The organism is Chryseobacterium sp. NFX27, from assembly GCF_049887855.1.
Taxonomy (GTDB): domain Bacteria; phylum Bacteroidota; class Bacteroidia; order Flavobacteriales; family Weeksellaceae; genus Chryseobacterium.
In genome coordinates this window covers 115343-157352 of sequence record NZ_JAGEKK010000011.1, presented here as the reverse complement: position 1 = coordinate 157352, position 42010 = coordinate 115343, and the positions used below count along the sequence as shown (strand labels likewise).

Sequence of the window (42010 nt, the reverse complement as noted above, 5' to 3'; positions counted from 1 at the left end):
TCAGAGAAGGCATTCGGCTTTAGGGAATTTAACCATAAAAGAGTATCAAAATTTAATGTCTAATCTATCTAAAAATGTAGCATAAAGAGTATATAAATTTTGTCTCAAAAATAGTTGCAAGTTCAATATACGATTACAATTATAAGGCAGACGAAAAGAAAGCGTTGTCAACCGGCGTCCTGGCGCAAGAACTCTATAAGGTTTATCCTATGGCAGTAACTCCCGGTGGAGAAAATGAAAAATCGCAACCCTGGCAGGTAGATTACAGTAAGCTTGTTCCGATTCTTATAAAATCAATTCAAGACCTGGAAATAAGAAATAAACTGCTCAAAACAAGAATTGCAGAATTGCGAAATAAAACCAACTAATCAAGGCTACCATAAAGTAGTAAGACATGATCACTTTTTATTTTAAATTTAATAATAATGAAAAATAACCTTTTCTTTATCGCTTTACTGGCAGGACTGAAAATAACCTTCGCCCAGGCAGGTAATGTAGGAATTAATACAACAACGCCTGTTAACACTCTAACCGTGAATGGAAATGCCTCTGTTGGCAGCAGTTATTCAAATATTCCGGCACCTGCGGATGGATTGATCATTGAGGGAAGAACGGGTATAGGAACCAGCAATCCTCTCAATATGCTTCATGTACAGGCCGACGCAGATATTTCTCAGCCATCAGCTCCTAATATTGTTGCCAGATTTGATCCAATGGGCGGATCAGATTTTAATAAAGAGGCAAGTATTATTGTCAACGGAGGCCGGGCAATTCTCGGATATTCCGTAGCTGGAAATAAATATGCCTTCCTAAGAGGAAATCAAGGTACTGATATACGTTTACAGGTTTCAGATGCCAATGCTACTTTGTTCAATGATACTTTTGTAATCTCGGCGGCGCTAGGCAATACAGGTTTTGTGGGTCTTAATACAGCCAATCCGCAGGCACGTTTGGATGTAAGAGGAAATATCAAGGCTTTGGCCGGAACCGGAACCCAAACCGGAGCAGTATGGAACGGGACTTCTAATTTTACTGGCTTTGAGGCTTTTACTACTGCCAGTGGAGATGCCTGGGTTGGAATACAGCGTTCCGGTACAGGCGCACCTCTGCACATAAGCAAGTCTGTGGGTTCGACAGACGGGTCAATGATCATTTTTGGTATTGACGGAGCCGGGATTGGTTCTATTATACATTCTGCCACAGGGGTAGCTTATGGTACCACTTCGGATATGCGTCTTAAGGAAAATATTCGTCCTTCTCAATTTGGTTTATCAACATTAAAAAAAATAGGGATATACGATTACAATTACAAAGCAGATGAAAAAAAGATATTATCAACCGGAGTTTTAGCGCAGGAACTTTATAAAATATATCCACAGGCTGTTACTCCAGGCGGAGACGACGAAAAAGCCAGACCATGGCAGGTAGATTACAGCAAGCTGATTCCGGTGCTCATAAAATCTGTGCAGGAACTAGAGAAAGAGTATGAGGAACTTGAGGCCCAGGTAAAAAAAATGGGAAAATAAGATTTAATTAAACCCTCATTAACTAGATAGTTAAGAATGTTGATTAAAATAAATCATTAATTCATTAGCACAACAGGCGTATATTCTAATAACACAAAATGACATAAGCGTTGCTATACGGCAGCGCTTGTTTTCAATTAATACTATTGATACTCCGTAAAATCCGTTGTTTTTCTCTTATAGGATGGAAGCACTGTCATAGAGATAATGATCTGGTCCGGTTACTTTGGAAACAAATGATATGTGCAATTCTTATCGACGATATTACGAAGAAGAATATTAACGTGTTAAATACGATGACACTTATGAATAAAAAAACCTTTATTTGATAAAACTATCCATAAAAGATGCTTTCAAAATTAAAAGCTATAAAGAAAAACACAGGAGTTGTTTAATTATTTTTTGCTAGTTTTATAATATTCATAACTTTGTAATAAATATTGTTGGTGGTTTGTATCTATCTCTTATTTTTCCCTTAATGGTGATAAATATCTGATTATAAGATTTTACAAATTCTGTATTGGCAAGTAGGCTGACAAATACCAACCCTCATTTTAGCAAATCAAAAGCAGCCTCCATTCCCCCTCATTTTCCACAGGAGCCCTGTGAACACACGGCAGGACTTGCTGACCCGGATGATCTACGGCCAGTTTCCAGAGATGTCCTGATCCTAGATTGATGGGCTGGGCATTGGGTTTCGGCTGATAATGCAGATCGAAGAAACAGTCTTTCAGGAACATGTCAAATTCTGCTGCCGGACCGTCGTGTAATTCTTTAAGCTTTTCCCGGATTTCAGGAATCAGGATCTTTTGTGTAGCCTGATCATTGGGTAAGATATCACTTGCGGCACCATGGTAGGTACATAAAAAAGTCTGGGTGCCAACAGGCGAACGGTCCACATGATACGAATATACATCTGTTGAAATGAAATCGAACTCCTCATCCCGCTCGTAACTTTTGAGTAAATTGAGTGAAGGGGAGGCTCCGAAATCAGTTAATTGCCGTACATCACTTAAGATAATTTCCCTTGCAGCATTCCCTTCTTCCGATAGTTGCAGTGCCATAAGGTCTTCAACGGAAACTTCTGTAATGTTCTCCTTTAATTGAAGTTTAGACACAATTTCATTAAAATCTCCGGTTAAATTTCTGTGCCAGCAAACTGCATTCATTGCTCCCTGAAAATTGGTGCTTATAAGTTCAGAAAAAGAAGAAACGACTCCAATGTGTTTGTGGTCAGAAAATTTTAAATTCATAAGAAGTTGTTTAATGCTCTGCAAAAATAAGGATTAGGCGGGAAGATAATGAAGATCAATATCAGATATTATTTGGGTTTTTATTCTTGGAATTACTTTTTTACATCAGTTTCCGGCGGATACGGCTCAGGCTTTCCGGCTTCATCCCCAGAAAAGAAGCAATATAGGTAATAGGAACATTATGCAGGATTCCCGGATAATTTTCAATAAGCTTCCTGTAACGTTTTTCTCCGGAAAGAGTAGCAAGCTCATTGGACCGGGTTTCATTATAAACAATAGATTTTTGGAAAACTTCTATGCTGAAATTTTTCATAGCTTCACTTTTTGAAGTTAGAGAATTGAGATCCGTCTTAGTGATTCTCAGGAGCTCACATTCGGTGATGCATTCAACATTTTCATTAGATTTTGTCGTATATATGAAATTAAAATAAGAAGTGAAAAATCCCGGAGGACAGTTGATATGCGTGGTCACTTCATCCCCATTTTCGTTATAATGGAACAGACGTAAATAACCTGATATAATATAATAAAGGTATTCCGGTACTTTTCCCGCTTCTTCAATAATACGGTTTTTTGGAAAAAGTACCGGTTCAAAATATTGGAAAATCAATTCCTTATCCATCTGGGAAAGAGGATGTCCGGATTGGATAAAATCAATTAATTTTTGCTGCATCATACCTTACAGTGATTATGTATTCAAATTTACAATAACTATTTCAACAGCTCTTTATGTTCCATTAAATAAAGTAATGCCTCTTTCACTGCCTCTTCAGGACTTTTGGGGTTGAATCCCAATTCTTTTCTTGCTTTTGTGATGTCGAAATTTTGCTGTAAACCCGAAAACATAGCAATATCTTTACGGGTCAGAACAGGCGGTCTTTTCTGGAGCTTAGCAGTAAGCTCCATGATTCCGGCAATAATAAATAAAATAGACTTAGGTACCGAGCCTGGTATTTTGATCTTCAGCTCAGGAAATAAGGTATTGGCCAGGATAGTAGTGTCAGTAATGGTCATGCACTTCTCATTGGCAAGAATGTAGCGCTCTCCGTTCCGGCCGTTCTGTGCAGCCAGATAGCAGCCTTCCGCTACATCTTTTACATCTATCCAGTTCAGGGTGATTTTAGTATCTACCGGAATTTCTTTGTTGAGAATGAGCTTTAAAACTCCATAAGAAACATTCAGTGGTAAAAAAGCTTCACTTCCGATCATTGCTGAAGGCATCACGGATACTATTTCTATTCCCAGCTTTCTGGCCAGTTCAAAGGCCAGCTTTTCACCGTCATTTTTAGAATTGTAATACATGTCCCTGCGGTCAGGATTGTAGCCGTTGCTTTCTTTGGTAGGGAGTTTTGTATAATCTAATGCTGCTATAGAACTTACATAAACAATACGTTTTACCCCTGCTTCAGCTGCGGCTTCAATAGTGTTTTTTGTTCCCTGAATATTCACATCATAAATTTCTGTTTTAGGATCCTGTGCCCACAGCTTGAAGGATGCTCCCACTGCATAGAACGTTTCCACACCCTGTAAAGCTTTTATAAAAGATGATTTGTCGGTGATGTCTGCCTGTACCACCTCACAGTCCAAACCTGTAAACGGTGCTTTATTTTTAATATTTCGTACACTGGCTCTTACAGGAACTCCTTTTTTAATAAGGAATCTTACCAGGTTATTTCCTAAATGTCCGTTGGCCCCGGAAACTAAGGCCAGATTTTTCTGTATCATAATGGCTTATTTTGATGACACAAAGTTCCTGTAACCGTTTGCCAATGCACTTGACTTTTGTTAGATAATAACGTTTCCTATGAAAAACAGCTGCCGTCCCATTATTGAGGCGGCTGCTGTTTTTTATTAATCTGAATTCGGATAAAGCATTTCTAATGTTGCAGGGAAGTTGGAAGACTGAAGTTATTATGCAGAGCATCTTGACAAGGATAACAACTGTAACTTCCGATCTCTTAATTCAGCGGTCATACTACTCATTTTCTTACTCAAATTCACATTATGCATTCTTTAATGAATAGCTGAAAGCATAATGTCATGAGATGATTGTTTATCCTGCTTTACACATGGCATCCCATGTTGTCCAGAAATGAGCATTTATAGCTCCTGGAGCCGGATTGGTACTGTCAGCAACAATACCTACCATGGAAGCGCAGTTCGAATTACAGCCTATTTCATTGTAACTTCCTGCCTGAGGCGGAATTTGGCGCCATGTACCCGTAGAACCGCTTAATAATTCTACTTTAATCTCAAAAATACCTGAAAGATTGGGAGTCTGGATTTGTTTTGTCGGATTGTCGCTTGAAACCGAATCACTCCAGTTACCCTGTGAAAATGTGACACGCCACGTAGAAATCATTTTAGCGGTATTGTTCTGAGGTGAAAGATAGACCCAGAATTGTGCACCTTCACCCAATTGAAGCTGGCCGGAAGAGTTGGCATTGAAGCTTGTGTTTGTAGTTTCCATATTGAATTATTTGTTGTTATTTTTTATTAATTGTTCTGTATTCCAAAGTAACAAAGAAGAATACAGCTGTTTTAGAGTACAAATGACCAATTACGGCTTTGGGTAGAAATACTTAGCACAGGAGAAAAGCTGTGAACTGATATTTTCCGGTAGATTTGCTGGCAGAGCAGGAAATACTTTATCTTTGTTTTCATGCTGATGATAAGTTGTTGGCCGAAAATACCTTTATGAACAATAATAGTTTCTTGCTTCCTGCAAAAGCAATCTGTCTTGCAGCTTTTCTTTCCTTAAATACGGTAATGTATGCCCAGAAAACAGCAAATATTTCTGCGATTTCGGAAAAAACCTTAAGCAGCATCCTGGAAAAAAACAGAACCTATTATACAGAGGGAAAAGTGGCTGATTACATTCCTGAGCTGGGAAAAATGGATGCCAAAGCAATTGCTTTTTCAGTAGTGCAAAAAAATGGAAAAGTGTTTAATGCCGGCGATGTTCATAAGAAATTTACCATGCAGAGTATTTCCAAAATCATTGCACTGATGATCGCTGTCAATGAAAAAGGCGAAGCAGATGTCTTTAATAAAATGGGCTATTTCGGAACCGATAAGCCTTTCAACCATTTTTCTAATCTTGAGACCACAGGCAAACCATTGAATCCGATGATGAATGCAGGAGCGATTCTTACCACTTCATTAATTTCTGGAGAAGGTGAAAAACCATTTTTTAAAATTCTGGATTTGGTACGGTATATCACCAAAAATAATACAATCGACTACAATACATCTGTTTACCAATCCGAAAAATCTACAGGACACCGTAACCGTGGCATGTTTTACCTGATGAAAAACAACGGACTGATCCCGGGAAATGAAGATCAGCTGGATAATTATTTCAAACAGTGCTCTATTGAACTGACAGCTGAAGATTTAGCTAAAATCGGTTATTTTTTTGCCAATCAGTGCGTTCGGTTTGATGGGGATTCTACCTATAAAAATGAAGAGTTGGCAAGATTGATACAGTCACAAATGCTTATTGCCGGAATGTACGAATTCAGTGGAGAATATGCCAGAACCGTAGGTTTGCCAAGCAAATCCGGTGTTGGAGGCGGAATTACGGTAAGTGTTCCCGGGAAAATGGGAATCGGTGTTTTCAGTCCCGCTTTAGATCAGCATGGGAACTCCTCAGCCGGTTACCATATGATTTTAGACCTGGTGAAACAGTATGATCTTAGTTTATTTTAAAGCTGATTCTTACGTTTATATTAAAACCAATTTCTTTGAGCCATACCACTCGAATGGTTTCAGGATGTTAAAATTCAAATTTAATACTTAAGTTTAAATTTCAGGGCAGCTGCTATGCCTGGGTAGTTGTTAATCATGGATGAACCCAATGATAAAATACAGTAAACTAAAACCCTTTGAATCGCATCGGTGATTTGAAAATTTCAAGGCATCAGTAAAACGGAGAATCATGGAAATTCAGAAAAGAAATTGCCAACATACAATTTAGAAAATAACTGATATTGATCTAACCTGTTTATTTTCATTGAATTAATTTCTTCGAAGACTGTTTTTTTGATGATAAATCACTTGAAATTTTATCAATAATTATTTTTCATTTTCAATTTTTCAATCAGTTTTAATAAATGAACGGAACTGTTTTTTGTTGATTTTATAGGCTTTTTTCATGTATTATGATTTTGTAATATAAAAGAAATAATTCTCTTATTATTGATTTATTTTATTTTTTATTTCTATATTTGCTTTAAATTATCAATTATAAATGTTTATAATTGAGCCGAATAGACTGTACCGTAGTTTTTTTGATAATAAAAATATAATCTGTATTTTTTAATGGTATTTAAATTAATAATAATTTTTTATTAATAATTTATTATTAAAGTTTATTTATGGTTAGAAATATAATATAAATTCATTATTTTTATTCCCTAATAATTGATAAATGCTCTTTATACCGAAAGGTTGCGAGTTTTGTTATATAAATTCCCAGTTATTATCTCAATACCATGAATGCAATGAAAAACTTAACCATTATTGGTGTAACGCCTTTTGAAAAGCCGGATGTTAATCTTATGCTGAAATTGCACGAGGCAGGTGCGTTTCCCGTTCTAAGCTTAGGACACGATTCAAAAGCCGCTCAGGAAGCGCTGAATCAAATGAACCAGACAGATATACCTTCTTATGGGATCTATCTGCCGAACGACAAATTTATTTCCCTTCAGATCCCCGAAAAAGTCAGGTTAGCTATCCTGCCGTCCGGTGTTTTAATGAACATTATACCGGATCTGCCTGTTATTTATCAGGTTACCAGTTTAGATGAAGCCAGACTGGCCGAACAGTCAGGAGCCGAAGGCATCATTATAAAAGGAAATGAAGCAGGCGGACTGGTAGGGTATGAGTCTACATTTGTATTATTTCAGCGCATCATCAAAGAAATTAATTCTATTCCTGTTTGGATGCATGGAGGAGTAGGGATTCATACAGCTGCTGCTGCGAAAGCATTAGGAGCAGCCGGTGTTGTGCTGGATAGTCAGCTTGCCCTGTTCCCGGAGAGTTCTTTACCGCTGGAAATCAAAGATCTTAGTTCAAAACTGAACGGTACCGAAACCAAAATAATCGCTAATCATAGAGTATTGGTGAGGCCAAATTCCCCTGCGCTAAAAGAAAATATTACTGCTGAAGAGCTTAGAGAATATTTCACCGGCCTTGATTTGAATGAAAATTACATTCCTATGGGCCAGGACATCTCGTTGGCCACAGATCTGTATGAAGATTTCAAAAACCTGAAAAGAATGGTTTTTGGGTTCAGAGAATCAATGTACGGCCATCTGAAACAGGCAAAAGCCCTTAAAGTGATTAGCGAGAATAACATAATGGCTCAACAGCTTGGCTTACGTTATCCTATTGCTCAGGGACCCATGACCCGTGTCAGTGATGTTCCGTTATTTGCCAATGCAGTAGCAGACGCCGGAGCTTTGCCTTTTGTTGCTTTATCATTATTGAAAGGTGCACAGGCAAAAGCTTTGGTGATGGAAACCAAAAAACTGGCTGGTGAAAAAACCTGGGGCGTAGGGATCCTTGGATTTGCCCCTCAGGAATTGAGAGAAGAACAGACTTCCTATATTCTGGAAGCTAAACCTTCCGTCGTTCTTATTGCCGGAGGAAGACCTGCCCAGGCTAAGGTATTTGAAAAGGCGGGTATAACAACCTTTTTGCATGTACCTTCCCCTGCGCTGTTAGATATTTTCCTGAAAGAAGGAGCCACTAACTTTATCTTTGAGGGTCGTGAGTGCGGTGGCCATGTAGGTCCGCTCTCAAGTATGGTTCTTTGGGAAAAACAGATTGAACGTATTTTAAAAGAAGAACATCCGGAAAAGATCAGTGTATTTTTTGCAGGTGGAATTCATAATGCATTTTCAACAGCATTCGTCTCTATCATGGCAGCTCCGTTAGCCGCCAGAGGCGTAAAGGTGGGCGTATTGATCGGAACAGCTTATCTGTATACGGAAGAAGCCGTACGTACCGGAGCTATTCAGCAAGAATTTCAGGTACAGGCCATGCAGGCAAAAGATACAGTTTTACTGGAAACAGCACCGGGACACGAGACCCGTTGCTTAAATACGGCCTTTGCGAAACATTTCAGTACCGAAAAGATCAAACTTCTTTCAGCCGGAATGGATAAAAAAGAAGTTTGGGAAAAACTTGAAAAATTAAATGTGGGGCGACTCAGGATTGCTGCAAAAGGAATCGATCGTCAGGGAGACAAACTGGTAAATGTTCCTAAAAATGAACAGCTTGATCTTGGAATGTACATGATCGGTCAGGTAGCCACGATGCAAAACCGCGTAATTTCCCTGGCATCCCTTCATCAGAATGTAAGTATTGATAATTATAAATATATTGAAGAGGCTGCTTTGCCGGAACAGCCGGTATCAAAAGAAAGACCCCTGGATATAGCGATTGTCGGGATGGAATGTATTTTCCCGGGTGCTAAAAACCTGGAAGAATACTGGCGAAACATCATCCTGGGAAGAGACAGCGTCACAGAAGTTCCTGATGAACGTTGGAATAAAGAACTTTACTACCATCCGGATTCAGACGGGCCCGATGTTTCCCACTCCAAATGGGGCGGATTTATTCCAAAAATAGATTTCGATCCTTTGGCATTCGGAATTCCCCCGCAATCCCTTGCTGCTATTGAGCCAACACAGTTGTTGACCTTGCTGGTTGCCAAACGTGCCATGGAAGATGCAGGCTATGGAGAAAAACAGATCAACAGAGAAAATATTTCTGTCATTATAGGCGCTGAAGGCGGCAATGATCTCGCCAACAGCTATAGTTTCAGAGGATACTATAAACAGGTTTTCGGAGAACTTCATGAAGAAGTGAAGCAGGCATTTCCGCATACCACAGAAGATTCATTTCCTGGTATTTTGGCTAATGTGATCGCAGGTAGGATTACGAACCGTCTGGATCTTGGAGGAAGAAACTTCACGGTAGATGCGGCCTGTGCTTCTTCTTTAGCAGCTATTGATCTGGCCTGTCAGGAACTTGTATTGGGAAAATCCGATATGGTGCTTGCCGGAGGAGCGGATTTACATAACGGGATCAATGATTATCTGATGTTTTCCAGTACTCATGCGCTTTCCAGAAAAGGAAGATGTGCCACATTCGATAGTGAAGCCGACGGGATTGCCCTTGGAGAAGGCGTTGCAATTCTTGTGTTAAAAAGATATGAAGATGCCGTTCGCGATGGCGACCGTATTTATTCTGTCATCAAGGGAGTGGGAGGATCCAGTGACGGAAAAGCACTGGGGCTTACAGCACCTAGAAAAATAGGACAGGTACGGGCTTTAGAACGTGCATATTCCCAGGCAGGGATCAGTCCTGCATCAGTTGGCTTAGTGGAAGCGCACGGAACCGGAACTGTAGTAGGAGATAAAACCGAACTGAGTGCGCTGACGAATTTATTCAGCCGTTCAGGAGCCATACCCGGGCAGACGCATTTAGGCTCTGTAAAAACGCAGATAGGACATACCAAATGTGCAGCAGGATTGGCAGGACTCATCAAAGCATCGCTGGCGGTATATCATGGCGTAAAACCACCGACACTTCATTTGCAGCAGCCTAATGCATATTATAATGCCCAAACCAGTCCTTTTGCTTTCTATGCAGAAAGTGGATTGTGGGGTGAGAAGAACCGTTATGCAGGAATCAGTGCTTTTGGATTCGGTGGAACCAATTTCCATACCGTCATTGCGAACCATCCTAAAGAAGATGATTCTGCCGTACTGCTATCGTGGCCGTCAGAATTATTTGTATTCCGTGGAAATACTTATGAAGAGGCTAAAATTCAATTGGGACAAATCAAATCTTTATTAGAAGTTAACGGTGATATCCCTTTAAAAGATATGGCTTACAGCTTAGCTGTCGGCTCAGAAAAACCTATTCAGCTAACCATTGTTGCTGATACCGCCGAACATTTGATGATGAACATCGAACTCGCATTATCCGGCATCGAAAGTAAAGACACTTTTACAGTGAATAGACGCGACGGTAAAGTAGCTTTCCTTTTCCCGGGACAGGGCAGTCAGAGAATCAATATGGCCCGCGATCTGTTTGTCGCTTTTCCGGCCATGCGTAACCTGATTGAAGGGTATCCTGAACTGGAGAAGGTAGTTTTTCCTTCGGCAACGTTTAATGAAGCTGCTTTAAAGCAACAGAAAGAAACCATTAAAGATACCCGCCTGGCACAGCCTATCTTAGGAATGGTTGACCTGGCTTTAGCTAAATTCCTGAAATCACTGGACATTGTTCCCGATATGGTGGCAGGCCACAGCTATGGTGAATTACCTGCCTTATGTTTTGCCGGTGTTTTTGAAGAAGAAAAGCTGGTTGATTTAAGCATTCAGAGGGCTCACGCTATTCTGGATTCAGTAGAAAATGGCGATCCGGGAACCATGATTGCAGTAAGTGCAACAAGAGAACAGTTACAGCCGGTATTAGACAGGACAGAAGACTGTTATCCGGTTAATTATAATGCGCCCACCCAATGCGTGGTAGCAGGAAGCACGCCGGCTATCAATAAATTAATGGAAACCCTGAAACAGGAGCGTATTTCTGCTAAGAAATTAGAAGTGGCCTGTGCATTTCACAGTCCGTTACTGGCCAAATCCAAAGATATATATGCTGAGGTTTTAAAAGAGGTCCCTTTCAACGAAATGCAGATTCCGGTTTGGTCGAATACAACTGCAGAAACCTATCCGGCAGCTCCTTCAGAAATTAAAGAAAGATTAACGGACCATTTGGTACAGCCGGTAAGATTCGTAGAAGAAATTCAGGCGATGTATGAAGACGGAGCCCGAATATTCATCGAAGTAGGCCCTGGAAAAGTCCTTTCCGGATTGACTAAATCCTGCCTTGAAAAAGATCAGCTGATCCTGTATGTAGAAGACAGCAACCGCAATAAAATAAGCCATCTTCTTTCCATGCTGGCGCAATATCTGGGAACAGGCCGGAGCTTCAGCATTGAAAAACTTTTCGATGGCCGTAATGCCAGGTTCATTCAGATAGACCAGCCCGAATTGTATAAGAAAAGCCCAGCCATCTGGCGTGTGAACGGACAGACGGCACATCCAACTACAGGTAATCTGCCGGCTAATGGTGCATTACCGATATTAAATCCTATTCCAATGAACAATTTTACTAATAACCAACCAGTCCCTGTAGCCGAATCTCAGCCAGCTGCTGAACGGATGCTGCATGAATATTTAAATACCATGAATCAGCTGATCCAGGCACAGCGTGATGTAATGCTTTCCTTCCTGGGACAGAATCCACAGATCAACCCTGCTCCTGTTTATGCTGCATCAGTACCGGCACCTGCTAATGACCGTTTAGTGACGATTCCTGCACAGCCGGTCAATGTAGAAAAGCCAGTTGCTGTTGCGGTAAAACAGACTCCGGTAAAAGATATCAAAACCCTGTTATTACAGGTTGTCAGCGATAAAACAGGATATCCTCAAGAAATGCTGGGTATGGAAATGGACCTGGAAGCTGATCTGAGTATCGACTCTATCAAAAGGGTGGAAATCATCGGAACGCTTCGCAGTGAGCTGGGTGCACTTACATCGGATCATGCTAATGAAGATACGATCATGGAAAAATTAGCATCGATCAAAACGTTAAGCGGTCTGGTTTCCTGGTTGACAGAATTTACAGGAACTCCAACAGCCGCTCCAGAAAAAAACGAATCTGCAGTCACAGCAACCTCAGAACCGCAAAGCAAATCTGCATTCTCTCTTGAAGAACTTCAAAATATAATTCTGACTATCGTCAGTGAAAAAACCGGTTATCCGAAGGAAATGCTGGGATTGGATCTCGATCTTGAAGCAGATTTGAGTATCGACTCTATTAAAAGAATGGAAATTATCGGAGACCTGAAAACCAAAATCGGTTTCGGAGGGGATATGGACCAGGCTGATGACCTGATGGAAAAACTGGCGGCGATTAAAACATTAAAAGGATTGGCCTCATGGATCAGCGAGATGAGTGGAAACACTGAGGCTGAACCGGTGCAGAATTTACTGTCACGCCTTCGTTTTGGCCTAACTCCAACTAATGTTTCTGCAGAACAGAATACAGAAATCATAAAAGGAAAACGCTTTGCTATTACTCAGGACAACAGTCCGCAAACAATGGCGATCAAAAACGCTCTTGAAAAACACGGGGCTATCGCAGAATTGGTGGATACAGAAAAAGATCTTAAAGATTTTGACGGACTCATTATTCTGGATCTGTTCTCATCAACGGTAAAGCACAGCATCATTGATCATGTGGATCAGATCAAGAAACTGGATCTTGACAAAGCGAAATGGGTATATCTGATTTCAGATATTCCGGCGCATATTCAGGAACTGACCGATACCCGCCTTTTGCGTCATTATAAAGGCTATCCCGGACTTTTCAAAAGTCTGGCAAGAGAATTTGAACAAACATCCTGCAGACTGATCAGCCTGGGCACACCACAGGAAGTTGATCAGATTACAGAGATCACTTTAAAAGAAATATTAAGCACAGATAAACCTTCTGAAGTCGTTTACAAACACGACCAAAGGCATAAAATAGATATCATCCCTTCTCCATTATCAACAAGCTTTGAAGAAGCGCATATCCAACTGGGCCAGGAATCTGTAGTTTTAGTGCTTGGAGGCGGACAGGGAATCACTTCTGAACTGGTGAAACATATGTCCGGGGCGTATCCTTGCACCTATATTCTTGTAGGAAGATCAGCAGATCCGAGAGATGTGGCAGGATTAAAAGAAGTGGAAGCCATGAAAACAAAGGAAGAAATAAGAAGTTATCTTATTAAAGCCGGAATATTCACTTCTCCTGCTGAAATAGAAAAAGAAACGGTAAGAATTTTCAAAAACAATCAGATTCTTCGTACCATCCGTGATATGGAGCAGATGGGAAATACAGTAGTCTATCAATCCTTGGATCTTTGTGACGAAGAAGGATTATCAGATCTGATCAAAAATATTTACGATAAATACTCCCGTTTAGACGGGGTGATACATGGAGCCGGTCTTTTGGAAGATAAACTGTTCAGACAGAAAACCTCCAGCTCATTTGAACGGGTCTTTGATACCAAAGTAAAACCGCTTCGTGTACTGGCTGAACAGCTGCGTGCCGACTGTCAGTTTGTAGTGCTTTTCTCAAGCATTGCATCAGTATACGGAAACAAGGGCCAGACTGATTATGCCGCGGCCAACTCCGTACTGGATGATTATGCAAAAGCTTTAAATAAAAAATTAAAAGGAAAAGTAATTTCCATCAACTGGGGCCCGTGGAAAGGAGCCGGAATGGTCTCGTCAACACTGGAAACAGAATACGAACGCCGTGGAATCTCTTTAATTCCATTGGATCAGGGAAAAGAAATTTTCCTTAACGAAATTAAATACGGAACCGAAAGTCAGGTATTGATCATGTCAGGAAACAACTGGTAAACCTCTGTATACGATGACTATGAAAAAAACAGATGTTGCTGTTATTGGCTTATCCTGTGTCTTTCCCGGGGCACCGGATGCCCATATTTTTTGGCAGAATATTGTCAATAAAGTAGATTCTACCCAATCGGCTCCTGCTGACAGGATAGATCCTGTACACTTCAGTGATGCTACCAATCCCGTCGACAGATTTTACTGCAAACGCGGTGGATTTATCTCTGATTATGAATTTGATCCTACGGCTTTTGGGATTCTTCCATTAGCAGTAGAAGGTACCGAGCCGGATCATTTATTAACCCTTGATCTGGTGCAAAAAGCCCTGGAAGATGCCGGTGTATTTCAAAAGGGAACGTCTCTTGAAAAAGCCGGAATCATCATCGGTAAAGGAAACTATACCGGCCCCGGTGCCACCCGCGCCATTGAAATTGTACGCACCGGGGAACAGATTTCCTCATTGCTTCAGGAATTATTACCTCAGGTATCTTCAGCAGATATCGAAAAGGTGAAACATGCTTTCCAGGAACGTAAAGGACGGTTTGCAGCAGATACAGCCATGGGATTAATCCCTAATCTGGTTGCTTCCTTAGTAGCGAACAGGTTCAATCTGGGAGGTGCCGCATTCACAGTAGATGCTGCCTGTGCAAGTGCTTTGATTGCAGTAGATCATGCCGTTCAGGAACTGAACCGTGGCCGTTGTGATATGGTCATCGCGGGAGGTGTGCATACCGGACAAAATGCTGCTTTCTGGAGTATTTTTGCCCAATTGGGAGCCCTGTCTCATCAACAGCAGATCAAGCCGTTCAGCACAGATGCGGACGGATTATTAATTGGCGAAGGCTGTGGCTTTGTCGTGTTAAAACGAATGGAAGATGCTGTCCGTGATCAGGATAAAATCTATGCCGTGATCAAAGGCGTTGGAGTAAGCAGCGATGGGAATGGAACCAGCGTGATGAGCCCATCTGTTAAAGGTCAGCTTAAAGCTTTACAACAGGCCTGGATCAATGCAGATCTGGACGAAAAGCAGATCGGTTATCTGGAAGCCCACGGGACAGGAACACCGCTTGGAGACAAAACAGAGCTTCAGACCCTGGCTCAGTTTTTTACTAAAGAAGAAACAACGCAGGCTGCAGGAATCGGTTCTGTCAAATCCAATATCGGACATGCCATGCCGGCTGCCGGGATCGCAGGTTTAATCAAGACCTGTCTGGCGCTTCATCATGATACTTTACCGCCTACATTATATTGTGAAAATCCAATTGCAGATATGCAGCAGACCCGCTTTGCTCCGGTACAGGAACCGAAAAGCTGGTCAAAAACAGGCTTGCCAAAAGTAGCGGCAGTTAATGCCTTCGGATTTGGAGGGATCAATGCACACGTCGTTCTTGAAGGCTATGATATGCCGAAAAAAGACCGTGTTTTAGTATTGGCAAGACCTACACACGAAGAATTGCTTTCAGCTTTAAAGAACAGCGAAAACAGAGTAGGAGAAGGGGATTACAGAATTGCTTTATTCGACCCGACACCTGAAAGAATAGAAAAAGCCATTAAAATTGCAGCTAAAGATAATCCATGGCGTAACAAACAGGATATCTGGTACACCAACACGCCCTTACTGAAAGATGGGGGCAAAATTGCTTTCGTGTTTCCCGGTTTGGATGGCCTTGCGAAAGGAGAAGTAGACAGTGTGAGCCGTTATTTCGGATTAACCGAACCTATCGAAACAGAAGGGGAAGGTTTATTAAGCGATGCATTGGGAATTTTCAACAAATGCAGCATCCTTGATAACGCCCTGAAAAAACTGGGGATTGTTCCGGATATGAACGCGGGACACAGCTTGGGAGAATGGCTGGCAGGATATTCCTCAGAACTGGCAGAAGTGAATTCTGTTAAAGCTTTGATTGATGTTCTGAATCCGGAAACCTTTGAATTAAAAGATTCCAGATTCATAGCCGTCGGAGCGGGGATTGATGCGGTCAAGCCTTTTATCGATACCATTCCCAATCTTTATATTTCCAATGACAATTGTCCCAATCAGGTGATCCTTTGCGGCAGTAATGCTGCTCTGGATGAGCTGGTACTATTGTTAAAATCAAAACAGATCTTTCATCAGATCCTGCCGTTCCAATCCGGTTTTCACTCACCGTTTATCGCTGATAAACTGGATGTAATCTTAGCAGGAATGGAAAAGGCAGAGTTTCAGCAGACAAAGATTCCTTTGTGGTCTGCAACGACCTTGGAACCTTATCCTGCAGATCAGGATGCCATCAGAAAACTGAGCGCCGAGCACTTGGTTCAGCCGGTCCGATTCCGTGAACTGACCGATAAACTGTATGAAGAAGGAGCCAGATTTTTTATCCAGATAGGAACCGGAGGACTCATCGGGTTTATTGATGATACCTTAAAAGGAAAAGCATTCAGTACCATTGCTTCCAGCGTAGCTACAAGATCTGCACTGGCTCAGCTGCAGCGTGTGGTAGCTGCATTATTTGTGGAAGGTAAAACGGGAGCATTAGACTTTTTAGAAATACAAAACTTTTCCAAAAAATCATCAGGAAAGGGAATCAAGTTGCAGTTGGGTTCACCGATTATCCGTGATTTTAAAGAAATTCGAAATCTGGCTCATTCTTTTGAGGTGCCAAAACAAAATATGGTTTCAGCGACAGTAGCTAAAACAGGGCATCCTCTTGTTCAGGCTTTTCAGGAAAATATTACCGATATGATCCGGATGCAGGAAGAAGTATTGACCCTGTTTCAGAACCGTCCGGAAATTACAGTTCCAAGACCTGCTGTTTCCAGAGCACCGATCAGTAAGAATTTCTCGAAGCTTCTTTATGTCACTTTAGAGACGCATCCTTATCTCATCGATCACAGTTTATTGAGACAGCCAAAAGGATGGGACAATGTTTCTGATATGGAACCTGTGATCCCGATGACCATGATTTTTGAGCAGTTAGCAGAAATCGCACAGGCTGAAATACCCGGAACCCGCGTTCATAAAATTATGAATGTGAGCGTGTTTCAATGGATGAATGTGGCTAAGCCCTTTGAAAAAACAGTCAAAGGAGAATGGCGTTCAAATAACCATGCATATCTTGATATTGAGAACTTTGCCAATGCAGAAGTCTTACTGGCTTCCTCTGCACCTGCTGCACCCGCCTTTAATCTATCGATCGGAGATCTTCTGTCTATTGAAAGAACCCCCGAGGAGATCTATGACAAACACATGTTTCATGGGGAACTGTATCAGGGAATTACAGAGATTTCTGCAGTGGGAACGAAAGGAATTGTTGGGAAAATCAAAGGAAACGGTGGAAAAGGATCTTTGCTTGATAATGCCGGACAGCTATTCGGATTATGGCTGCAGCTTACTTTGACAAAAGACCGTATTGCTTTCCCCGTGAAAATCAGAGATATCGAATTCTTCGGCGAGATGGAGGATCAGGACGGCCTTTTTGAATGTACCTGCATCCTTACCGAACTTAATGAAGAATTTGCCATTGCAGATATCATCCTTAAAAGAGACGGAAAAGTATGGTGCGCGATTACAGGCTGGCAAAACCGCCGGCTGGAAATTGATGAACCACTTTGGAACGTTTCTATGTCGCCTTTGCACAACCGTCTTTCGGAGAAGATAGCCCCTGAGGTATTTTTCTTTCATCAGGCATATACGAGAGTGGCTTCATGGGATTTTATCCTCAAAAGATATTTCAACCAGACGGAAAAACAATACCATCAGCAATTGTTTCCCAATAAACGAAAAGAATGGATGGTGAGCCGTGTAGCGGTGAAAGATGCCGTACGGAATCTTCTTCGTGAAAAGAAAAATCATCCTTGTTTCCCGATCACTTTTGAAATAGGGAAGGATGAAGTCGGAAAACCCTATCTGATAGGCGATGTCACCGAAGATATCCATATTTCTTTAGCTCATAAAGAAAAGGATGCGGTCGGCATTGCACGTCAGGGCGGACCGGTGGGAATCGACATGGAAATCATGGAAGAACGAAGCTCCGGATTTTATGACCTGGTATTTACCGATCATGAATTGACCTTATTAAAAGACAGAGATCAGGCGGAATGGACCACCAAATTCTGGGTAGCCAAAGAAGCGTACGGAAAGTTTCTCGGAACCGGACTGAAAGGAAACCCAAAAGCCTTTGAAATCACCCATATTGAGGGAGATCATTTATGGATCAGCCAAACTGAAATAAAAACTATTAAACATAAAAATTATATTATCGGATGGACACTATAAACAACACATTACAATTGAATCACGAGGAATTGTTCACGCTTTTAAAAGGCTTTATTACCGAAGTGATAGGCGCTGAATTTGTAGAGGAAATGGACATTACTCCGGACAGTTCGTTCACGAAAGACCTGGAAATGGACAGTATAGAAATTGTTTCTTTTTCTGAGAAGATCAAAGCACATTTCGGGGATCAGATTGACTTCACGGGATGGTTGTCTTCTATGGATTTAGACGAACTGATCAATCTGGACCTCCGTATGATCATCAATTATATCTACGAATGCCAATAATCAATGTAAACCATAAACAGGTTCATATTCAGGAACTCAATAAGGGTGCTGAACACACGGTGGTGCTTATCCACGGGATGTTCAGCAACCTCTCCATCTATTATTTTAATATAGCCCCGGTTCTTGCGAAACATTTCCATGTGGTAATGTACGATTTGAAAAGCCATGGCATGAGCGAGCGTTTTACAGACGGCTATGACCTGGAAAGTATGTCATCCGATGTATTGGCTCTGATGGATGTTTTAAATCTTAAAAAAGTACATCTTGCCGGATACAGTTTCGGAGGTCTTATCGCTTTGAAAACAGCATTGAAAGCACCGCATCGTGTCAGCCGGCTGGTCGTGATAGAAGCCCCGGATCCTCAGGATGAAAAAGCCCGTAATATCATTGATGAATACAGCAAAGAATTCCTCGAACATTACGTCGCCAATTTTACAGACACCACCAAAGTGCAGATGGGCAAAAGGCAGATGGAGAAAAACCACCGTATGTATGAATTCCTGTTTGAAAAAACAAGCATCAAAGCAGATATGATAAAGGAAAAATATTTTCTGGGTGAAGCCAACTTGTCGGAACTGGATATTCCCACATTATTGCTTTACGGATCTGAATCGAACTGTAAACCTACAGGGGAATGGCTGAAAACGCAGATTATTCCGTCTGAACTGGAACTTATTCCGGGCGATCACAATGTCCCGATACAGGAACCCGTGCAGATCGCAGAAGCGATGGTTCATTTTTTATCTCAATCATTAACTAAAACAGTAACACAAAATCATGGCTAAATTTGTATTTGTTATTCCGCCATTGACAGGCCATGTCAATCCAACCTTAAGCATCGGTGCAGAATTGCTGCAGAGAGGGCATGAAGTGGCCTGGATCAGTCTTGACAAAAATTTAAGTACAAAACTTCCTGTCGGGGGAGAATTGTTGCTCATTCAATATGATCAGACCGACGAGGAAAAAAGAGAAAGTGAAGGTTACCTCGATATTATTTCCAAAAAAGTAGTCTACGGCATCGACAGTATCAAGTTTTTGTACGATGATGTATTGATTCCTTTAAACAGACATTGCTACAATGGAATTGTTACCCTGCTGGAACACTATCAACCCGATATGGTGATTGGAGATCATCAGCTGTTTGCTGCTGCTATTGCCGCCAAAAAACTGAATCTTCCCTACAGCACATCCGTTACCGCTCCGGCCGCTATTAAAATGATGGAGGAACTGCCTAAAGTACACGAATGGGAAGTCAGTAAAATCATTGAACTGCAGAAAGAACTGGGGGTAACGGAAAACCGTTCATTAGCATCTTCTGATCTGTTAACCCTTGTTTTAACCTCAAAATATTTCTTTGGCGAAATGCATCTGCCGGAAAATTATCAGTTCACGGGCCCTGTTCTTACGGAACGCAGGATCTCCTGTGATTTTGATTGGAACAGATTCAACAGTAATACCAACAAAAAGATCCTGGTAAGCATTGGAACGACCTTCGATCATGATCACAAAAAAGCTTTCTTCCAAAAAGTGGTTGATGCCTTTAAAGATGAAGACCTGACCGTTGTATTGGTTTCGGATCCGCAGCTTTTTGACCGCTGGCCGGAAAACTTTATGGTCTATAATCAGGTTCCCCAACTGGATCTGCTGCCTCATCTGGATGGAGTCGTTTGCCACGGCGGTCACAATACCGTTTCTGAAGCCCTTTCCAATGGTCTTCCGCTGGTTGTGATTCCTATTGCGTATGATCAGTCTCATGTCGCAGGTCGTGTTGTACGTACCGGAGCAGGAGAACGTCTTAATTTTAACAGATTTAAATCTCATCACCTGAACGAAGCTGTTCAAAAGATTTTAAAAAATCCGGAATATAAGGAAGCTGCTGAAACGGTTCGTGAATCTTTCACCAAAGCAGGAGGCACAGCTACTGCAGCCAATCTGCTTGAAAAAGCATTAATCCCTGCTGCTGAAAAGCTGCAGCCCGGATCTAAATTTTTATTTGTGATTCCGCCGTTTTTTGGACATATCAGCCCTACATTAAGTGTGGGAGCCAGCCTGATCGCCCGCGGACACGAAGTAAAGTGGTTTGGAATTACTCCGTTAGACAGCAAACATATTCCGGAAGGAGGAAGCTATTTTTATCCTGAAGAAGATCTGAGTCCGTTTCAGGAGGATATTCAGCGTATTTTAAAGAGACAGGATGACGGGCCGGCCTGTTCAGGACCTGAAGTCATGAAACTGGCGCTGGAAGAAACCTATGTTCCCTTTGCCAAGATGATGATGCCCGGGCTGGAACGTTTGATGGAAAGCTGGAAGCCAGATGTTCTGGTGAATGACTGTATCACTTTCGGTGGAGCGCTTTTTGCCCACAAACACAATATTCCGTGTGTAACAACTACGCCTGTTCCGCCTGATGTAATGGGCGATACGGCAACTCATGCACCCAAAATATTCGAGTGGCAGCAAAACCTGATCAAAGATCTTCAAAAAGAAGTAGGAATTAATGATGAAGGCATTTTTATCCATTCCCATCGGTTGAATCTGGTATTCACTTCACAGGCGTTTGCAGACTTTGAAACCGTTCCCGCGCATATGAGATTTGTAGGTCCGGTAAAAGGACGTCCGAATCCTGCACCTTTTGACTGGGAAAAACTGGAAGCATCCACGACACCGAAAATATTTGTATCACTAGGCACTTTGCTGGTAGACATCCGGAAAGCCTTTTTTGAAAAAGTGATTGCGGCATTTGCAGATCAGCCCGTAACAATTATTGCGGCAACTCCACCGGAAATATTTGATGAATGGCCTTCTAATTTCATTGTGAACGGCTTTGTCCCGCAATCTGCATTGATGCCTCACATGGATGCGGTGATCTGTCACGGAGGTTTTAATACCGTTAATGATACATTCACCAACGGATTACCGATGCTCATTACGCCTATTGCCTACGATCATTTTCATATCGCCAAATTAATTGAAAAAGCAGGCTGCGGAATCAGCATCCGGTACAAGAGATTGCGTGTTGAAGCCCTTCGTGAAACCGTTTTTGAATTGCTGGAAAATCCTGCCTACAGAAACGCAGCGAAAAAGGTTCAGTCCGGTTTACTCAATGCAGGCGGTAATGATCTGGCGGTAGAACTGCTGGAAAGTTTTGTACAACAAGAACAACCATCATTAGTTTTAGGATAAGCCTATGAAATCGCCATTATTTGTCAATACCAATATTGATAAACACAACGCGATTCCATATGACCTTTAAAAAGAGATAGATATCTACATATGAAACGAAAATTGTTATTTGGTGAGCGTATGCTTTTAGGAGACGGAACAGAACCTTTTAATGCGGTTATTCCGTTTCGGTTGCGCGGAACCTTTAAAGAGGAACATATCCAGCAGGCCCTGAATCAGCTTCAGGGCAAACATCCGTGGTTGAGAGCGCTCATCAGTTATGACGAAAATAATATCCCATGGTTTGAAGTCCCGGAAAATCATCCGCCCATCCCAATACGGGTTGTACCCAGAAAAGGTGAAGATGACTGGAAAGAAGAATCCGTAAAAGAATGGCAGACTTTATTTAATTTCGGAAAATTACCTCTCATCCGGTTTGTATGGATCAAAGGGGAAGAGGTTTCAGATATGCTTTTTTCTTTTCATCACTGTTTATGTGACGGAGGTTCTGCAATGGCTTTTTTATATGAATTTTTAAAGCTGTTGGATCATCCTGCTGCAGATATTGGAGTAGAAAAACCAATATTAGGAATTCAGGACGTGGTTCCTGCTGAGATTTTAACGGACCGCAAACAAAAACTGAAGGCAAAAGTGATCGGCAGACTGGCCGCAACAGCGATTAAATGTATTCCTGTCAGTAAAAAAGAAGTTGACCGGCAGAATGATTATCTGATCCACTGGAAATTTGACAAAGAAATGAGTGAGGAACTGATTTCCTACTGTAAGTCACTGGAAGTTACTGTTAATACTTTCCTGAGTGCAGCGGTACTTCAGGCGTTTAAAAAAGTAAGGGGTACAGCAGCTTTCAATAAGGTTTCGTGTCCGGTAGATATCAGACGTTTTGCGAAACAGATCAAAGAGGACCATATTTTTGCTTTCGGGCTGATGATCGTGGTTTCAGCAAATCAAAAAATAAGCTTTTCAAAAAATTTAAGGCTGATGCAGGAGTCTGTAGAGCGGAAGACTTCCAAATTGAATCCCTATATTACAATGATGGTGATGGAATCGGCTCATGATGCTCTGAAAAATTTCACGAAGCTGTTAAAGCAGGGCAAGTCTTCCAACGACTGCATGTTTTCCAATCTGGGACGCATTCAGATTCCCCATCAATACAAAGAATTTACTCTGGATACCATTTTCAGTCCTTCTGTAATTGGTCCTTTGGGCAATACCACAACGATGGTAACATCTACATTCAGAGGGGAAATGGATTTTTCATTTGTAGGAAGCGAAGGATATTTACCGTATGCTGAAGCCTTAGCGATTCGTGATGAGGTGATCCGGACGGTAAAATTACAATTAGACCACATAGCAGTATTATGATCAGGCGAAATTTAATGATGGTGGAACGGATCATGTACGTTGATCCTGAAACACCTGTCAATTGTGTATTTACGGCAAAAATCAAGGGGAATATCCCTGAGGAAAACTTTAAGGCTGCTTTAGAAAAAATCCAGCAAAAACATCCTTTGCTGAGAACAAGAATTGATACCAGCAGTGAAAAGTATCCGTTTTTTATAGAAGTAGAAGAAATTGAGCCTATTCCGATCCGTATTGTTGAACGAAAGACTGATGAAGACTGGCTGCAGGAATCTGAAAATGAATGGTTCCGGATGTTTAATGATGATAAAAAGCCACTGGCCCAACTGGTGTGGATCAAAGGGCAGGAAGTATCGGAAATTCTCTGGGTACTGCCTCACTGCATCTGCGACGGTACTTCACTTGTCACCATGATGACGGAGCTTCTTAGTTTATTGGATGATCCTGCTGTCGGGCTGCAGCCTTATGAAGTATTCCGTTCTGCAGACGATTTTCTTCCTTTGGATTTCAATATGAAAAAAAAGAAGCGGAAAGTCCGTTTTTATCTGATGATGGGCAGAATCTTTTTTCTCATGCAGCGGAAAAGTAAGATGAGGAACCTCGGGAAAAATTACGCTGTCCATTGGAAACTGAACCCAACCACAACGGCACAAATAACGGAAAAGACTAAGGCTCACGGTATTTCCGTACATGCTTTGCTTTGTTCTTCGTTTATGCAGGCTTTTCAGGAAATCCGGGGAAAGCAGGCAAAAGGTAAGGTGATCAGTCCTGTAGATGTCCGCCACTTTATTCCGGAGATCAGGCAGGATCATGTATTTGCTTTCGCACCAACTGTTGAATTGTCATTAAAAAAAGGAAGCAAAGGTATACTGGATAATGCCAGACAGATCAAAAAAGATCTTGTAGAAAAAATTGAAAAAATGAAAGCCAGAGAGCTTCTTTGGATGGGTGAGCAGATGCATCCCGTCGTTGAACGGATGGTGTCCATGTTGAAATCCAGTAAAGGGGGGCATGATATAACGCTTTCCAATATGGGAAGAATCAATATCCCAAGTGATTATAAAAATTTTAAAGTGGAAACCATTATCAGCCCGACGGTTGCCTTTCCATGGCTGAATTCCAATACGCTGGTCACAACGACGTATAACCGGCAAATGGATTTTACATTCATGTCCAATGAAGATTTCCTGCCCAAAGAAGAAGCCGTTAAAATTAAAGACAAAGCCATTGAACTTCTGACCTCTCCGCTATGAAATTTAAACTGAAGCCGCCACCACCTAAAAAACTCAGGAAAACTACCCTGAAACGCTTTTTAATCAGGCGGACGATCTATTATGTCCTTCCGAATGTGTTCTTCAACTTCATTATTGCTTACGCCAGCTTTCAGGAACTGGGATACACTCATTTTTTTTCAGGCACTCAAAATCTGGCCCGGCTGACCCTTCCAATGGCTATATTTTTACCGGTAGTCCTTACGGTTGATATTATCAACAGAGTGATCATTGCTTCCGAGCAGGGCGCCATTGAATTTACCGTAGATGAACAGCTCAATAAAAAGAAATTCATGGCAAAACTGAGTATTTTGCACGGGCTCGCTACCGGGCTACTGGTCTTGGCTGTACTGTTTTTTGCACAGCAAGGTTTTTCAAAATACTATAAGCTGGATGCTACCGCAATGGCTGTGTTGGTTGGGGTATTGGCAGGAGTACTGTCTGTAATTTTTGTATACGTACCTGTCTGGAGGTTGAGAAGATGGATGTATAAGCCTGAAATAGCTAAATAATAAATTGCTTTTAATTTTTAACATCAAAAACTATTAACCATGGAAATTAATAAGATTAAAGATCACATTGCAGAAAAGTTCAGCAATGATTACAGAATCTGGAATGATGTATTAAACCATACACAGCCGGAAAATTATACCTGCAAAAATTGGCAGGTTGAGGTCAGCCGGGAAGATATTCTTGTGGATGCTTCTTCAGCAACATTTTCAGTTAACGAAGGTTTTTTTGCGTGCCACTTACTATTGCAATCCAATGATCAGGATGATATTGTAACTTACAGTAAATCTTTTTCAGCAAAAGGGACATTCCAGCTTGACAGTATCAACCGTATAGAAATAGCGGATATAGACATTGATATTGAAGTAGATATTTTTTAAAATGTGATACAAGATTATCAATTAATTAACTATTTTTTCTCTTAAAAGGCTATTAATACTATAGTTTCAGGCTGTTGTCGTATTTTTATCAATGCCTAGTGAAATAAATTTGAATTTATATTATATTTTTTATTATTTTCATTGTTATAAACTAATACCATAAAAATATTAATAAACAAATTCAAACTTATGAAAATTTTTCTTTCAATAAAGATTGAGAAGTGTTCTTATTCCGAAGTCTAAATACCAGCACTTTTAACTTGTAATCTCGATACGGATTTAGTTTGATATCAACCTCTCATTTTATTTGAATCAGCGTTATTTCTGACTAGGTTGGGATTCGTTTACTTACATTATTTGCCGTTAATCTGTGACCAGTTTTGGTCAACTGTACCTATAAATATTATCCTTATGTGAAAAAACAGTAAAACAATAAAACCATGAACACACTTGAACTCCTAAACAAACAATTTAATTATCCGTTCCCGACATTAAAGAATCCACATGCAGACCAGCTGCAGGAAATTACCGAAAACCAATGGATAGACGGGGAATATCTTTGGCTTTATGAGCAGAACCCCGATCTCCGCAAAAAGTATAAGAAAACGAAAACCGCACATATTGCTGCACAGTGGTTTCCCACAGCATCGCTTGAAAGGTTTAAGCCTATCTGCAGGCTGATGTTGTGGACACTGTACAATGATGATCTGTACGAGGAAAGTGTATCCGGAGATATTAAAAAGATACATACCCAGTCCGTTGCCGTTCTCAATGGTGAAATAAGTGCTGAAGAATCAACAATACCGCTGGGATCTATGCTGGCTTCATTAAGGCAGGAGCTGTTACAGTTTATCCCTCAGGAATCAATCGTCCGGTTTACAAAAATGATCAGCAGGTATTTTACCGGCCTGGAAACTGAACTCATATACAAGGAGAAAAAAATGTTTCCAACCATAGAAGAGTGCATTGCGTTAAGGGAAGATTCCATTTGTCTCTATCCTTTTTTACAGCTTACAGAGGTAGAAACAGGAATCATTCTGCCACAGGAAATACACGAACATCCGGTGATCCGCCGCCTGCAGACACTGGCCTGTCATCTGGTGACCTATTTTAATGAAGTGCAGTCCGTAGTGAAAGATGAGGCGACAGACAGTATCTATTATAACATTGTAAAAGTCATCCAGCACGAACGCCGGATCTCACTGGAGGATGCCTGCCTGGAAGATCTGCGGCTTCATAATGAAGACCTGAAAGAATTTGTAGCCTTACAGTCATCACTGCCTGACTTTGGTATCTGGCAGGATGCCGTGGTAAACTGGGTACATTATATGAGCATGGTCCTGAGCGGCTGGAAAAATATCTCTACGAAACTTGGCCGCTACAATGCATTGGAGTTTCCGGAAGCCAGAGAGCTGAAAGAAAAACTTTCCCAACACATCATTAAATAATTTCATTTTAAAAATAAATCATGAGAGAAGAATTAATTGTTCCAAAATGTCATTACCCATGGCCTACGGTGAACAGCCCAATTGCCAATGCTTTTGATGACGAAGAAAAAGACTGGTATGATAATGATTATACTTTTATTTCTGAAGAAGGAATAAAAAGATGCAAACCCCAGTTCCTGTCCCGCGTAGCTACTTATATGAATCCTACTTGTGACAGCATAGAACGGATGCGCCCCTGTGCCAGGCTGATGATCTATATCACACTGTTTGATGACTATTTCGGAATGACCCCTGCAAAAGAACTGAAAGCAATGGCAGAACGGGTATATGAAGTTATGATGGGCGATGATCCCGAGCCGGATGAAATTGGTATTCTGCGGCAGATGGCACAGGCAAGGAAAGAATGGGAAACATTTATGCCCCGTTTCTGGATAGACAGAGTGGCCATCAATTTTTATGAGTTTATCATCTATGGAATGATGGAGGAGATTCCTTTCAAACAGGCTGAAAAAAGAACCTATCCGCTGCTTCCGCATTATCTCAGCTTCAGAAAATATTCAATCGGGATGTGGCCATATGGAGACCTGATAGATCCTGCAACAAATTCCCCACTGCCTGTGTTTATCTATAATCATCCTATTGTACAGCGTTGCAGAGAACTGCTTTCCCTGATTATTGTGATCCAGAATGACTTTGCCTCTCTGAAAAAAGAACTTGAAATAGAAAGCGAAAGTCTGAATATCATCTTCATCTTGAGGCACCAGTATAATCTTACCTATCAGGAGGCCTGTACAGAAGCCATGAGATTGCATGATGCCTATGGCCAGGAACTGGATGATCTGCACAAGTCTCTCCCGGATTTTGGGGCTTTCCAACAACAGGCCTATGATCATATTTACCACATTAAGCTTCAGATAAGCGGCTGTGCCAACTGGTACTATAATTCCGGAACCAACCGGTATGAACCGAAAGGCTTTATTGTGCCACAGTACGGAAGGGAAGGGGATGACATTCTTATCCCACACAGTATTTTTGTGCAGAAATAGCTGCAATGGAATACTGTTGAAGCAATAAAAAAACAGCAAAGATGTAAGTTTTTGCTGTTTTATATTTTGAAAGAAGTAGATCACTAAAGCTGAAATTTGCATTACAGAAATAAACATAATGGTTTAAAATCTTATCTTCGTTACTTAAATAAACTTGATTTATGAAAAAGATAATATTCCTGGCCGCAGCTGCCTTTGTGCTAAACTCCTGTGTTGTAAGAACCGCTGCAAAAGTAGTGACAGGAGCGGCAACAATAGGTTATAAAGCCGTAAAAGGAACCGTAAATGGCATCAGCTGGGCGGTAAGCAAGGCCAAAGGAAAAATAGATGAAGACCGTCTGGACGGAACCTGGAAAATTGTAGGGGTTTATAAAGGTTCTTTTGAAGATTTTTCAAAAGATCAGAACCCGGAAAGTTCATTTATATCAGACTGTACGGATAGTTTTGATCAGATTATTTTCAAGGCTAAAAAGTCCAAGTTCAAACCGGTGCACTGCAGTTCCGGCGAAGAAGACTGGGTAAAATATTCAATGGAATTCGGGAAAAATCCTCTGACTAAGGAAAAAGAAAATTATATAGAGTATAATTCCAATACTTACATTTCCGTGATTGATGTCAATAATAAGACCATGGTATTGGAAGGAAATCTGATGCCTAAACTTGCTTTTTCGGGGGCTAAACTTTATCTGTTGGAAAAAGTGAAATAATTTCCCTTTAATTGCGGAAGCTGTTTATCGGCCTAGGAAGCTGTAGCGTTAAAAAAAATAAAAATTGATCCGTTAAGAAATTCCCACTGTCTGAGTACGGATGAAATATTAAAACGAAGAAGTAGGAGTGAACCCGTACGAGTTTGGGGATTTTAGGAGCAAGTTTTATTTTTTAGTGAAAGATTCCAGCCTTGAATTTTTGGTTCATTTTGTTTCAAGACAAAAGAACATATAGAAGGAGTGAAATTTGTTTAGCGATGACTTCAATCCTATTTAACAAAGCTTCACGTTAAACTTAAACGTAAATCATAATACTTTAACAAACATTGTAACGTACCCTCGATAAATTTTTGTTCTTTTGCAAAAAGTTTAATTTTAACATAATTACATGTCGAAGTTCGATGAGATCCGGTTTTTTGATGACAGTGAAGTGAATGAAGCCTTACTTGGAATAGCCCGTGATCCGATGATGAATGCACTGATGAGTTTTACTTTTCCTGATACGGATAAGAAAATCTGGAGGGAACAGTTCAAGAATATCCACTCTGTAAGTGATTTTCAGCATAATTTTATTGCCCATACCATTCGCCAGATCCTTGCGAAAAGTTCTGAGGGTCTTACCACTTCGGGATTTGATAAGCTGGATAAACAGACACCGTACCTTTTCATTTCCAACCACAGGGATATTGTTTTAGATACCTCACTCATCAACCTGGTTCTTTTAGAAAAAGGTCTTATCATGACGGCTTCAGCGATTGGCGACAATCTTGTTCAGAAAACTTTTTTACATGACCTGGCCAAACTGAACCGTAATTTTTTAGTTCAGAGAGGACTGCCGCTTCGTGAGCAGCTGAAGAGTTCCCAGATCATGTCTGAATATATAAAGGAACTTTTACATACAGAAAACCGTTCCGTCTGGATCGCCCAGCGCGAAGGCCGTACAAAAGACGGAAACGACGTTACCCAGCAAGGTGTTCTAAAAATGCTTGCCATGGCTGCAGAAGATATACCTTTAGCAGATTATTTTAAAACACTGAAGATCGTTCCTGTATCTATTTCCTACGAATATGACCCTACAGATTCCTTGAAAATGCCGCAGCTTCTGGCTAAACACAGAGATGAGGAGTACATTAAAGGTAAAGATGAGGATTTTATGACCATGCTCAGCGGGGTTTTGGGCCAGAAAAAACGGATTCACCTGCATGCAGGCAATGTCCTTGATACCGAACTGGATGATATTGCAGCCAATTCTGAAAATAAAAACAAGCAGCTGCAGGCTATTGCACAGATCATTGATGATTCCATCATTCAGAACTATAAGCTATGGCCTACCAAGTTTATAGCTTACGATCTGCTTCACAATACCAATACCTATGCTGATCAATATACAGAACAGGAAAAACATCTGTTTGTACGGAGACTTGAGATGCGTATAGACCCTTCTGATGCCATTTCCAAAGACTATTTCCTGGCGATGTATGCGAACCCTTTGGTGAATAAAATCAAGTCCGAACAGAAACTTTCAGAATAATTTCTATAATAACGTTATAAAACTAGGCTCTCTGATTTTCAGCCGGATGACTGGATGCATTTTTTTACGGCTTATAGTAAAATTAATAGTACTTTTAGCCGATCATAATATCGGCTGCAATACATTGTAGATCTATTAATTGTGATGCGAACCGCCAAAATTAATAACTTCTATCTCATGAAACTATTTCAGTACGACAATTTTCCACACGTGACAGGCAATAGAGTATCATTACGACAGATTCTGGAAACGGATGTTGAAGATCTTATCGAGATTTCGTTTTATGATGCTGTCCGGGCTGAAACGGCTCAACAGGCAGTGGAAATGCAGGTAAAGATCAATCAGGATTATCTGGACGGAAACTCTATTCACTGGGGCATTGCAGATAATGTAACTCACAAAATCGTTGGTACCTGCGGGTATTACCGCGGGCTGGATAAAGGAGAAGGTGAGCTGGGATGTGTTTTATTGCCACCATATTACGGCAAAGGATATATGACTGCCGGAATGACGCTGGCGATTGATTTCGGACTGAATACATTAGGCCTGAAACGGATATGGGCAGCAACAGATCAGCAAAACGGTCCTGCCATTAAACTGTTGGAACGGCTTAACTTTGTGAAAACAGCAGATCTGGATGACGGTGAAATTGAGTATGAATTAAAGCCAACCAGTAATTTATAAGAATTCATAAAATCGGATATTGGTGCGTTTATTTTTGCAGCGTTTTAAATGTGTCGTTTTTTAAGATCGCCTGTATGGCTTCAGAAATATCAAAAATTTTTTCGTTGTAATTATTACTGAGTAAAATAATCGTCATTTTGTTCTGAACATCTGAAAATAAGATGGCTCCAAAACTTCCCGCTCTGCCATCATGAAAATGTTCTTTTAAATTTTTATTATCAAATTTAGCATTTCCCAACGCTGATTGACTATCTGAAATATGAAAGCTTTGACCTGATTCATAAAGAGAATTTTTACTGATAACTTTTTCGGAATGTAGACTATTGGCCCATTTCAATAAATCAAGAGTGGTAGTATAAGTTCCACCGGTTATAGGTAGCTCTGCACGATCTTGTATTGCTTGATTGTTAAATCCCTGAGCAATATTTTTTTCGTTTTCAAAAGGAGTCATCAGGGTAGTATTCATTTCCAAAGGCTTGAAAATAAATTTTTCAACATAGGTTTTAAAAGGAATTCCTGCAATACGTTCAACAATAAATTGTCTCAGAAAAAGATTGTTATTATTATAATCATAATCAGTACCCGGCTTAAAAGATAGATGATCAATCAACAATAAATCATTGAAAATATCCGCATCATTTTTGATTTTCTTCCAATTTACATTAGGAATTCCGCTTGTATATTGTAACAAATCTTTTATGGTAATTTCATTGGCCCATAAAGGAAGTTCGGGAATAAATTTGGAAACATGATCAGATAGTTTCAGTTTCCCCTGTTCTTTTAATTGAAATAACGCAACGGCACTAAACTCTTTAGTTATAGAGCCTAAATGAAATTTGTATTCATCTGTTAATTGAGTGGTCTTTGCAGCATCAGAAAAACCAAACGAAGCTTTGTAAATTATTCTATCATTTTGTGAAACAAGAACATTACCATTAAATATCCCCATATCATAGGCAGATTTCATAAGCTTATCCAAGAGATATGTTTTTTGTTGTAAATCGTTTTTTTTATTCTTTACTTTTTGACCAAAGCAAAAAATAGTGAGACATACCAAACTTGAAATTAAAGCAGATTTCAGCATTTTCTATATATATTTTCTGATGATGACTACGAAATGGTAGCTTAATATAATGTAAAAGGTTAGAAGTAGATATTAATTTTGAATTTTCAGTCTGACCAGACCCATAAAATAAATACTGATAGAATATTCCGAGAACAATATTGAGAACTTTTTCATTGTGGATGTTTGTATAGCTTTCTCAAATATAATGTTTATTTTCAGTGATTGGGAGACTGTTGTAAAATAAAGATTATTTAAGAATTGCAGGGTACATCATTTATACCGATTAAGCACATATTTAAGTTAATGAAACAAGACTAAAAAAATATTTTTGTAAATTCAGTGTTGAGGCGGCAAGATAGTTGTAGTGAACTAACAACCACACAAATTAAAACATATGAATTTACAGTTAAACCAATGCCCAAAGGTTGAAAATCATCATGTTGACAGTTTTCGAACGGATGTCCTGGAAGGCTTAAAAAACAGTCCCAAAAGATTATCTTCAAAATACTTTTACGATAAAACCGGGGACCAGCTTTTCCAGGAAATCATGGCAATGCCTGAATACTATCTCACCCGCTGTGAGCTCGATATCTTTAAAAATAAAACGGCTGATCTCGCCCGTCTTATTATCCCTGAAAATGAGCCGTTCGATTTGATCGAACTGGGGGCGGGAGATGCAATGAAATCCACATTTTTACTGAAACACCTGGTTGAAAAAGGAATTCAGTTTACCTATATGCCTATTGATATTTCAGGCAATATCCTTTCCATTTTAAAAGAAAAACTGAGCCGGGAATTACCGGATTTGGAGATAGCCGCTTTAGAAGGCGAATATTTTGAAATGCTTCAGAAAGCAGCATCGCTCTCCGGAAGAAAAAAGGTTATCCTGTTTTTAGGAAGCAATATAGGAAATATGAACCCCGAAGAAGCTGAACACTTCTGCCACAGTTTAAACCGGAACCTGACTTCCGGCGACAGGGTATTGGTGGGTTTTGATCTTAAGAAAAATCCTCACACTATTTTAAATGCTTACAATGACGGAAAAGGCGTTACCGCAGCATTTAACCTTAATCTGCTGACCCGCATCAACCGGGAACTTGATGCCGATTTTGACCTGAAACAATTCCAGCATTATCAAACCTACGATCCCATAAGCGGAGCCTGCAAAAGCTACCTCGTAAGCCTGCAAAAACAAACCGTAAAAATAGAAAATGACAGCATTTTATTTGAAGAAAATGAACTCATTGACATGGAAATTTCTCAAAAATTTTCTGAAGAAAGAATTGAAGAATTAAGAGAGGAATCCGGCTTTAAACGGATAGGAGAGATCAAAGACTCAAAAAAATGGTTTGTAGATACCGTTTGGCAGGTAACGTAAAAGCAATACAGAAAGTAATATTATGAATTCTAAGAAGCAAATCAACAGGCCATACAGCTTCATCAAGGAATTTGTTGATTTCTTTGCTTATCTGAATAACCATGAACTAATAAAACTTTACGTTAAATCAAACATAAATATCTACAGAATCATGTATTCTTTTAATCTGCCCGATCTGTTAGATAAAAAATAAAAAGTATATTTATTTGTCCCAAAGTTATAACCCATTAAAACTAAAGAACATGACACTGAATATAGCGACACCGGATTTAGTGAAAAAGTATACAGATATCAGAAAACATTCCGAAGAAATCTGTGCTCCTTTAGAAATTGAGGATTATGTAGTGCAGCCCATCATAGATGTAAGTCCGCCGAAATGGCATCTTGGCCATACCACCTGGTTTTTTGAGACTTTTATTCTCATCCCCAATTTTCCTGATTATAAAGTTTTCGATGAACAGTATAATTTTGTCTTTAACAGCTATTACGAAACTATCGGGGCGAGAGTGATCCGTACCGACCGTGGAAATCTCAGCCGTCCTTCCGTTTCAGATATCTATAAATACCGGCAGTATGTGGATGAGCATATGAAAATTTTTCTTCAGAGCAAATTCATGAATGGAACCGTTGAACCGCTCTTAGAATTGGGGCTTAATCATGAGCAGCAGCACCAGGAATTATTAATTACCGATATTAAATATATCTTAGGGCACAATCCGCTTTTCCCAGCTTATAAAAAAGAAATTGTCTCAAAAAAAGAAATCCCTGGACAGGCTGAAATGCTAAAGTTTTCCGAAGGAATTTATGAAATAGGGTTCAAAGGAGAGGGTTTCTGTTTCGATAATGAGCTGGACAGGCATAAAGTTTATCTTAATGACTTTGAAATTGCAGATCAACTGGTTACCAACGGAGAATATCTGCAGTTTATGGAAGCCGGAGGATATACCGATTTCAGACACTGGCATGCCGAAGGATGGGACTGGGTAAAGCAGAGCAATGCGGACTCTCCCTTGTACTGGCATTTTATGGATGGAAAATGGATGAACTATACTTTAAATGGCTTGCAGGAAGTTGACCTTAATGAGGCCGTCTGCCATATCAATTTTTATGAGGCCTCTGCTTTTGCCTCCTGGAAAGAAATGCGCCTGCCTACCGAAGCAGAATGGGAAGCAGCATCCGGTCGTTTCAATTGGGGAAACCGTTGGGAATGGACCAATTCTGCCTATTTACCTTATCCCGGTTTCAAGAAAGAAGCGGGAGCTGTAGGAGAATATAACGGTAAATTCATGGTCAATCAAATGGTTTTGCGTGGCTCTTCTGAGGCTACACCAGCCGGACACAGCAGGAATACCTATCGCAATTTTTTTCAGACGAATCTGAAATGGCAGTTTACAGGAATCAGACTTGCTCAATAACTTTTGCCGATGATTACAGTTGAATCAGTTTCAAAGAATTTTAACGGGAAACCCGCAGTAGATAATATTTCTTTTCAGGCCCATGATCAGGAAATCCTGGTTCTTCTGGGAACGAGCGGTTGTGGCAAAACGACTACCCTTAAAATGATCAACCGCCTTGTGGAAGCAGATTCAGGAAATATTTTGATCAACGGTAAAAATATCCGTGATCAGAAACCGGAACAACTGCGGATGGGAATCGGTTTCGTGATGCAGCATTCCGGACTGTTTCCTCATTACACCATTCAGCGGAATATTGCCGTAGTTCCGGAATTGCTGAAATGGGACAGGAAAAAAACAGAAAACCGGACTCATGAACTGTTGGATAAACTTCATCTGTCAGAAGATATACTTTTACGGTTTCCCAGCGAACTGAGTGGAGGTCAGCAGCAGAGAGTAGGAATTGCAAGAGCGCTGATTGCCAATACACCCATTTTACTGATGGATGAGCCTTTCGGAGCACTGGACAATATTACCAAGGCTGATATTCATTCAGAATTTAAATCGCTGGAAGAGCTTAAAAATAAAACCATCATACTGGTTACCCATGATGTTCAGGAAGCTTTTGAACTGGGACACCGCATATGCCTGATGGATAAAGGGAAAATTATTCAGACAGGAACCCCTAAAGAAATGCTTTATCATCCTCAAAACGATTTTGTCAATGAATTTTTTACTGAAAACCGGCTTTTGCTGGAATATAAAATTGCGGTTTTAAAGGATCTCCCCAATTCAGAAAAACTGTACAAAGAATTTAGTTTTACGGAGAATACCAGTGTCTGGAATGCTTTACAAAAATTAAGTTCGGATCATAGAAATATGGAGTATTATGAAAGTCTGATCAGGGCATTCAATGAGTATAGAAAATTACAGATCGTATGACGCAGCAAAACCTTTGGCAGTTTATCATAGAACAGCAGGAAAAATTACTGACCCAGGTTGTGCAGCATCTGGGGCTCACATTTCTGTCATTGCTTTTAGCAATTGTTGTCGGTGTGCCTTTAGGAATACTGATTGCCAGAAAAAGAAAAATTTCAAGCCCTGTGCTTGGATTTGCCGGTATTTTGCAGACCATTCCGAGTATTGCCCTGCTGGGTTTTATGATTCCTGTTTTTGGGATCGGAGCCAGGCCGGCTATCGTCGCACTGCTGATTTATGCTCTTTTACCCATCATCCGAAACACCTATACAGGAATTACGGAAGTAAGTCCCACTGTTGTAGAAGCAGCAAAAGCAATGGGGATGAACAGGAGGCAGCTTCTTTTTAAGGTGGAACTTCCTCTGGCTATGCCTGTTATCATTGCCGGAATCAGGACGGCAGCGGTGATCAATGTCGGAGTGGCTACATTGGCATCATTTGTGGCAGCAGGTGGCTTGGGTGAGTTTATTTTTGGAGGAATCTCCCTGAATAACACCAATATGATCCTGGCAGGTGCTATTCCCGCGGCATTATTGGCTGTTTTGCTGGATCAGACTATTGCTGTTGTACAGAAGTCCGGCTACCGCCTGTTTCAGAAGCTGAAATATATAATTCCTGGTGTCCTTATTGTTGTTGGGGCAGCTTATCTGTTGACTTCCGCAGCAAAGAATAAAATCAAGGCAGGCTTTACCCCTGAATTTATGGGAAGACAGGATGGTGACCTCGGTTTGCGTTCGGTGTACGGACTTAATGTAAATCCTGTTGTCGTAAACGATGCGATTATGTACAAGGCGGCATACGAAAAGCAACTGGACCTCATTAGCGGTTATTCTACCGATGGCAGGATCAAAGCTTTTGATCTGCATGTTCTGAATGATAACAAGAAAATATTTCCACCCTATTTTGCAGCACCTATTATTAAAACAAAAACACTGAAGAAATTTCCTGAGCTGGAAGAAACCCTTGATCTGCTGGCCGGTAAATTCAATGATTCAATAATGACGGATCTTAATTATAAATCTGATTATCTTAACCAGACCCCGGAAAAGATAGCAAAGGATTTTTTAATTAGAAATAATCTGTATAAAAGTTCCAGGAAAGGGAATTCCGGAACGGTACGGATTGGATCGAAGATTTTTGGCGAGCAGTATATTCTTACAGAAATGTATAAAATGCTTATTGAAGGCTATACAGATTATAAGGTGGAAACAAAAACAGGGCTGGGAGGCACCAAGATCTGTTTTGATGCTTTAATGAATGATGGGATTGATTTCTATCCTGAATATACGGGAACCGGACTTCTGGTACTTCTAAAGCCTTCAGAGGAAACCCTTAAAAATGTTACTCAGAGTCCTGATAAAACATACAGCTATGTCAGTTCGGAGTTTCAAAAACAGTACGGTATTCGGTGGCTTAAACCTCTTGGGTTTAATAATTCCTATGCCTTGATGATGCGCAGAAAACAGTCTCAGGACCTTCAAATAAAGAATATATCAGATCTTAAAAAATATTTCAAAGGCAGATAAAACAGATTCTGATCTTCCTTTGAAACTGTAAATGTTTGATTTATAATTGATAAAAAAGCCTAACACTTGTTAGTCGTACTACTACTACACTTTCTCAGATAAATCATAAAATGTCCTTTTTATAGCATAACTACTTCTATATTTGGTGAATTAGAATAACATCAGATCACAAAATATTAACCATTAATTTACAAAATCATGGCAGAAAGAAATTCAAGAGGAATCTTAAAATTTAATGGTGGAGAAGGGCAGAAACTGCTAAAACTTCACTACAGTGTATCACGTTCTACGGACGTATCAGGAAGAGTGGCATCAGATCCTTCTAATGCACTTATCAAAATTACAGTAGAAGCTACTGAAAAATCTGATATCCTTGAAAGCTTATTGAACGGAAAATACAAGCCTACAAGCGGAGAAGTAACGTTCAACAAATCTCATGAAGAAGGAACACTGACGACTCTGAAATGGGAGAACGGATATGTAATCCAGCACGAAGTAGATTTCAATGCAGTAGATGAAAACAGTATGTACATCAGCTTCATCGTAAGTGCAGAGCAGATTGACTTAGGTAATTCTTCTTACAAAGCGGAATGGCCTACTGCTTAGGAGTATAATTTCTTAAACTTAAAAAATCAGACAGAATGGTTACCTATAAATAGGATACCATTCTGTCTTTTTTTGTTCACAATATAATTTTAACAGGAGTTGTCTTCTGATTTCCTGTTAAATCAGAACTGTAGATCAGGCCATTTACTTGAAACAGCATCAATTGGAGATACTAAACCTAGTCCACTTGAAGCGGCAGATCCAAAGAGTACACCGATCATTGTAGAGTCATCCGTCTTAAAAACGGCTGCTCCCGAATCGCCCGGCCTTGAAAAATAGCCACCATCGCCCCTGACGGTGATTACATTATGGGCAACGGTTTCTGTTCCGTCAAATTTTTTAACTTTTAAAGACTCAGTAATGCTTTTGACTTCACCTGTTGTAATTTCTGTGGTGATCCCGCTTTTCATAACCTCCTCACCGATTAGAGCAGCACCGATCTCTGCAAATCCTGAAATGATATTTCCTACTCCATATACTTTTCCAATATCAGCATTTCTGAAATATCCTTTCCTTGCAATAGCACAGTCCAGCCATGCATCTATAGTGTCTGAATCTCTTTCGAAAAAGACATTTTCACGGTAATAATCCTTTAGTGAAGCGCAGTCATGGCAATAGTTTAAAGTAGTTTGCCACTTAGATTGCTGGCATACATCAGAGTCAAGTTTTGTAGTAGTGCCCACCAGCACATGGGCACAGGTGATCATATAAGGATTTTTATCCCCTTTTTTATTAATCATCACTCCCAGCGTACCGTTGCCTGCAATTTCCTTTCCTCCCTGCATCAGCTCACCGTTTGCTGAAATACTGATTCCTCCGATCAGTGGATCTGTTTTTTCGTTTCTGGTCGCATCTGCCACAGCATCTGGTGCAGCCAGGTTATTGTCTTGGATTTCAAACTCCACAACGTCTGTAGGACAGTCAAAAAGAACAGCCGGAATTGGATTGTTCACTTTGGCTAAAGGCAGTTTGTTTTTCACTCCGAACGTATAGCTGAGGCTTGGGATCAGTTTATCATTCACTGTTTTCAGAGAGACCCCTAAAGAAGTGATCTCGGGTCTTTTAAAATATTCTTCAACAAGTTCGGGGAGTCTTTTGGCCATCTCATCGTGCAGGGCCAGTTGTTCTTTACTTAGTTTCATGATCTGGTGGTTTTATTGGATTGATAAATAGAATAGTAAAATAACGTGAATTCGGATAAGGATTAAATTAAACGCAAGGATAAACAAAGCTTTAAAAAAATCTGCTTTGTTTGCCTTTGCGATAAGGATATAATTGTTTTCAGTATTTTCTTATGCCGAACTCAGTTAAATAGTCATTGTATTAAAATTCGGAACAGCATCACCGTTCCGAATTCTAATCATCTTCACTAAAAACGTAGTCTTAGTTCAGTTTAATGGTTCCCGAAGAAGGAGCACCACCACCGGAAGGAGGAGGTCCGCCTGCAGAAGCCTGATCGGCCAGCATACGGTACTGTGCCGTTCCTTTTTCAGTTTTGATCGTTCCTGAAACCGTATACAGATACAGATCCCCCGAAACAGCAAAGTCATTGGCTGAATTATTCACATAGAAGTCAATATTTACAGTAGACATCTGTTTTGCCTTTTCAAGAAAAGCATCCATTAATGTGGTGATCTGAGCTTCCGTAAGCCCTTTGGATTTCATAGAATCTTTTGTTTTTTCATAAGAAGCAGAAGCGCCGCCACCGCCGAAGAACCATGTCCAAACGGATAAGTTGGCACTTGCCGATGTTTTTTCATATTCTTTAACTTCTTCTTTGTAGCTGGCGCTCAGCATGCTCATGGCCAGATCATTCAGATTTTTCACATCCTGGCTGGACATGGCAGACACCTGAAGAGAAGCGGTGATTCTTCCCTGAGTGAATGGCGGTACGGTATAGGAAAGCCCTGTAAGCTGCCCTTCCCCAGCTACTTCAATAGAATAAGACTCTTTGGATTCTCCTCCTGCTTTTGAGGTTGAAATAACGCGTTCGAACGGATCTTTGAAACCCACTTCGGTCTGTGTAATTTGAATTGTTTCCATTGTTTTGTTTTTTGGTTGGTGTTTGTAATTACTTATTGAACAACTCAAAGGAACGAAGAAAAAGAACCGGATTTTAGCGTGTAAATAACCAAATATCATCTTCAGTAGAAATACCTATTGAGTATAATTGGCTGTTTGTTAGTTGTTTATGTGTTTTTTTTCGCCAATCCTGTCAACATGAATTCTGATAAAAGTAGGTGAAACCAATTTTATTGTTATCAAAGGAAAGCAAGGGTATTTCATTCAGCAAAAAACAAATATTCCTGTGTATTGCTTTTTATAAGTGAAACGGCTTTGTTTAACTTAAATAATCAACGGAATGCTTTTAATGCTTTGTTTATTAACTTTTAACCGTGTAAAAAAGGCAGCTCCTAATGATCGGAGCAGCCTTTTGTTTAGTTTGGTGATGATAATTTACTGAATGACAATACTTTTTTTCTGCACCGTATGCGCTGAAAAATAACCCAAGGCTCCATTGTCAATATTACTTGGAGGATTGGACGGGGTAACGCCTCCGCCAGGTCCGCCGTCCCCTGAAATCTGCAGAAGGGCGGAATAATAGGTGAATATAGTATGATCGATGGACTGCATTTCTACATAAACAGTATCTCCGGGTACCACTTTATGATCAGTGGGGTCATCATCATTGTCTTCATTCGGGAGAAACAGCGGTCTTTGGTTGACCATTCCGTTATTTACATTATCCGAAAATACCTCAAACGTCTTTTTCGTCATGTTATTGATGGTAAAATTAAAAAAATAACGGTTCCCCAATGCCGCCGGATCGGTGAAAATTGGTAAAAGGGTATAGGTGGTTTCGCTGCCGAAAGTAAAAGAGTCTTGTGTAAGGCCGTCAAAACTGACCACTTCAGGCATAGTACTTTGGGCTGTATACTGCTTTCCTTCGGCCTGTATTTTCAGGGTATAGGTTCTGCCTGTCACTCCGATAAAAGCGGTAGTTATATATTTACCGTCACCTACATACTGTAAAATTTCTGTCTGACCCGTATTATCACTTACGACAACCTGTGCGTCGGTAACCGCAGGATACTGATTGTTCTGTGTAAAAGCTACAGATTTAGTGATTCTTATGATATACGGTCCCGGCTGGTTCGTTATATTGCCTTCTATGACGATGTTTCCTCTCTTGTCATCCAGATCAAGGTCGATCTCCTTTTCACAGGAAGTTAGTAAAAACAGCGATAATATGATAAAAATGATATTCTTCATGATCTAAAATTTGAAATTATAAGTGATGTTGGGTACCCAGCGGAAAAGGGAGGTCTGCATAGCGCGTGTTGTTCCCGGGTTGTTCGGGTTGTCTTCAAACGTAATCGTATAGGCATTTTCCCGGCCGTAGAGATTATAAATCCCGAATGACCATGAGCCTTTGAAACGTCTGGTGGATTCCGGCTCATAGGTAGCGCTCAGATCCATTCTGTGGTAGGCCGGCATACGGTCTGCATTCCTGCTGCTGTACTGAAAAATAGTCTGCCCGTTCAGCTCATATTTAGCGGTAGGGAAGGTTACGGCATTTCCGGTACTGTAAAGGAAGAGTCCGGATAAAGACCATTTTTTATTCAGTTCATAAGTGGCTACAATAGACAGATCGTGGGTTTTGTCCATTCTGGCGTTATACCATTCATTATCATTGATTCCGTTTATTTTTCTTTCTGTTTTAGACAGGGTATAAGAGATCCATCCGGTCAGTCTTCCGCTTTTCTTCTTGGCGATCAGTTCCAGCCCATAGGCTCTTCCTTTACCATACAGCAATTCGCTTTCTACATCAGCTGCCGTGTCAAAGGTGATCTGCGCACCGTTTTTAAAGTCGATCTGGTTCTGCATGGATTTGTAATAGATCTCAGCATTCAGCTCGTAATTGTTGTTATTGAAATTTCTGCTGTATCCTGCACTGATCTGATCGGCTATTTCCGGCTTTACGCTGTAGCTGCTCCCGATCCACTGGTCGGTAGGATTTCCGCTGCTGCTGTTGCTCAGAAGGTGCAGGTTCTGGGTGTTGCGGGAATATCCGGCCTTGATGCTGCTTACCTCATTGATCCGGTAATTGGCGGTAATTCTCGGCT

At 40.5% G+C, this 42010-nt stretch carries 31 protein-coding genes (1 of these 31 only partly in view); 22 read left to right on the top strand and 9 right to left on the bottom strand.

Annotation, left to right across the window (positions count from 1 at the left end):
* The first annotated feature begins 92 nt into the window (after positions 1-92).
* Both J4Q03_RS14080 and J4Q03_RS14075 read left to right on the top strand, forming a co-directional pair.
* On the top strand, positions 93-368 hold the full coding sequence (locus J4Q03_RS14080) for a tail fiber domain-containing protein (protein ID WP_426048770.1): 276 nt from the start codon (positions 93-95) through the stop codon (positions 366-368).
* Between the two features lie 57 nt (positions 369-425).
* Positions 426-1526: a tail fiber domain-containing protein gene (locus J4Q03_RS14075; protein WP_426048769.1), complete on the top strand. Its 1101-nt coding sequence runs from the start codon at positions 426-428 to the stop codon at positions 1524-1526.
* Positions 1527-2080: 554 nt separating this feature from the next.
* Here the strand turns inward: J4Q03_RS14075 and J4Q03_RS14070 are convergent.
* The 4 genes from J4Q03_RS14070 to J4Q03_RS14055 form a co-directional block, all read right to left on the bottom strand.
* On the bottom strand, positions 2081-2779 hold the full coding sequence (locus J4Q03_RS14070) for a DUF1826 domain-containing protein (protein ID WP_426048768.1): 699 nt from the start codon (positions 2777-2779) through the stop codon (positions 2081-2083).
* A gap of 100 nt (positions 2780-2879) precedes the next feature.
* Positions 2880-3455, bottom strand: coding sequence for a Crp/Fnr family transcriptional regulator (locus J4Q03_RS14065; protein WP_426048767.1), 576 nt, complete (start codon positions 3453-3455; stop codon positions 2880-2882).
* A 35-nt stretch (positions 3456-3490) separates the two neighbouring features.
* Positions 3491-4504 (bottom strand): NAD-dependent epimerase/dehydratase family protein, encoded by a 1014-nt coding sequence (locus J4Q03_RS14060; RefSeq protein WP_426048766.1) that lies wholly within the window; start codon positions 4502-4504, stop codon positions 3491-3493.
* 328 nt (positions 4505-4832) lie between these two features.
* A complete protein-coding gene (locus tag J4Q03_RS14055; protein WP_426048765.1) occupies positions 4833-5249 on the bottom strand; it encodes a hypothetical protein in 417 nt (138 codons plus the stop codon).
* Between the two features lie 227 nt (positions 5250-5476).
* On the opposite strand from J4Q03_RS14055, the gene glsA reads away from it, so the two are divergent.
* The 15 genes from glsA (at position 5477) to J4Q03_RS13980 (ending at position 30935) form a co-directional block, all read left to right on the top strand.
* A complete protein-coding gene (gene glsA, locus J4Q03_RS14050) occupies positions 5477-6490 on the top strand; it encodes a glutaminase A (protein ID WP_426048764.1) in 1014 nt (337 codons plus the stop codon).
* 794 nt (positions 6491-7284) lie between these two features.
* Positions 7285-14277, top strand: a complete 6993-nt coding sequence (locus tag J4Q03_RS14045) for an SDR family NAD(P)-dependent oxidoreductase (protein ID WP_426048763.1) — start codon at positions 7285-7287, stop codon at positions 14275-14277.
* 19 nt (positions 14278-14296) lie between these two features.
* Positions 14297-18529, top strand: a complete 4233-nt coding sequence (locus tag J4Q03_RS14040) for a beta-ketoacyl synthase N-terminal-like domain-containing protein (RefSeq protein ID WP_426048762.1) — start codon at positions 14297-14299, stop codon at positions 18527-18529.
* Positions 18517-18816 carry an acyl carrier protein gene (locus tag J4Q03_RS14035; RefSeq protein ID WP_260543597.1) on the top strand — a complete coding sequence of 100 codons (300 nt, stop codon included), beginning with the start codon at positions 18517-18519 and terminating at the stop codon, positions 18814-18816. The genes J4Q03_RS14040 and J4Q03_RS14035 overlap by 13 nt, the downstream gene beginning before the upstream one ends.
* Positions 18807-19601, top strand: coding sequence for an alpha/beta fold hydrolase (locus J4Q03_RS14030; RefSeq protein WP_426048761.1), 795 nt, complete (start codon positions 18807-18809; stop codon positions 19599-19601). The genes J4Q03_RS14035 and J4Q03_RS14030 overlap by 10 nt, the downstream gene beginning before the upstream one ends.
* Complete coding sequence (locus J4Q03_RS14025) at positions 19594-21999, top strand: glycosyltransferase (protein ID WP_426048760.1); 2406 nt, start codon at positions 19594-19596, stop codon at positions 21997-21999. Before J4Q03_RS14030 ends, J4Q03_RS14025 begins: the two co-directional genes overlap by 8 nt.
* A 90-nt stretch (positions 22000-22089) precedes the next feature.
* Positions 22090-23361: a condensation domain-containing protein gene (locus J4Q03_RS14020; protein ID WP_426048759.1), complete on the top strand. Its 1272-nt coding sequence runs from the start codon at positions 22090-22092 to the stop codon at positions 23359-23361.
* On the top strand, positions 23358-24611 hold the full coding sequence (locus J4Q03_RS14015) for a condensation domain-containing protein (RefSeq protein ID WP_426048758.1): 1254 nt from the start codon (positions 23358-23360) through the stop codon (positions 24609-24611). The genes J4Q03_RS14020 and J4Q03_RS14015 overlap by 4 nt, the downstream gene beginning before the upstream one ends.
* Positions 24608-25141 (top strand): hypothetical protein, encoded by a 534-nt coding sequence (locus J4Q03_RS14010; protein ID WP_426048757.1) that lies wholly within the window; start codon positions 24608-24610, stop codon positions 25139-25141. Before J4Q03_RS14015 ends, J4Q03_RS14010 begins: the two co-directional genes overlap by 4 nt.
* Before the next feature lie 39 nt (positions 25142-25180).
* A complete protein-coding gene (locus J4Q03_RS14005; protein ID WP_426048756.1) occupies positions 25181-25519 on the top strand; it encodes a hypothetical protein in 339 nt (112 codons plus the stop codon).
* Between the two features lie 440 nt (positions 25520-25959).
* Positions 25960-26967: a terpene synthase family protein gene (locus J4Q03_RS14000; protein WP_426048755.1), complete on the top strand. Its 1008-nt coding sequence runs from the start codon at positions 25960-25962 to the stop codon at positions 26965-26967.
* A 20-nt stretch (positions 26968-26987) separates the two neighbouring features.
* Positions 26988-28013, top strand: a complete 1026-nt coding sequence (locus J4Q03_RS13995; RefSeq protein ID WP_426048754.1) for a terpene synthase family protein — start codon at positions 26988-26990, stop codon at positions 28011-28013.
* Between the two features lie 161 nt (positions 28014-28174).
* Positions 28175-28720, top strand: coding sequence for a hypothetical protein (locus tag J4Q03_RS13990; protein WP_426048753.1), 546 nt, complete (start codon positions 28175-28177; stop codon positions 28718-28720).
* Between the two features lie 388 nt (positions 28721-29108).
* Positions 29109-30251: a 1-acyl-sn-glycerol-3-phosphate acyltransferase gene (locus tag J4Q03_RS13985; protein ID WP_426048752.1), complete on the top strand. Its 1143-nt coding sequence runs from the start codon at positions 29109-29111 to the stop codon at positions 30249-30251.
* A 177-nt stretch (positions 30252-30428) separates the two neighbouring features.
* On the top strand, positions 30429-30935 hold the full coding sequence (locus J4Q03_RS13980; RefSeq protein ID WP_426048751.1) for a GNAT family N-acetyltransferase: 507 nt from the start codon (positions 30429-30431) through the stop codon (positions 30933-30935).
* 28 nt (positions 30936-30963) lie between these two features.
* Here J4Q03_RS13980 and J4Q03_RS13975 read toward each other — a convergent pair whose 3' ends face one another.
* Complete coding sequence (locus J4Q03_RS13975) at positions 30964-32019, bottom strand: serine hydrolase domain-containing protein (RefSeq protein ID WP_426048750.1); 1056 nt, start codon at positions 32017-32019, stop codon at positions 30964-30966.
* A 376-nt stretch (positions 32020-32395) separates the two neighbouring features.
* Here J4Q03_RS13975 and egtD point away from each other — a divergent pair, with 376 nt between their 5' ends.
* The 5 genes from egtD to tssD all read left to right on the top strand — a co-directional run bounded on the left by egtD (position 32396) and on the right by tssD (position 37883).
* Positions 32396-33379, top strand: a complete 984-nt coding sequence (gene egtD / locus J4Q03_RS13970) for an L-histidine N(alpha)-methyltransferase (protein WP_426048749.1) — start codon at positions 32396-32398, stop codon at positions 33377-33379.
* 242 nt (positions 33380-33621) lie between these two features.
* Positions 33622-34794 (top strand): ergothioneine biosynthesis protein EgtB, encoded by a 1173-nt coding sequence (gene egtB / locus J4Q03_RS13965; protein ID WP_426048748.1) that lies wholly within the window; start codon positions 33622-33624, stop codon positions 34792-34794.
* Positions 34795-34803: 9 nt separating this feature from the next.
* Positions 34804-35715: an ABC transporter ATP-binding protein gene (locus J4Q03_RS13960; protein ID WP_426048747.1), complete on the top strand. Its 912-nt coding sequence runs from the start codon at positions 34804-34806 to the stop codon at positions 35713-35715.
* Complete coding sequence (locus J4Q03_RS13955; RefSeq protein ID WP_426048746.1) at positions 35712-37277, top strand: ABC transporter permease/substrate-binding protein; 1566 nt, start codon at positions 35712-35714, stop codon at positions 37275-37277. The genes J4Q03_RS13960 and J4Q03_RS13955 overlap by 4 nt, the downstream gene beginning before the upstream one ends.
* A 198-nt stretch (positions 37278-37475) precedes the next feature.
* Complete coding sequence (gene tssD / locus J4Q03_RS13950; RefSeq protein WP_116011228.1) at positions 37476-37883, top strand: type VI secretion system tube protein TssD; 408 nt, start codon at positions 37476-37478, stop codon at positions 37881-37883.
* 122 nt (positions 37884-38005) lie between these two features.
* Here tssD and J4Q03_RS13945 read toward each other — a convergent pair whose 3' ends face one another.
* From J4Q03_RS13945 to J4Q03_RS13930, 4 genes are all read right to left on the bottom strand, one after another.
* Entirely contained in the window at positions 38006-39025 is a 1020-nt protein-coding gene (locus J4Q03_RS13945; protein WP_426048745.1) for a hypothetical protein, read from the bottom strand.
* 241 nt (positions 39026-39266) lie between these two features.
* Positions 39267-39926, bottom strand: a complete 660-nt coding sequence (locus tag J4Q03_RS13940; RefSeq protein WP_426048744.1) for a hypothetical protein — start codon at positions 39924-39926, stop codon at positions 39267-39269.
* A 414-nt stretch (positions 39927-40340) separates the two neighbouring features.
* Positions 40341-41156, bottom strand: a complete 816-nt coding sequence (locus J4Q03_RS13935; RefSeq protein ID WP_426048743.1) for a DUF4249 domain-containing protein — start codon at positions 41154-41156, stop codon at positions 40341-40343.
* Between the two features lie 3 nt (positions 41157-41159).
* Positions 41160-42010 carry the end of a TonB-dependent receptor gene (locus J4Q03_RS13930; protein ID WP_426048742.1) on the bottom strand. The gene runs 1489 nt beyond the window's last position, so the window shows 851 of its 2340 coding nt (coding positions 1490-2340); its start codon lies beyond the right edge, outside the window — the gene reads right to left on this strand; its stop codon occupies positions 41160-41162.

Bases quoted from the DNA above. Each gene is read 5' to 3' on its own strand.
- J4Q03_RS14035 (WP_260543597.1), top strand. From the start codon at position 18,517: ATGGACACTATAAACAACACATTACAATTGAATCACGAGGAATTGTTC.
- J4Q03_RS13945 (WP_426048745.1), bottom strand. From the start codon at position 39,025: ATGAAACTAAGTAAAGAACAACTGGCCCTGCACGATGAGATGGCCAAA.
- J4Q03_RS13940 (WP_426048744.1), bottom strand. From the start codon at position 39,926: ATGGAAACAATTCAAATTACACAGACCGAAGTGGGTTTCAAAGATCCG.
- J4Q03_RS14015 (WP_426048758.1), top strand. From the start codon at position 23,358: ATGATCAGGCGAAATTTAATGATGGTGGAACGGATCATGTACGTTGAT.
- J4Q03_RS14065 (WP_426048767.1), bottom strand. From the start codon at position 3,455: ATGATGCAGCAAAAATTAATTGATTTTATCCAATCCGGACATCCTCTT.
- J4Q03_RS13975 (WP_426048750.1), bottom strand. From the start codon at position 32,019: ATGCTGAAATCTGCTTTAATTTCAAGTTTGGTATGTCTCACTATTTTT.
- J4Q03_RS13960 (WP_426048747.1), top strand. From the start codon at position 34,804: ATGATTACAGTTGAATCAGTTTCAAAGAATTTTAACGGGAAACCCGCA.
- J4Q03_RS14000 (WP_426048755.1), top strand. From the start codon at position 25,960: ATGAACACACTTGAACTCCTAAACAAACAATTTAATTATCCGTTCCCG.
- J4Q03_RS14020 (WP_426048759.1), top strand. From the start codon at position 22,090: ATGAAACGAAAATTGTTATTTGGTGAGCGTATGCTTTTAGGAGACGGA.
- J4Q03_RS14060 (WP_426048766.1), bottom strand. From the start codon at position 4,504: ATGATACAGAAAAATCTGGCCTTAGTTTCCGGGGCCAACGGACATTTA.
- J4Q03_RS13995 (WP_426048754.1), top strand. From the start codon at position 26,988: ATGAGAGAAGAATTAATTGTTCCAAAATGTCATTACCCATGGCCTACG.
- J4Q03_RS14005 (WP_426048756.1), top strand. From the start codon at position 25,181: ATGGAAATTAATAAGATTAAAGATCACATTGCAGAAAAGTTCAGCAAT.
- J4Q03_RS14030 (WP_426048761.1), top strand. From the start codon at position 18,807: ATGCCAATAATCAATGTAAACCATAAACAGGTTCATATTCAGGAACTC.
- J4Q03_RS14010 (WP_426048757.1), top strand. From the start codon at position 24,608: ATGAAATTTAAACTGAAGCCGCCACCACCTAAAAAACTCAGGAAAACT.
- egtB (WP_426048748.1), top strand. From the start codon at position 33,622: ATGACACTGAATATAGCGACACCGGATTTAGTGAAAAAGTATACAGAT.
- tssD (WP_116011228.1), top strand. From the start codon at position 37,476: ATGGCAGAAAGAAATTCAAGAGGAATCTTAAAATTTAATGGTGGAGAA.
- J4Q03_RS14075 (WP_426048769.1), top strand. From the start codon at position 426: ATGAAAAATAACCTTTTCTTTATCGCTTTACTGGCAGGACTGAAAATA.
- J4Q03_RS14070 (WP_426048768.1), bottom strand. From the start codon at position 2,779: ATGAATTTAAAATTTTCTGACCACAAACACATTGGAGTCGTTTCTTCT.
- J4Q03_RS14055 (WP_426048765.1), bottom strand. From the start codon at position 5,249: ATGGAAACTACAAACACAAGCTTCAATGCCAACTCTTCCGGCCAGCTT.
- glsA (WP_426048764.1), top strand. From the start codon at position 5,477: ATGAACAATAATAGTTTCTTGCTTCCTGCAAAAGCAATCTGTCTTGCA.
- J4Q03_RS13990 (WP_426048753.1), top strand. From the start codon at position 28,175: ATGAAAAAGATAATATTCCTGGCCGCAGCTGCCTTTGTGCTAAACTCC.
- J4Q03_RS13935 (WP_426048743.1), bottom strand. From the start codon at position 41,156: ATGAAGAATATCATTTTTATCATATTATCGCTGTTTTTACTAACTTCC.
- J4Q03_RS13985 (WP_426048752.1), top strand. From the start codon at position 29,109: ATGTCGAAGTTCGATGAGATCCGGTTTTTTGATGACAGTGAAGTGAAT.
- J4Q03_RS13955 (WP_426048746.1), top strand. From the start codon at position 35,712: ATGACGCAGCAAAACCTTTGGCAGTTTATCATAGAACAGCAGGAAAAA.
- J4Q03_RS14045 (WP_426048763.1), top strand. From the start codon at position 7,285: ATGAAAAACTTAACCATTATTGGTGTAACGCCTTTTGAAAAGCCGGAT.
- J4Q03_RS13980 (WP_426048751.1), top strand. From the start codon at position 30,429: ATGAAACTATTTCAGTACGACAATTTTCCACACGTGACAGGCAATAGA.
- J4Q03_RS14025 (WP_426048760.1), top strand. From the start codon at position 19,594: ATGGCTAAATTTGTATTTGTTATTCCGCCATTGACAGGCCATGTCAAT.
- J4Q03_RS14040 (WP_426048762.1), top strand. From the start codon at position 14,297: ATGAAAAAAACAGATGTTGCTGTTATTGGCTTATCCTGTGTCTTTCCC.
- egtD (WP_426048749.1), top strand. From the start codon at position 32,396: ATGAATTTACAGTTAAACCAATGCCCAAAGGTTGAAAATCATCATGTT.